General features: G+C 61.9%; 60 protein-coding genes (1 of these 60 running past the window's edge). 24 read left to right on the top strand and 36 right to left on the bottom strand.

Annotation, left to right across the window (positions count from 1 at the left end):
• Together BM216_RS26725 and BM216_RS26720 are read left to right on the top strand one after the other, a co-directional pair.
• Positions 1-410 carry the 3' portion of an SOS response-associated peptidase gene (locus BM216_RS26725; protein WP_093002336.1) on the top strand. The gene continues 355 nt to the left of window position 1, outside the view, so the window shows 410 of its 765 coding nt (coding positions 356-765); its start codon lies beyond the left edge, outside the window; it ends in the stop codon at positions 408-410.
• A gap of 49 nt (positions 411-459) precedes the next feature.
• Entirely contained in the window at positions 460-1,083 is a 624-nt protein-coding gene (locus tag BM216_RS26720; protein WP_093002334.1) for a LysE/ArgO family amino acid transporter, read from the top strand.
• A 6-nt stretch (positions 1,084-1,089) separates the two neighbouring features.
• On the opposite strand, the gene BM216_RS34210 is transcribed toward BM216_RS26720, so the two are convergent.
• The 3 genes from BM216_RS34210 to BM216_RS26710 all read right to left on the bottom strand — a co-directional run bounded on the left by BM216_RS34210 (position 1,090) and on the right by BM216_RS26710 (position 2,991).
• On the bottom strand, positions 1,090-1,227 hold the full coding sequence (locus BM216_RS34210; RefSeq protein ID WP_177230927.1) for a hypothetical protein: 138 nt from the start codon (positions 1,225-1,227) through the stop codon (positions 1,090-1,092).
• Positions 1,228-1,422: 195 nt separating this feature from the next.
• A complete protein-coding gene (locus tag BM216_RS26715; protein WP_093002332.1) occupies positions 1,423-2,265 on the bottom strand; it encodes a CDP-alcohol phosphatidyltransferase family protein in 843 nt (280 codons plus the stop codon).
• A 27-nt stretch (positions 2,266-2,292) separates the two neighbouring features.
• Positions 2,293-2,991 (bottom strand): phosphatidylserine decarboxylase, encoded by a 699-nt coding sequence (locus tag BM216_RS26710; protein ID WP_093002487.1) that lies wholly within the window; start codon positions 2,989-2,991, stop codon positions 2,293-2,295.
• Between the two features lie 260 nt (positions 2,992-3,251).
• Between BM216_RS26710 and BM216_RS26705 the strand changes: the two genes are divergently transcribed.
• Both BM216_RS26705 and BM216_RS35105 read left to right on the top strand, forming a co-directional pair.
• Positions 3,252-4,802, top strand: a complete 1,551-nt coding sequence (locus tag BM216_RS26705; protein WP_093002330.1) for a methyltransferase regulatory domain-containing protein — start codon at positions 3,252-3,254, stop codon at positions 4,800-4,802.
• Between the two features lie 278 nt (positions 4,803-5,080).
• Positions 5,081-5,206: a hypothetical protein gene (locus BM216_RS35105; protein WP_280141711.1), complete on the top strand. Its 126-nt coding sequence runs from the start codon at positions 5,081-5,083 to the stop codon at positions 5,204-5,206.
• Positions 5,207-5,278: 72 nt separating this feature from the next.
• Here the strand turns inward: BM216_RS35105 and BM216_RS26700 are convergent, their stop codons facing one another.
• Positions 5,279-5,902, bottom strand: a complete 624-nt coding sequence (locus BM216_RS26700; protein ID WP_093002328.1) for a histidine phosphatase family protein — start codon at positions 5,900-5,902, stop codon at positions 5,279-5,281.
• A gap of 178 nt (positions 5,903-6,080) precedes the next feature.
• On the opposite strand from BM216_RS26700, the gene BM216_RS26695 reads away from it, so the two are divergent.
• The gene (locus BM216_RS26695; RefSeq protein ID WP_093002326.1) at positions 6,081-6,383 is read left to right on the top strand and encodes a hypothetical protein; all 303 of its coding nucleotides are present in this window, start codon (positions 6,081-6,083) and stop codon (positions 6,381-6,383) included.
• Positions 6,384-6,396: 13 nt separating this feature from the next.
• Here the strand turns inward: BM216_RS26695 and BM216_RS34205 are convergent, their stop codons facing one another.
• From BM216_RS34205 to BM216_RS26685, 3 genes are all read right to left on the bottom strand, one after another.
• The gene (locus BM216_RS34205) at positions 6,397-6,534 is read right to left on the bottom strand and encodes a hypothetical protein (RefSeq protein ID WP_177230926.1); all 138 of its coding nucleotides are present in this window, start codon (positions 6,532-6,534) and stop codon (positions 6,397-6,399) included.
• Between the two features lie 35 nt (positions 6,535-6,569).
• The gene (locus BM216_RS26690) at positions 6,570-8,474 is read right to left on the bottom strand and encodes an ABCB family ABC transporter ATP-binding protein/permease (RefSeq protein WP_093002324.1); all 1,905 of its coding nucleotides are present in this window, start codon (positions 8,472-8,474) and stop codon (positions 6,570-6,572) included.
• A gap of 208 nt (positions 8,475-8,682) precedes the next feature.
• The gene (locus tag BM216_RS26685) at positions 8,683-9,399 is read right to left on the bottom strand and encodes a hypothetical protein (RefSeq protein ID WP_093002322.1); all 717 of its coding nucleotides are present in this window, start codon (positions 9,397-9,399) and stop codon (positions 8,683-8,685) included.
• Between the two features lie 296 nt (positions 9,400-9,695).
• Between BM216_RS26685 and BM216_RS26680 the strand changes: the two genes are divergently transcribed.
• Positions 9,696-10,403: a YrbL family protein gene (locus BM216_RS26680; protein ID WP_093002320.1), complete on the top strand. Its 708-nt coding sequence runs from the start codon at positions 9,696-9,698 to the stop codon at positions 10,401-10,403.
• Positions 10,404-10,820: 417 nt separating this feature from the next.
• Here the strand turns inward: BM216_RS26680 and BM216_RS26675 are convergent, their stop codons facing one another.
• A complete protein-coding gene (locus tag BM216_RS26675) occupies positions 10,821-12,638 on the bottom strand; it encodes a LysM peptidoglycan-binding domain-containing protein (RefSeq protein ID WP_093002485.1) in 1,818 nt (605 codons plus the stop codon).
• A 158-nt stretch (positions 12,639-12,796) separates the two neighbouring features.
• Here BM216_RS26675 and BM216_RS26670 point away from each other — a divergent pair, with 158 nt between their 5' ends.
• Positions 12,797-13,414 carry an LOG family protein gene (locus BM216_RS26670; protein WP_093002318.1) on the top strand — a complete coding sequence of 206 codons (618 nt, stop codon included), beginning with the start codon at positions 12,797-12,799 and terminating at the stop codon, positions 13,412-13,414.
• A gap of 10 nt (positions 13,415-13,424) precedes the next feature.
• Here BM216_RS26670 and BM216_RS26665 read toward each other — a convergent pair whose 3' ends face one another.
• Both BM216_RS26665 and rarD read right to left on the bottom strand, forming a co-directional pair.
• Positions 13,425-13,754: a DHCW motif cupin fold protein gene (locus BM216_RS26665; protein ID WP_093002316.1), complete on the bottom strand. Its 330-nt coding sequence runs from the start codon at positions 13,752-13,754 to the stop codon at positions 13,425-13,427.
• A gap of 11 nt (positions 13,755-13,765) precedes the next feature.
• Positions 13,766-14,692, bottom strand: a complete 927-nt coding sequence (gene rarD / locus BM216_RS26660; RefSeq protein WP_093002314.1) for an EamA family transporter RarD — start codon at positions 14,690-14,692, stop codon at positions 13,766-13,768.
• A gap of 155 nt (positions 14,693-14,847) precedes the next feature.
• Here rarD and BM216_RS26655 point away from each other — a divergent pair, with 155 nt between their 5' ends.
• A complete protein-coding gene (locus BM216_RS26655) occupies positions 14,848-15,720 on the top strand; it encodes a protein-L-isoaspartate O-methyltransferase family protein (RefSeq protein ID WP_093002312.1) in 873 nt (290 codons plus the stop codon).
• Between the two features lie 6 nt (positions 15,721-15,726).
• On the opposite strand, the gene BM216_RS26650 is transcribed toward BM216_RS26655, so the two are convergent.
• Together BM216_RS26650 and BM216_RS26645 are read right to left on the bottom strand one after the other, a co-directional pair.
• Positions 15,727-17,610, bottom strand: a complete 1,884-nt coding sequence (locus tag BM216_RS26650) for a TPM domain-containing protein (protein ID WP_093002310.1) — start codon at positions 17,608-17,610, stop codon at positions 15,727-15,729.
• Between the two features lie 28 nt (positions 17,611-17,638).
• Positions 17,639-18,475, bottom strand: coding sequence for a DUF3667 domain-containing protein (locus BM216_RS26645; protein ID WP_143102870.1), 837 nt, complete (start codon positions 18,473-18,475; stop codon positions 17,639-17,641).
• Between the two features lie 254 nt (positions 18,476-18,729).
• Between BM216_RS26645 and BM216_RS26640 the strand changes: the two genes are divergently transcribed.
• Positions 18,730-19,365, top strand: a complete 636-nt coding sequence (locus BM216_RS26640) for a pyridoxamine 5'-phosphate oxidase family protein (protein ID WP_093002306.1) — start codon at positions 18,730-18,732, stop codon at positions 19,363-19,365.
• A 1-nt stretch (position 19,366) separates the two neighbouring features.
• Here BM216_RS26640 and BM216_RS26635 read toward each other — a convergent pair whose 3' ends face one another.
• Positions 19,367-20,287, bottom strand: coding sequence for a LysR family transcriptional regulator (locus BM216_RS26635; protein ID WP_093002304.1), 921 nt, complete (start codon positions 20,285-20,287; stop codon positions 19,367-19,369).
• Positions 20,288-20,397: 110 nt separating this feature from the next.
• Here BM216_RS26635 and BM216_RS26630 point away from each other — a divergent pair, with 110 nt between their 5' ends.
• Both BM216_RS26630 and BM216_RS26625 read left to right on the top strand, forming a co-directional pair.
• Positions 20,398-21,294, top strand: a complete 897-nt coding sequence (locus BM216_RS26630; protein ID WP_093002302.1) for a LysR family transcriptional regulator — start codon at positions 20,398-20,400, stop codon at positions 21,292-21,294.
• Positions 21,295-21,485: 191 nt separating this feature from the next.
• Positions 21,486-22,457: an alpha/beta fold hydrolase gene (locus BM216_RS26625; RefSeq protein WP_093002300.1), complete on the top strand. Its 972-nt coding sequence runs from the start codon at positions 21,486-21,488 to the stop codon at positions 22,455-22,457.
• 34 nt (positions 22,458-22,491) lie between these two features.
• Here BM216_RS26625 and cimA read toward each other — a convergent pair whose 3' ends face one another.
• The 9 genes from cimA to cysS are packed head-to-tail and all read right to left on the bottom strand — an operon-like array spanning position 22,492 to position 29,225.
• Positions 22,492-24,108 carry a citramalate synthase gene (gene cimA / locus BM216_RS26620; RefSeq protein WP_093002483.1) on the bottom strand — a complete coding sequence of 539 codons (1,617 nt, stop codon included), beginning with the start codon at positions 24,106-24,108 and terminating at the stop codon, positions 22,492-22,494.
• Positions 24,109-24,119: 11 nt separating this feature from the next.
• Positions 24,120-24,587: a GFA family protein gene (locus BM216_RS26615; RefSeq protein WP_093002298.1), complete on the bottom strand. Its 468-nt coding sequence runs from the start codon at positions 24,585-24,587 to the stop codon at positions 24,120-24,122.
• A gap of 30 nt (positions 24,588-24,617) precedes the next feature.
• Entirely contained in the window at positions 24,618-25,580 is a 963-nt protein-coding gene (gene pip / locus BM216_RS26610; RefSeq protein ID WP_093002296.1) for a prolyl aminopeptidase, read from the bottom strand.
• A complete protein-coding gene (locus tag BM216_RS26605) occupies positions 25,580-26,071 on the bottom strand; it encodes a GFA family protein (protein WP_177230925.1) in 492 nt (163 codons plus the stop codon). The genes pip and BM216_RS26605 overlap by 1 nt, the downstream gene beginning before the upstream one ends.
• Entirely contained in the window at positions 26,068-26,592 is a 525-nt protein-coding gene (locus BM216_RS26600) for a GFA family protein (protein WP_093002294.1), read from the bottom strand. The genes BM216_RS26605 and BM216_RS26600 overlap by 4 nt, the downstream gene beginning before the upstream one ends.
• Positions 26,589-27,092: a GFA family protein gene (locus BM216_RS26595; RefSeq protein ID WP_093002292.1), complete on the bottom strand. Its 504-nt coding sequence runs from the start codon at positions 27,090-27,092 to the stop codon at positions 26,589-26,591. The genes BM216_RS26600 and BM216_RS26595 overlap by 4 nt, the downstream gene beginning before the upstream one ends.
• Positions 27,089-27,511: a type II toxin-antitoxin system VapC family toxin gene (locus BM216_RS26590; protein ID WP_244530348.1), complete on the bottom strand. Its 423-nt coding sequence runs from the start codon at positions 27,509-27,511 to the stop codon at positions 27,089-27,091. Before BM216_RS26590 ends, BM216_RS26595 begins: the two co-directional genes overlap by 4 nt.
• Positions 27,508-27,768, bottom strand: coding sequence for an antitoxin (locus BM216_RS26585; RefSeq protein WP_093002290.1), 261 nt, complete (start codon positions 27,766-27,768; stop codon positions 27,508-27,510). The genes BM216_RS26590 and BM216_RS26585 overlap by 4 nt, the downstream gene beginning before the upstream one ends.
• Before the next feature lie 59 nt (positions 27,769-27,827).
• On the bottom strand, positions 27,828-29,225 hold the full coding sequence (gene cysS, locus BM216_RS26580) for a cysteine--tRNA ligase (protein WP_093002288.1): 1,398 nt from the start codon (positions 29,223-29,225) through the stop codon (positions 27,828-27,830).
• Positions 29,226-29,556: 331 nt separating this feature from the next.
• Here cysS and BM216_RS26575 point away from each other — a divergent pair, with 331 nt between their 5' ends.
• Entirely contained in the window at positions 29,557-29,784 is a 228-nt protein-coding gene (locus BM216_RS26575; RefSeq protein ID WP_093002286.1) for a hypothetical protein, read from the top strand.
• A 17-nt stretch (positions 29,785-29,801) separates the two neighbouring features.
• Here the strand turns inward: BM216_RS26575 and BM216_RS26570 are convergent, their stop codons facing one another.
• The 7 genes from BM216_RS26570 to BM216_RS26540 form a co-directional block, all read right to left on the bottom strand.
• Entirely contained in the window at positions 29,802-30,410 is a 609-nt protein-coding gene (locus BM216_RS26570; protein WP_093002284.1) for a DedA family protein, read from the bottom strand.
• An 84-nt stretch (positions 30,411-30,494) separates the two neighbouring features.
• A complete protein-coding gene (locus BM216_RS26565; RefSeq protein WP_093002282.1) occupies positions 30,495-31,235 on the bottom strand; it encodes an SDR family NAD(P)-dependent oxidoreductase in 741 nt (246 codons plus the stop codon).
• A 110-nt stretch (positions 31,236-31,345) separates the two neighbouring features.
• The gene (purF, locus tag BM216_RS26560) at positions 31,346-32,848 is read right to left on the bottom strand and encodes an amidophosphoribosyltransferase (protein WP_093002280.1); all 1,503 of its coding nucleotides are present in this window, start codon (positions 32,846-32,848) and stop codon (positions 31,346-31,348) included.
• A 133-nt stretch (positions 32,849-32,981) separates the two neighbouring features.
• Positions 32,982-33,581, bottom strand: coding sequence for a CvpA family protein (locus BM216_RS26555; protein WP_093002278.1), 600 nt, complete (start codon positions 33,579-33,581; stop codon positions 32,982-32,984).
• A 129-nt stretch (positions 33,582-33,710) separates the two neighbouring features.
• On the bottom strand, positions 33,711-35,123 hold the full coding sequence (gene radA / locus BM216_RS26550) for a DNA repair protein RadA (protein ID WP_093002477.1): 1,413 nt from the start codon (positions 35,121-35,123) through the stop codon (positions 33,711-33,713).
• Positions 35,124-35,225: 102 nt separating this feature from the next.
• Positions 35,226-36,389 (bottom strand): alanine racemase, encoded by a 1,164-nt coding sequence (gene alr / locus BM216_RS26545; RefSeq protein WP_093002276.1) that lies wholly within the window; start codon positions 36,387-36,389, stop codon positions 35,226-35,228.
• A 136-nt stretch (positions 36,390-36,525) separates the two neighbouring features.
• Positions 36,526-37,410 (bottom strand): LysR family transcriptional regulator, encoded by an 885-nt coding sequence (locus BM216_RS26540; protein WP_093002274.1) that lies wholly within the window; start codon positions 37,408-37,410, stop codon positions 36,526-36,528.
• A gap of 120 nt (positions 37,411-37,530) precedes the next feature.
• On the opposite strand from BM216_RS26540, the gene BM216_RS26535 reads away from it, so the two are divergent.
• The 3 genes from BM216_RS26535 (at position 37,531) to BM216_RS26525 (ending at position 39,069) form a co-directional block, all read left to right on the top strand.
• Positions 37,531-37,992, top strand: coding sequence for a VOC family protein (locus BM216_RS26535; RefSeq protein ID WP_093002272.1), 462 nt, complete (start codon positions 37,531-37,533; stop codon positions 37,990-37,992).
• Positions 37,993-38,084: 92 nt separating this feature from the next.
• Entirely contained in the window at positions 38,085-38,741 is a 657-nt protein-coding gene (locus BM216_RS26530; RefSeq protein WP_093002270.1) for an SDR family NAD(P)-dependent oxidoreductase, read from the top strand.
• A 19-nt stretch (positions 38,742-38,760) separates the two neighbouring features.
• Positions 38,761-39,069: a putative quinol monooxygenase gene (locus BM216_RS26525; RefSeq protein ID WP_093002268.1), complete on the top strand. Its 309-nt coding sequence runs from the start codon at positions 38,761-38,763 to the stop codon at positions 39,067-39,069.
• A 91-nt stretch (positions 39,070-39,160) separates the two neighbouring features.
• Here BM216_RS26525 and BM216_RS26520 read toward each other — a convergent pair whose 3' ends face one another.
• The 6 genes from BM216_RS26520 to BM216_RS26495 all read right to left on the bottom strand — a co-directional run bounded on the left by BM216_RS26520 (position 39,161) and on the right by BM216_RS26495 (position 44,923).
• A complete protein-coding gene (locus BM216_RS26520; RefSeq protein WP_093002266.1) occupies positions 39,161-40,663 on the bottom strand; it encodes a replicative DNA helicase in 1,503 nt (500 codons plus the stop codon).
• A gap of 279 nt (positions 40,664-40,942) precedes the next feature.
• Positions 40,943-41,518: a 50S ribosomal protein L9 gene (gene rplI / locus BM216_RS26515; RefSeq protein WP_093002264.1), complete on the bottom strand. Its 576-nt coding sequence runs from the start codon at positions 41,516-41,518 to the stop codon at positions 40,943-40,945.
• Between the two features lie 21 nt (positions 41,519-41,539).
• Positions 41,540-42,454, bottom strand: a complete 915-nt coding sequence (locus BM216_RS26510; RefSeq protein WP_093002476.1) for a DUF2232 domain-containing protein — start codon at positions 42,452-42,454, stop codon at positions 41,540-41,542.
• A gap of 276 nt (positions 42,455-42,730) precedes the next feature.
• Positions 42,731-42,979: a 30S ribosomal protein S18 gene (gene rpsR / locus BM216_RS26505; RefSeq protein WP_093002262.1), complete on the bottom strand. Its 249-nt coding sequence runs from the start codon at positions 42,977-42,979 to the stop codon at positions 42,731-42,733.
• A gap of 24 nt (positions 42,980-43,003) precedes the next feature.
• On the bottom strand, positions 43,004-43,468 hold the full coding sequence (gene rpsF / locus BM216_RS26500; protein WP_093002260.1) for a 30S ribosomal protein S6: 465 nt from the start codon (positions 43,466-43,468) through the stop codon (positions 43,004-43,006).
• A gap of 411 nt (positions 43,469-43,879) precedes the next feature.
• Complete coding sequence (locus tag BM216_RS26495) at positions 43,880-44,923, bottom strand: aldo/keto reductase (protein ID WP_093002258.1); 1,044 nt, start codon at positions 44,921-44,923, stop codon at positions 43,880-43,882.
• Between the two features lie 206 nt (positions 44,924-45,129).
• Between BM216_RS26495 and BM216_RS26490 the strand changes: the two genes are divergently transcribed.
• The 9 genes from BM216_RS26490 (at position 45,130) to BM216_RS26450 (ending at position 54,553) form a co-directional block, all read left to right on the top strand.
• Complete coding sequence (locus BM216_RS26490; protein ID WP_093002256.1) at positions 45,130-46,413, top strand: Nramp family divalent metal transporter; 1,284 nt, start codon at positions 45,130-45,132, stop codon at positions 46,411-46,413.
• Positions 46,414-46,540: 127 nt separating this feature from the next.
• Complete coding sequence (gene fabD, locus BM216_RS26485) at positions 46,541-47,497, top strand: ACP S-malonyltransferase (protein WP_093002254.1); 957 nt, start codon at positions 46,541-46,543, stop codon at positions 47,495-47,497.
• Positions 47,498-47,610: 113 nt separating this feature from the next.
• Positions 47,611-48,348: a 3-oxoacyl-[acyl-carrier-protein] reductase gene (gene fabG, locus BM216_RS26480; protein ID WP_093002252.1), complete on the top strand. Its 738-nt coding sequence runs from the start codon at positions 47,611-47,613 to the stop codon at positions 48,346-48,348.
• Positions 48,349-48,632: 284 nt separating this feature from the next.
• Positions 48,633-48,869 carry an acyl carrier protein gene (locus BM216_RS26475; RefSeq protein ID WP_003502080.1) on the top strand — a complete coding sequence of 79 codons (237 nt, stop codon included), beginning with the start codon at positions 48,633-48,635 and terminating at the stop codon, positions 48,867-48,869.
• Positions 48,870-49,090: 221 nt separating this feature from the next.
• Entirely contained in the window at positions 49,091-50,353 is a 1,263-nt protein-coding gene (fabF, locus tag BM216_RS26470) for a beta-ketoacyl-ACP synthase II (RefSeq protein WP_093002250.1), read from the top strand.
• Positions 50,354-50,662: 309 nt separating this feature from the next.
• The gene (mltG, locus tag BM216_RS26465; protein ID WP_244530350.1) at positions 50,663-51,838 is read left to right on the top strand and encodes an endolytic transglycosylase MltG; all 1,176 of its coding nucleotides are present in this window, start codon (positions 50,663-50,665) and stop codon (positions 51,836-51,838) included.
• A 51-nt stretch (positions 51,839-51,889) separates the two neighbouring features.
• Positions 51,890-52,777: a YicC/YloC family endoribonuclease gene (locus tag BM216_RS26460; RefSeq protein ID WP_093002246.1), complete on the top strand. Its 888-nt coding sequence runs from the start codon at positions 51,890-51,892 to the stop codon at positions 52,775-52,777.
• A 3-nt stretch (positions 52,778-52,780) separates the two neighbouring features.
• Positions 52,781-53,458 carry a guanylate kinase gene (gmk, locus tag BM216_RS26455; protein WP_093002244.1) on the top strand — a complete coding sequence of 226 codons (678 nt, stop codon included), beginning with the start codon at positions 52,781-52,783 and terminating at the stop codon, positions 53,456-53,458.
• A 213-nt stretch (positions 53,459-53,671) separates the two neighbouring features.
• Positions 53,672-54,553 (top strand): DMT family transporter, encoded by an 882-nt coding sequence (locus BM216_RS26450; RefSeq protein WP_177230924.1) that lies wholly within the window; start codon positions 53,672-53,674, stop codon positions 54,551-54,553.
• 50 nt (positions 54,554-54,603) lie between these two features.
• On the opposite strand, the gene BM216_RS26445 is transcribed toward BM216_RS26450, so the two are convergent.
• Positions 54,604-54,926, bottom strand: a 323-nt coding sequence (locus BM216_RS26445; RefSeq protein WP_143102869.1) for a transposase, incomplete at its 5' end; no start/stop codon positions are given.

The raw sequence follows: 54,926 nt of genomic DNA, 5'->3' as shown, positions 1-54,926 counted from the left end.
GCGGCGTAAAATCCCAGGCCTACTGGATCCGCCCGAAGAACGGCGGCGTCATCGCCTTTGCCGGGTTGATGGAAACCTGGTCGTCGGCGGAAGGATCCGAGGTCGATACGGCGGCGATCATGACGACCAAGGCCAACCGCGCCATTCGCGGCATCCACGACCGCATGCCGGTCGTGATCAGGCCGGAGCATTTCGAGCGCTGGCTGGAATGCAAGACGCAGGAACCGCGCCAGGTTGCCGATCTTCTTTCGCCGGTGGAAGACGATTTCTTTGAGGCGATCCCGGTATCGGATCTGGTCAACAAGGTTTCCAATATGGGGCCGGATGTACAAAAGCCGGTCGCTGTCGCGGTGCCCGAGGAAAAACCGCCGAAACAGGGCGAGGACCCGTCCCAGATGTCGCTCTTCTGATCCGAGCGTCCCTTCCACTTTTCTTTCATTCCCTTCCCGGATATCTCCCATGAATTTCCTGTCAGCCGGTCTGTCCGGCTTTGCCCTCGGCGGCTCGCTGATCATCGCGATCGGTGCGCAGAATGCCTTCATCCTGCGCCAGGGGCTGATCCGCTCCCACGTCTTCATCCTCTGCCTGATCTGCGCCGCTTCGGACGCCCTGCTGATCGCGGCCGGCGTCGGCGGTCTCGGCACGATCGTGTCGCAGTCGCCGGTTCTGATCTCGTTGGTGACGCTGGGTGGCGCGCTGTTCCTGGCAACCTATTCCGCGATGGCTTTTCGGCGGGCGGCAAAGCCGGCGGCGATGGTGGCCGGCGCGCCTGAGAGCATGGGGCTGAAGGGGGCGGTCATGACCTGCCTTGCCTTCACCTTCCTCAATCCGCATGTCTATCTGGATACGGTCGTGCTGCTCGGCAGCCTGTCGGCCGCCTATGACGGCGGGGATCGGACCGCCTATGGCCTTGGCGCGGCGATCGCGTCCTTCGTCTGGTTCTTCGGCCTCGGATATGGAGCCCGGTTCCTGGCGCCGCTCTTTGCCAGACCCGCCGCATGGCGGGTGCTGGATTGCCTGATCGGCATCGTCATGGGGCTGCTTGCGCTGGGGCTGCTGGTCAGTTTCCTGCGCGGGGCCTGAGGCTTCTTAGCGCGCCGGCGTAAGCTTCGGCTTGCGCTTCAGCATCATCGCCGCAGCTGCGACGGCTTTCAGGCCGAGCGGGCGGTAATGCGCGCTCATGTCCGGCTTAGCATCAGGTTCTGGCTTCTTGGTCTCTTTGCTCACGTCTGTTCCCTCTCGAATCTTTTGTCCCGCGTTTGAGCGGGCCGGCGCATCTCGCCGGCAATCGGGGCGGAATAATGGCTTTCTGCACCCGTTGCGATCGAAGAAGATTAGGCGTGGCAACTTGCCGCAAGCTGGGGCTGCAGTGCAGCAAAATCAGTGCGATGCAGCAAAGGCTTCATGTGAGCAGAATGTGGCTTAGAGGGTCTGGCCGTCGTCCGCGATGGTGATCGTGCCGTAGCGCCGTTTCCACGCCCGCGCGCTGAACGGCAGGACGCAGAGATAGGCAACGACGGTGATCGACAGCACTTCCCAGGTGTAGCTCATCAAAAGCGCGACATAGAGCACGACGCCGAGCAGGATCGGGAACATCAGGTCGCGGCGCACGCCAGTCGCCTTACCCGACCAGACGGGCAGGCGGCTGACCAGAAGATAGCCGATCAGGAGCGTGTAGGCGACGCTGGCGTAGACGAAGAATTTCGTCTGTTCGACGCCGAGGAAACCGAGATAGACCGGCAGCAGAACCAGCATGGCGCCCATCGGCGCCGGCACGCCGACGAAGAATTCCGACTGCCACGGCGCCTTGATGCCGCGGTCTTCCATCACGTTGAAGCGCGCGAGCCTCAGGCCGGCGGCGATTGCATAAAGCAGGGCGGCGATCCAGCCGAGCGAGCGGGCGCCGTCGAGCAGGAAGGCATAGGAGACCAGGGCAGGCGCGACGCCGAAGTTGATGATGTCGGCAAGCGAATCCATCTGCACACCGAATTTTGACGTTGCCTTGAGGAGGCGCGCCACCCGGCCGTCGATCCCATCGAGGAAAGCGGCGAGCAGCACCATCGCCACGGCGAGCTCGTAACGACCCTCGAAGGCCAGCCGGATGCCGGTGAGACCCGCGCAGATCGCCAGCACCGTGATCAGGTTCGGTACCATCAGCCTCAGGGGAATTTCCCTCAGGCGCGGGCCGCGTGCCTCGTCGGTTGAACGGTTCTGCTCGTTGGCCGGCGTCGGCGATGCTGCGGGCGTCTCCCCGGGCGTTTCCATGCGCGGTCTCCTCCTGCGTCCTGTCTGTTAGATACGGCGGCCGAGGGTCGGGCCCTTGGCGGAGGCGAATTCCGCCAGCACGGTTTCGCCGCCGATCGCACGCTGGCCGATCGAGACGCGCGGCTGGCCGCCTTCCGGTACGAAGACATCGAGGCGCGAGCCGAAACGGATCAGGCCGAAGCGCTCGCCGGCATTGACGGGCTCGCCGGGCTTGACCCAGCAGACGATGCGGCGGGCGACCAGACCGGCGATCTGCACAACGCCGACCTTGCCGTGGCGGCTGTCGATGACAAGGCCGTTGCGCTCGTTGTCGGAGCTCGCCTTGTCGAGTTCGGCATTGACGAACTGGCCGGCGCGATACTCGATCACCGAGACTTCGCCGCGCACAGGAGCGCGGTTGATGTGGCAATCGAAGACGTTCATGAACACCGAGATGCGCAGCATGGGCTCGATGCCGAGGCCGAGTTCCGGCGGCGGCACGACCAGGGCGACGTGGGAGATGCGGCCGTCGGCGGGACTGACGATGAGGTCGTCGTCCTGCGGCACCATGCGCTCGGGGTCACGGAAGAAATAGGCGCACCACAGCGTTAGCACGAGGCCGATCCAGAACAGCGGCTCGGCGAAATAGCCCAGTATCAGCGATACGACGAAGAAGATCGCGACGAAGACATAGCCTTCCTTGTGGATCGGCACGAGCGTGTTGCGGATGGTGTCGAAAAGGTTGATCAAGCGAGTGTCTCCTGAATGTCAGTCGGCACTGACTATAGAAAAACCCAATTATCGGCAAATGGTTGCTCATGCAGATGCCGGAAATGTCAGGCCCGGGGAGCATTGGCCGCGGCGTTATCCCCGATAAACACGGCGAAGTGACCTCGAAACTTCAGAGTTTGAACGCGAATCGAGGCGATCATGGCTAAGGCTTGGCGCGGGAGCGCTACTAACCCGGCGCAGCGCAAGCTCTGCTCCAGAATTGACGAGATCATATTTTGAAACATTGGACATCCGGCTATGTTGACGGCCTTGATTACACCCATGGTTTTTACCGCGGTCTCACGCCCGCAATCATGGCGCTCGCAGCGCTTTCGCGCGGGCGCAGGTTCGCCCCGTCGCTCGGCAACCTGACCTATTGTGAACTCGGCTGCGGCCAGGGTTTTTCCGCCAACCTGCTTGCCGCGGCCAATCCCGGCATCGAAATCCACGCCAACGATTTCAATCCGGCGCATGTGGTCGGTGCCCAGGCGCTGGCGCAGGAAGCGGGCCTGAAGAACGTTCATTTCTATGAACATTCATTTGCAGACTTCGCAGACGAACCGGCACTTCCGGCCGAAGGTTTCGACATCATCGCGCTGCACGGCATTTACAGCTGGATCTCCGCCGAAGCGCGCGGTGATGTCGTCGATTTCATCAGCCGCAAGCTCAAGCCGGGCGGTATCGTCTATATCAGCTTCAACACCCTGCCGGGCTGGGCGCCCGCCATGCCGCTGCGGCGCATTCTCGTCGACCAGGCAGCCAGGACCAGCGGGCCCATCGCGCCGCGCATCGACGAGGCGCTGAAATTCGCCGAGAGCCTGATGAAAGCCAATGCCGGTTATTTCCTGCAGAACCCGAACATGGCGCCGCGCCTGACCAAGATGTTGCCGATGTCGCGCAACTACCTTGCCCATGAATATTTCAATCGCGACTGGACGCCTTTCTATTTCGAGGATGTGGCGAACGAACTCTCCGCGGTGAAGCTCACGCACGTCGGATCGGTCAATCTGCTCGACCATATCGATGACGTATCGCTGACCGATGCGCAGGCTGCCTTGGTGAATGCGGAAACCGATCCGCTGCGCCGGGAAGTCTTGAGGGACTTCGTCGTCAACGAGCAGTTCCGCACCGACATCTTCGTCAAGGGCGCGTTGCCGCATTCGTTCCGCAGCGCCGCCGGTGTCTGGCTCAACACGCGCTTTGCGCTCTCGCTCCAGCGCAACGACGTCTCCATGACGGTCAAGGGCCGGCGCGGCGCCACGGAACTCTACGAGCATATCTACGAGCCTATCCTCGATGCTTTCGCCGTCGGACCGATGACCGTCCGGCAGCTGCTTGGCGTGCCGGAAGTCGGTGCTGCCGTAAGCTGGGAGCAGCTGACCCGGGCGCTCACCGTTCTCGTCGGCACCAATTGCCTCGAGCCGTGTCTGCCGGAAGAGGGAGAGGAGGAGCGGCTCCTTGCCTGCCAGGCATTCAACCGCACGGTCTGCCGGCGCGCCGAGGAAAGCGATGACCTGCAGTTTCTAGCATCGCCCGTCACCGGCGGCGGGATTGGGTTCGACCGGTTCGAACAGCTTTTCCTGCTCGCGATCAGCGAAGGGCAGACGGATCCGGCACAATGGCCGGCCTTTGCCTGGTCCATTCTGGCGCCGCAGGGCTACAGGTTGTTGAAGGATGGCAGGACGATCGATGACGTGGAGGACAATGTCGCCGAACTGGCGGTCCGTGCCGAACGTTTCAAGTCGTCGAAACTTGCCGTCTGCGCCAGTCTGAAGATCGGCTTGTAACAATCGACCGTCTTTGCCGACCATGAAAAGGGCGTGCCGTCGGCACGCCCTTTTCCGTCGGTGCGCAACCGGTGGCTACACGCTGTCTTGGCGGCAACACCGGGAGCATTTATCCCCATTGCCGGGGTCAAGACTTGCAGTATGTGTCATATCCTTGTTACATAGGGGTGGCACCGGACCCGTGATCGAAATCAAGGTCTGGTAGCCCAAAGAAAAGTATAAGTGGGACGAACAGCACCTGGGTGGCCCTTGATGAGCCATGAAAGCGGATAGTGCATATGGATGTGACTTGGTGCCTCGTGGCGATGGTGGACATAGCAATTGTCATTGCAGCCGTCGCCTATACAGTCTGGAGCCAGCGGCGTTACCGCGAACGGCGCCCCTATACGTCTTCCCGCAGATAGTCAGCCGGTAACTTTTGGCACTGCGTCCTCGTCGACGGTTGTCGCGGCGAGCGAATATTCCCGACACGTCTGTCAGGGAGCCAGATGTGACGCATCGGCGAGTGTCGCCACCGCCCGGTTGCGGAAGAAGTCGTCCTGGCGCAGGTGTGTGATACTGCCGCTCGCCGCCGGAAAGGCTATGAAGCCGCAGGCTTCGATCGGCACCTTCATCCATGCCGAGACGACGATGCTCAATGTAAAGCCGTGGGTGACGATGACCTGTGTGGCGCAGGGTCTGGCGATGATTTCCGTGACACATGGATAGACACGCTTCGCCACATCCCGACGGGATTCCGCGCCTTCAATTCCACCGTCGTGATCAAGCCGGTTGTCATCCGGGGCAGGCGTATAGCGCGCATCGAGCCAGGCCTGCGGCTTGCCGCCGGCGATCCCGTAGCTGATTTCGCGCAGAGCGGATGTCTCCTCTACCGCTTTCCCGAAACGCCTGCCGATCGCTTGCGCAGTCTGTGCGGCCCGCTTGAGGTCGGATGAGAAGATCTCGACATCGTCATGGCCGATCAGTTCCGCGAGACGTCCGGCGATTGCTTCGGCATCCTCCCGGCCGCGCGGCGTCAGATCCGTGTCGTACCAGCCGCCCACCTTGTTCTCCAGGTGATGGACGGACTGGGCGTGCGTGACGACGAAAAGATCCTTCATCCGCTGTCTCTTTCTTTGTTCGCGTAGCGCGATGTCTCGGTCGTTTTATTGTCGGTCCGGGCGACTGTTTGTTGCCGCACTTCTTGCGAAATACCTTGAGCGTGCCCACTTTTAGCCCTGATTTTGCAATCCGGCTGTTGCACGTTGCTGCTAGAGCTAATCGTCAAGGAGCACCAACATGTACAGCGACCTCTCTTTCGACGAAATGATTTCAGACCCGCTCATCGCGCAGTTGCGCAAGGCGGATGGCGTGTCCACGCCTGATTTCACCCGCATCCTTCTATCCGCGCACGAATCCTATCGTGCAGCCAAGGTCAGAAAGATGCACAAGTCGCATGCCGATCAGTTCTATCGCGCCATTGGCGCCGGCGAGCTGATGGTCCCGCGTGAGAAGAACAGGGACGCCGACGAGACGGCGGACCTCGTCGCCCGATGCGCCCAGTGGAAAGCCACGATGGCGGAATGCTGCCGCGGCGCCTGAGCGCGCCTTCTGATCAGACCTTGGCCGGATCGACCAGTCCGAGCCAGGTCGACAGCGCCAAAAGCGGCGAACCCCAGAAAATCAGCACAAGCATGTAGGCGAGCGCGACGCCGCCGAGAACCAGCATTCGCTTGTTGATCTGCCTTTTCACCAAAGGTCTCCTCCGGTCCTGTTTTTCGTGCTTGTTCATTCGGCCGCAGGCTGACCGCGAGTGACGACGCCAAGGTCGTCGCTCTCGCGTACCTGCCGCAGGTGTTCTTCCGCCTGGGTGGCCTCCCGCTGGCGGTTCCACATCGAGGCATAAAGTCCATTCTGTTCCAGCAGCCCGGCATGGGTGCCGCGCTCGGCGATCTCGCCGGCGCGCAGCACGATGATCTCGTCGGCGCCGATGACCGTCGAAAGCCGGTGGGCAATGACCAGTGTCGTGCGGTTTCTGGAGACCTGATCCAGCGCCGATTGGATCTCGTGCTCGGTCGTCGTGTCGAGTGCCGACGTCGCCTCGTCGAGGATCAGGATCGGCGGGGCCTTGAGGATCGTGCGGGCGATCGCCACACGCTGCTTCTCGCCGCCGGAAAGCTTCAGCCCGCGCTCGCCGACCATCGTTTCATAGCCGTCCGGCAATTGCTTGATGAACCTGTCGATCTGGGCGATCTCGGCCGCTGCCTGAACCTCGGGCTCGGATGCGCCCGGCCGTCCGTAGCGGATGTTGTAGGCGACCGTGTCGTTGAAAAGCACCGTATCCTGCGGCACCATGCCGATCGCCGCGCGCAGCGACTTCTGCGTCACGTCGCGCACGTCCTGGCCGTCGATTGTGATCGAGCCGCCCTGTATGTCGTAGAAGCGGTAGAGCAGGCGGGAAATGGTCGACTTGCCGGCACCCGAGGGACCGACGATCGCGACCGTCTTGCCGGCCGGCACCTCGAAGGAAATCCCCTTCAGGATAGGCCGGGCAGCATCATAGGAGAACCGCACGTCGTTGAAAGCGATCGAGCCTTTCTGCGTGGCCCCGGGATTGAGCGCGAGCGCCTTGGCATCCGGCCGGTCGACGACTTCCGCCTCCACTTCCAGGAGATCGAACATCTGCTCGATATCGGTCAGTCCCTGACGGATTTCGCGGTAGACGAAGCCGATGAAATTGAGCGGTACCGACAGCTGCATCAGGAGCGCGTTGACGAAGACGAAGTCGCCGATCGTCTGTTCGCCACGCTGCACGGCAAGCGCCGACATGATCATGATCACCGCCTGGCCGAGGCCGAAGATCACGCCCTGGCCGAAGTTCAGCCAGCCGAGCGAGGTCCAGACCTGGGTTGCTGCCTTCTCGTATTTTGCCATGGAGACGTCGAAGCGCTTGGCCTCCATCTCCTCATTGCCGAAATACTTGACCGTTTCGAAGTTCAGAAGCGAGTCGATCGCCTTGGTGTTGGCGTCGGTATCGCTGTCGTTCATCGTCCGGCGGATCGCGATGCGCCAGTCGCTGGCCTTGATGGTGAACCAGATATAGGCGGCGACGGTGATGGCGGTGACCGCGAGATACCAGAAGCCGTAGGCCGCCCAGAAGATGATCGCCGTCAACACGAACTCGATCAGCGTCGGGATCGAGTTGAGGATGGTGAAGCGGACAATCGTCTCGATGCCCTTGGTGCCGCGTTCGATGATGCGCGACAGCCCGCCGGTCTTGCGCTCCAGGTGGAAGCGCAGCGATAGCTGGTGCATGTGGACGAAGGTCTTGTGGGCGAGTTGGCGCACGGCATATTGGCCGACGGAGGCAAACAGCGCGTCACGCAGCTGGTTGAGGCCGACCTGCAGGATGCGGGTGAAATTATAGGCGATGACCAGCACGACGGCGCCGAGCAGGAAGGCGGGCAGCAAGCCCGCCATGTCCAGCTTGCCGTTCAGCGCATCCGTCGCCCATTTGAAGAAATAGGGAACCGAGAGCAGCACAAGCTTGGCAAGAAGCAGGAAGAAGGTGGCCCACAGCACGCGCGCCTTCAGGTCCGCGCGGCCCGTCGGCCACATATAGGGCCACAGGTTCACAAGGGTGGCTAACGGATTGCCGTCATCCGCCGATACGATCTTCTTCTTGTCTGCCATGAATGAGCTCCGGGCGCACGGGGGCTTGCGCCCCCGGGACATAGGCGGCTGCGGCCGGTGATGCAATGCGTCGGTCGCGATGTTTGCCCGCAACATCGCCATTTCTTCCGGGAATGGACGTGTCTGCCCCGAGCGTGCCCGGGACAGGGTGGTCGTGTGGCTGCCGGCTCGGCCGCCGTTGTGGCCGGACCTCGCAATCGGAAAGTCGTCAGGACTGGATCGACACGTCCGGAGCAGCCTTCGGCGCTGTCCAGGAGAGATAATAATAGGTGTCGCCGATCATACCGAAATAGGAGCTGGCGCCGCTCACCTTGTCGATATGGCTCGTATCGTCGTTGCGGATGTACTTGCCGTAGGGATCCCGCTTCAGATGGTCTCTGAGATAGGTGCTCCAATCGGACGTCTCGACCGGTGTGATATCGGTATCATCGACGGCGCTCGTATCGCTGACCGAGACCTTCACATCAGTGGAAGTCGTCTTGTTGGAGCCGGTGCTCTTTTCGGAGAGGTCGCGCCCGGTTATCTGCTCGCCCGCGACGACGTCCGTCACCGTCAGCGTGCCGGCCTCGAGCGCTGCCTGCATGGCCTCCGCCATCGCCTTGGTATCGGGACTTGCCGCCAGCGCATCGATCTTCTGCTGCAGCACCGTCATGAAGGCGTCGGAGGATATGTCCTCGACCGAGCCGGAGGGTTCTTCGGCGGCGTCGCTACCGCCGGTCATTGCCTGCTGTTGCAGCCTCGTGATCAGCGAAGACAGGGCGGTGTCGTCCTCTTCATCACGCCCTCCGCTCGAATAAAGCATGCCGGCGAGCGAGCCGAGCGGTGAACTGGCGGCGCCTTGCTCCTTGTCATTCGATGCTTCGTTGAACGCCTTGAGCGCTGCCTGCTGCGTCCAGATGCGGACGGAATTGATGCTGGAAACCATTTTTTCCTCGCCTGCCTATGGCCGAGTTTGGGGAAATCGAGTCTGTGCCAATGGCGAGACGGTTGCAGGTAGGGCGTGCGCGAAACTTGCGGTTATTCCAGACGCTTTCCCTCCATTGGGCGGAGCGGGCATGACTGCTGCGAGCCATCCCGGCTGAAGTTGCTGATAAGCCTTGCATATCGGCTTTTGTGGCGCCTCTGCCACGGCCATGCTGTTTCCGTTGTCATCAGGTCGTCATGAGATCTTCACAATCGGCGCAGTTCAGCTAATTTGGTCTGCTTAGGAGAACCTGCTTCATGCAGCACTACATCGATTTGTCCAAATGGACGAAGTGCGCCGAAGGCGCCCAGCGCGAAATCTATCAGAGCCCGGATGATCCCGATGTGCTGGTGAAGGTTATCAAAGCGCGCGGTCGCGGAGAGCGTGGCGCGCGAAAGAGTTCGCGCAGGCTGCAATGGCTGCGGCGTTTCCGGCGCTTCGGTGCCTACATGACCTTTCGCCGTGAAATCGACGAATATCTCGAGCAGGCGCGCAAGGTAAACAGCGACGAGATATTTGATCTGCCTATTCCCCGTATCCTCGGGCTGACCCATACATCTAACGGTCTCGGCTTGCTGGTGGAGCGTATCGCCAATCGCGACGGCACTCTTTCGCCGACCTTAAGCCAGCTGATCTTTTCCGGCCGTCTAACGGCCAATCACATGCAGCTGGTCGACCAGTTCTTCGATCGCTGCCGCGACAGCCATATCGTCCTGATGGATATAAATCCCGGTAATTTCGTCATCACCGACAGATCCGGCTGCGAGGAGATTTTCTGCATCGACGGTACGGGCGAGAAGCAGTTCTTCAAGATCTACGCGTCGAGCCGGTTTCTCAACAATGTCAGATTGAAGTTCGCGCGCGAGAAGCTGCTGAAAAAGATCGCGCGCCATGTCCGGGTCGCGCAGGAGCGGCAACGGGCCGAGCAGAATGCACAGCCGGCGGCATATCCCGCTCCTAATTGAAGCATTTCCGAGGGCATGCGCCTCTGTCGCCCCGGGCTTTGGCCCGGTGCGGCAAAAATGGGAAGAGGCAGGCGGTGGTATGTTTGGGGTGGTATTTCAGGCTTTCCGCCTGCCCCGGCCGCTTTTTCCGGTTCTTCGAGACGTGTCAGTTCCCCTCGAACCGCAGTGGCAGCCATCATCGGAAACCGTGTCCCTGAAATCAGGAAGCGAGCCGGGTCAGGGCGACCGGTTCGCGACCCGGTTTTCCCATCCGATGACCGGACGATTATGAGAGGGCACCAGCAGACGGGGACGAACCGCCGCCATGGAAAATGACAAGTCGTTGTTCTGTCTCGGCTGAGCCTGCGAAAAACCCCAGGTTTCATCCCCGCCGACGGGGCGGGGACGGGAAGTGTGGGATCTGGATGCGATCGGGCCTTAGCCCTTGCGGTGCATCACCCGTTCGCGATGCAGCTCTTCCGAGTCCGGGCGGTAGTCGTTCGGCACGCCGAAGATCTGGCCGGGCTGGATGATATCCGGATTGGTGATCTGTGCCTCGTTTGCGAGGTAGATCGTCGTATAGCGGACACCCTGGCCATAGGCGCGGCGCGCAATCTGCCACAGCGTGTCGCCGCGGCGGATGATCACGGAATTGCGCTCGCTCTGCGTCAGCGGAGCCTGTTCGATCATGCGGGCGCCGCCCGTGGAAGCGTCGGCCAGCGGCTGCTCGCCGTTGAATTGTCTGGCGAGCGCCGGTCCGACGGCCTCGCTGATCATCCGGGTCAGGTCGTCGAGGGCAGCACCGACGGCCGCGACATCCCGCGGCAGCGCATCGAGCGCCTGGCGCGCGGCGCCGGCGCTGCGGGCAGCGGCGCCGACCACATCGGTTGCGCTCACTGCGGCGCCCGCCGGAAGGCGGTATTCGGACAGGGACTGCAACGCGATGCCCGTCGCCGAGCGGGCCGCAGCCATCGATTCCAGGTTCGGCACCTTGCCGTCGGCATAGAGGCCTCTGAGCAGCGAAAACGCCTTGGCCAGTTCATTGCGCAGGTTGTCGAAGGCGCCGCCATCTGCAGCAGTGGCCGGGCTTGCCGGCGACGGCGAGGCGACGGCCGCGACCTGCTCGCCGGCCGGGCGGTTGAACGGAACTTCGACGCGGACCAGAACCTGTCCACCCGCGCCGAGCGCTTCGACGGCGATGCGATGGTCGCCGACCGTGAGGTTCGCGCTGCCTTCGATGACAAAATGGCCGTCCTGTCCGGCCTGCGTCTGGCCGACGACCGAGCCGTCGGCCGATCCGCGAACCCGGATGCCGGACTTGGCGACGCCGGCGATGAAGATCTTGGAGCGTTCGATTTCGACAGCCGAAATCTGCAATTCGCTGGCGACCGTCGGGCGGGCAGGGGCGACTGCTGCGGGGGCGGCCGTTGCCGGTGCGGACGCCACGTCCTGCTGCGATGCGTCGGCTGTCGCGGCCGGAGCCGGTGTCGCGGCATTTGCCGCCGGGGCGGCGGTCTCTACGCCAGCCTGTGCGCCGGCAGCCGGTGCCGTGGTCGGTGGTTCGGTGGAGGCTGCCTGGCCGGGCACTTCGGGAACCGCGATCAACCGGCTTGCCTTGCCGGGCTTGGTGACCATGGCGAGCAACTTGCCGCTCTTGTCGGCCGGAACGGAAACGGTTGCGGTTTCCTCCGACGTCGTTACCTTGCCGTCCTTGGCCGTGGCCTTGAGAACGAGTTGGTGGTCGCCGGGCGGCAAGGGATTGTCGAGAACGGCGGCGAAGTCGCCGCTCGGGCCGACATCGACCTTGGCGACAACGGAAGCGCCATTGGTGATTTCGAGCGTCGAGTTGGGTGTCGCATGGCCGGCGATGACCGCCGAGCCGTCGGGTTCGACGCGCAGCACGTCGAAGGTCGGGATGTCGGCGGCAGCTGTACCCGCGGGAGTGGAAGCACCGCTGGCCGGGGCGGCATTGCCCGATACGGCCGGGGCCTGGGATGCCGATGGGTTGGCTGGGGCCGGCGAAGTGGTTGCCGGAGCATTGGCCTGCGGCTCGGCATTGGCAGTCTCCGACGGTTTTTCGGGTGCGGGCGGAGCTTGGCCTTCGGTTACTGCTTCCTTAACGGCATCCCCCGCAGCGTTGATCGCTTCACTGATAGGCTTGCCGTCGTGATTGATCCTGGGCATGACGACGAAAATCATCAGCAGGGACGCAATGGCAAGTACAATCAGGGCGAGCCAGCCGGCACGGTTCTTCATCATCGAATGCCTCTTGACGCGGATCTTCCGCTACTTTCCCGATTAGCGTGTTCCTCAAGTCTTAACAAGCTTTTCACACCATAAAGCCTTGCTCTTGCGGGCTTTTCCCGTCAATTTTGCTTTTGGCGGCGCCTGCGTCGCGCATATCGAAATGCCCAATGGAGAAAACTGTGCCAATACGATCCATCTGCGTGTACTGCGGCTCCCAGCCCGGACGAGACCCGGCCTATATCTCCGCCGGCCGCTCTCTCGGAAAATCCATCGCGGCGCATGGCATCCGGCTCATCTATGGCGGCGGCACCAAGGGCATCATGGGCGCTGTTGCCGCTGGCGTACTGTCGAATGGCGGTGAGGTGACGGGCATCATTCCGGAATTCCTCGTCGACATGGAAGCGACGCGCCATTCGCTCGGCCAGCTCAACGAACTGATTGTCACAAAGGACATGCACGAGCGCAAGCACAAGATGTTCGAGCGTTCGGATGCCTTCGTGACGCTTCCCGGCGGCATTGGCACGCTGGAGGAGATTGTCGAGATCATGACCTGGGGCCAGCTCGGTCGCCACGAGAAGCCGATGGTCTTCGCTAATATCGACGGCTTCTGGGATCCGATGCTGTCGCTGGTCACCCATATGCGCGAACAGGGCTTCATCCACCGCGCCCATCTGGTCCAGCCGCTCGTCATCTCCGAGGTCAACGAGATCGTCCCGGCAATCCTCGAACGCGACGAGGCGAAAGCCTCTTCCGATGGCGAAGAGGCCGTTATTTCAAAGCTGTGAGAAGCTTGGGTCAGTCGACAATGAAGAGCTTCGCGCCAATCTCGGTAGAGGATCGGTGCGGCTCGGCCTTGTCGGCCACCTGATAGCTCATGCCGGGCTTCAGGGTGAAGACGCGGCCGTCGGCAAGCTCGGTATGCAGCTCGCCTTCGAGGCAGAAGAGGATATGCCCCTTCTCGCACCAGTGGTCGGCGAGATAGCCCGGGGAATGGTCGACGACACGCACGCGGATGCCGCCGAAATGGCGGGTCCGCCAGGTGGAGTGGCCGGTCTCGCCCTTGTGCTCCGTCGGCTCTACCTCCGACCAGTCGGTGGTGCCGAAGGGGATGTCGCTCATCTGCAAGGTGATTCTCCTTATTTTCCGCGCAGCTGCCTTAGCATCGCGACGGTATAGAGCGCGAGTGCCGCCCAGATCAGCACGAAACTGCCGAGCTTGATCATGCTCAGCGGTTCGTGGAAGGCGAAGACCGCGATCAGGAAGATCATCGTCGGCGCGATGTACTGCATGATGCCGATGGTGGAGAGCTTCAGCAGCTTGGCACCGTTGGCATAGATCATCAGCGGTCCGGCGGTGACGATGCCGGCAAGCGCCAGCATCGCGGTATCGAAGCTGTTGCCGACGAAGAAGTGGCTTTGCCCGCTCACCTGCAGATAGATGACATAGGGCAGCATCGGAATGCTGATCAGCAGCACTTCGAGGAAGAAGCCCTGGTTCGGCCCGATCGGCAGCGTCTTGCGGAACAGCGCGTAGCAGCCCCAGGTGAAGGTGAGCGCCAGCGAGACCCATGGCAGGCCGCCGGCACCCGAGGTGAGCACCACCACGCCGACGAATGCCAGTCCGATCGCTGCAATCTGCAGCGGCGCCAGCTTCTCCTTCAGGATGACGGCAGCAAGGAAGATGCTGAACAGCGGATTGATGAAATAGCCGAGTGCCGCATCGAGCGCGTGGCCGGAGGCGACCGCCCAGACATAGATGCCCCAGTTTGCGGTGATGAAGGCGGCGGTCACGCAGGCCATGCCGAGCATGCGCGGATTGCGAAGCGCCGCACCGATATCCTGCGTCCGGCGCAGAAGGATCAGCACGATGCCGGCGACCGGGACCGACCAGATGGCGCGATGGGCAAGCACTTCCATTGCCGGCAGATGCGCCACGGCCTTCAGGTAGAAGGGCAGGAAACCCCAGAGAAAATAGGCGGTGAGGCCGAAGGCGAACCCGCGCGGCGTGTCCTCGTTCTGGGCGGCCGGGGTGGGTGCGACGGGCTGAGCGGTGTCGGTGGCCATGGCAAGGGTCCTGAAGTGCTTCCGGCAGTCTGTTGTGATTTTGCTGCCGCAATACAGGATTAGCCGCCCGGCCACCAATTCATTTACGTGAACCTTACATTGAATGGGCTCATCTATCCTGCCATCATGCCGGGAACATCTTCTCGGGGGCTGCCATGGATATCGACGACCAGCCTGCGCATCGCCAGGTCTATGCCCTGCAGCTTCTGGCCAAGATCGGCGCGGAGGAGAATGCGCGCCTGATGGCCGCCTTCGCCCGGGTGCCGCGGGAGGATTTCGTCGGCCCGCCGCCCTGGTCCTTCAGCGACGGCACACGCTATCAGGCGGTGTCGTCGACCGATCCCGTCGTTCTCTATCAGGATGTCCTGGTCGGCCTTGATGCAGCCCGCGGCATCAATAACGGCATGCCGTCGCTGCATGCGGCGTCTTTTCATGCGCTCGGTATTCGCGAGGGCGAGATCGCGGTGCATCTCGGCGCCGGTACCGGCTATTACACGGCGATCATGGCCGAGCTTGTCGGCCCGTCCGGACGGGTGATCGCCATCGAATATGACGTCGGACTTGCCAAGACGGCGAAGGCAAATCTCGCGGGCTATCCCAATGTCGAGGTCATCCAAGGCGACGCGGGCGATTGGCCGAAGGAGGATGCCGATGTCATCTACGCCAACTTCGCCCTCGACCATCCGCCCGCCCGCTGGGTCGACAATCTCGCCGTCTCCGGCCGCCTGCTGTTTCCGCTCGGCACGCCCGCCGTCGTCGACGGTCGCCGCGGCGGCTTTTCCCGCTATGCCGCTTTCCTGATGATCGACCGCCGAGCGCGCGGCTTCGGCGCCCGCTTCCTGCAGCCCGTCGGCTTCATCTGGGGCGAGGGTAAGGAGGCCACTCCGCCCGGCCGCCATGCCGCCCTGGAGACAGCCTTCCGCGGCCGCGGCCTGCGCAGGGTCCGAAGCTTCCGCTGGCAGACGCCGCCGACGGGCGATGAATGGTACGGGGAAGAGGACTGGGGACTGTCGTTCGACGAGGTGTAGGCTCCCCTAGTCCAGAAGATCGTAGCTGATCAGGTCGAGCTGAGGCGCGCCGGATCTGAGGATCGTGTCGCGGGCGATGAAGGAATAACGTTTTCCTTCTTCCAGCGGCATCGGCATCAGCTGCGGCACCGCGCTGTTGACATAAAGAACGAGATCGCGCCCGTCGGACGTGCGTACCTGCATGGCCGGGCCGACGTAGCGGGACCGAGGTTCGTTGACCAGCAGGCTGCGATCGTTCATGTCCGGGCTCTTGCTGACGATGGTGGCCTCCAGCCGCAGCAGCGCGTTGGCGACCGGATCCTTGCTCGGATCGTAAGGCGTCGTCGCCTTGCTGCGCTCCTCCATGATCTTCCGGTCTGCCGCGTCATAGGACGCAAAGGTCGGATAGCGGATTTGCCATTGCTGGGTCTTCGCCTGGTTCATGATCCGGTAGGCGGCAGCCGAGATCGTCGAGCTGACGCGCTGCGGCTCGCCGCCGCCATCGACGATCTTGAGATAATCGTTGAGGCGGCGCTTCGGTGAGTCGTCGTTCTCGAACAGAACACGCAGGCCCGGGCCGAGCGCCGCGCCCACCTTCTTGTCATTTGGAGCGACGACCAGAACCGCGCCATTGCCGACATCCATCTTGCCGACGCGCATCTGGTGCATGAAGTCGAGCGCATACTGGTCCGGATCACTGCCCTGCAGGTCCTTGGTGACGACGGTGACGACCTCGACATTCGCGGCGGCGGCGAACTGGAAGGCGATCGTCTGCAGCTTTTCCCTGACGGACGGATCGAACACACCGACATCGTCATAAACGAAGCGGTCGAATTTCGACGGTACCGCATCGGCGGCGAGTTTCGGGATCTGGTCGATAACGGCGGGCTCGCTTGCCCGGCCGCCCGTGGCGGTCGGTATCTCAATATCGAGAGGGCCCGGAATTTTCGGCATCTGTGCGGCAGCAGTCTCCGGTGCGGCGGCTTGAGACGCGCTGGAGGGCTTATTGGATGAGGCCGGTGCCGTCGATTGCGGCTCGACCTGTTGCGGTACGCTTGCCGCCCGCGGTTCGGCGGCGGCCACCACGGTATCGTCGCCGCACTCGGCCTGCTGCTGCTCGCAGGACTGCAGCCAACCGGCCTCGACCGCCTTCAGGCGCTTTTGTCGTCCGGGATGGGTCGGACCGTCCGCCTCGGGGATGAGGGTTGCGATCGCCTTTTCGGCATCGGGCAGGGTGGCGCCCATCTTGAACAGGACGAAGCCGGAAAACTTGTCGGCCTCCAGCTCGATCGGCGGCTGGCTGCCGCCCGGCATCAGCGTGTGACCGGACAGGTGATGGCCTATCTCGTGGGCGAGGATCGAGGTGCCCGGCCAGTCGCTCGTACCGGTCGCCTTAGCGACATCGCTCATGAACTGGCGGTTATAGGCGATCACCCGCTTCGGAATGCCGTCTTCGCCCATGACGATGATGGCCGCGGCATTCGGCACGTCGCTTTCCATGATAGTGAAATTCTGCGGCAGGCCGGTAAAGCGCATGATCTTGCCGACGGCTGCGGTGCCTTCCGCCTCTGTCGAGCCGGTCATCGCCCTGGCGTCCACCTTCAGCGCCTTGCCGTCATAGGAGCAGGCCTGCAGCATGGCGGAAAGTTCCCTGGTCAGTTCCTCCTCGCTCGGTTTCGCCTTGTCCTGGCTGACCTCTCCCTCGGCCTCGGATTTCGGCAGATCCGTCTGCGCCATCATCAGCGGGCCACGCTCTGACTGCTGAAGCCGGGAAAAGATCGGATCGCAGATCTCTCTGTCTTTCGCCGTCGGCCAGAGGGAGCCGGAAGAACTGCCCGAGCCTGCTGCCTGCGCCTGGACCGCGAACAATGCTGCCGCGGCGACGCCAGCGGTAAGAGACAGGATTTTCATGCGACCTCCCTTTGGTGTTCTGCCCTCCTCAGGACAGTTGCGCCATGACGATGCGGATGACGGCGCGGGCGTAGAGATAGAACAGGCCCTGCTTGGCCAGGTAGAAGACGGCAGCGCCGATCAGCGGCCACCACCATTGTTGCCGCCAAGCGATGGCGAAAAACTGGCCGAAGGCGACAAACACGATGCCCGCCTCGACCCAGCCCATGTAGAGGCCGGAATAGCCCCGATGCGCGGCGACCTCGGCCGCCGTCGCGCCGAAGAGCAGCGGCGCCATGTTGAGGATGCTGGCGACGAGAATGACGAAATGGGTGTAGGTCGCGAGCACCAGATGTTCGGAGAAGTTGAATGGCTTGCGGAACCGGAACACGAGGTTGGAGGCGATGAGTACGGCGACGAGACCGAGCGAGAACGACCATTTCGAATAGGTCTTCACCAGCTCGATCGCCTTGCTCAGCGTCTCGTCCTCGGTGCCGAGATAATCCGTCTGGGCGATAACGACGAGCAGAACTACGATCGCGGTCAGCAGCAGCTTCAGCGGATGGGTGTGGCTCTTGCGCTGGCCATAGACATATTCCCGCGCCACCGTGCCGGGTTTCAGCACGACCTTGAGCGCGGACTTGACCATGTCTGCCTCGAATACGCGGATCTTTTCCCACGCTTCATCGCGCAGATGGGACGTGCCCAACCGGTCGACCTTCTTCTGGCCGCAGGCCTCGCAATATTTGGCGTGAAGGGAGGCACCGCAATTGCGGCAGACGGGCGCGTCGAAATAGCTCTGGCTGATCTCTTCATCGCGTGCAGGCCGGGCGGCAGAGGCTCCGGTCATCGGGGACGAGGGATGTTGCAGAGGCTGTTCAGTCACATACGGCGATCCGGCAATCCAATCCTGCAGGGGATATGGAAGGGCTTGCTGAAATGCCAAGGGTAAAGCGTCTTGCGGAGCTGCTTCGCAACGGAAGGCACTCGAGGTAATCAATCACCTACCCGAAAAATGGTGAAATGGTCGCCGCACTCGTCTGATTATAAAGTCAGGCGAAAGAAAGCATATTCTGCCCGTCGAGCCAGGCAAGGTCGCGAAACGACCGAGACTGGCTGAGCTGAGGGAGACGGATCACCATGACCTACGGATTTCTGGATATTGCCTCAACGCCGGGCGTCAGGGCTGCGCAGGCCGAGATGGGTGCCGACCAGTTCTGGGAAGACTTTGGTGGCCATCGCGAGATGGACCGTTTCACCGAAAGCGAGGCGGCCTTCATCGCCGAGCGAGACAGTTTCTACATGGCGACGGTATCCGAGACCGGGTGGCCCTATATGCAGCATCGCGGCGGGCCGGTGGGCTTTCTCAAGATGGTGGACGACAGGACGCTTGCATTTGCCGACTATCGCGGCAATCGCCAGTATATCAGTACAGGCAATCTGGCCGCCAATGATCGCGCCTGCCTGTTTCTCATGGATTATGCGCGGCGTGCCCGGTTGAAGATCTATGCCCATGTCGAGAAGGTGGCGCTCGACGAGGATCCGTCGCTGACGGCATTGGTCAGCGATCCGGATTATCGGGGTAGGGCCGAGCGCATCTTCCGACTGAAGCTCGAGGCCTTCGACTGGAACTGCCCGCAGCACATCACGCCGCGCTTTACCGAGAAGGAAGTTGCGGCCGCAGTTCGGCCCATGCAGGAACGGCTTGCCGAACTGGAAAGGGAAAACGCCGAATTGAAAGCCCGGCTTGAGCCAGCCGCAACCGATGCCGAATGAGCTACTTTTTCTCCGTCCGCAGTTCCGCGGCCACGGCGCGCAGCCGCGGGACGGCGAAATCGAGGAAGCTGCGCATCTTGAGCGGCATCTGGCCCCTTGAGGCATGGAGTAGGCTCACCGGTACCGGTTCCTGCTCGTAGGGTTCGAGGATGATCTTCAGTTCTCCGGCCTTCACCGCCTGGGCCACCTGATAGTGAAACAGCCGGATGACGCCGGCACCGCGAATGGCGGCACGTATCGCCGCCTCGACGGTGGTGACCGTCAGCCGGGGAGTGACGGGCACGGCAAGCTTCGCTCTGCGCCGCGGATCGCGGAATTGCCAGCTCGCCTGCGCCAGCGGCCCGTCGACCGTGACAGAAGGAAGCTGCAAGAGATCCGCGGGCGAAGCGGGCATTCTGTGGGTTTCCAGCAGTCCGGGGCTGGCGCATGTGACCATCCGCATGGCGCCGATCGTGGTGGAAATCATCGAACTGTCGGGCAGGCGGCCGATGCGTACGGCCATGTCGACATGGTCTTCGACGAGCTGGACGTTGCGATCGAGGAGGAGGAGGCTGACGTTAATTTCAGGGAAGAGAGCCAGGAAATCGGTGACGACGGGCAGGACATGAAGCTGGCCGAACTGGACTGGGGCGGTGATTACCAGCCGGCCCTTGGGGGCGGTGAACTCTCCCGCGACCTCGCGCTCGGCTTCGTCCACCTGCTCGATGATCCGCCGGACTGCGGAAAGGTAGGTGACGCCTGCATCCGTCAGGTCGATGCGGCGGGTGCTTCGCTGCAGGAGCTTGGTGCCGAGCGTCGTCTCGAGATCGGAGATCTTGCGTGTGAGCGTCGTGACCGGAACGTCGAGGAACCGCGCAGCAGCGGAGAAGCTGCCCTTGTCGGCAACTTCGATCAGCATCGACATGGCTTCGAAGCGGTCCATCGTCTTTCCGTGTGGCGGCTGTAGCCGCGCGATTGTGGTGGATTACACGTGCAAGGGGAAGAGCCGCAAGCTGGCGACAGTTTGCGGCCTCAGTGAACGGGGAAATAGACATGGATCGCTGGCATGCGATGAAGACCTTCGTCAAGGTGGCCGAGACGGGCAGTTTCGCCGATGCTGGGCGGCAGCTTCACATGAGCCCGCCGGCAGTGACACGGGCGGTCTCGGCGATGGAGGCGCTGATCGGCACCAGGCTTCTGTCGCGCACGACACGCACCGTCAAGCTGACGGAGGCCGGCTGCCGCTACTACGAGGACTGCCGCCGCATCCTCTCCGACATTGCCGAAGCGGAGGCTTCGGCAGCAGGCGTCTACGCCAATCCCGGTGGAACGTTGACCGTGACCGGCTCGGCCATGTTCGGTCAGGAGCATGTCCTGCCGATCATGCTCGAATATCTCGATCGCTACCCTTCGGTGACCGGACGCAGCCTGTTCGTCGACCGGATCGTCAACATGATCGAGGAAGGTGTCGACGTGGCGGTCCGGATCGGTCATCTGCAGGATTCCGGCCAGAGTGCCATCAAGGTCGGCTCGATCCGCCGGATTATCTGCGGCGCACCGGCCTATATGGAAAAGCACGGGACCCCCAGCGTTCCGGCCGAACTTGCCCAGCACCGCATCATCGCCTCCACGGCCGCATGGACATCGCTGGAATGGCGCTTTGGGCGGAAGGACAAGACCAGCGTCAACGTCCATCCGCTGCTGTTCTGCAACACGAATGAAAGCGCAATGGCGGCGGCGGAGGGCGGATGGGGGCTGACCCGGCTTCTCTCCTATCAGGTGGCGCCGGCCATCAGCATTGGGCGCCTCAAAGTCGTGCTGGCGGATCACGAGGAAGAGCCGCTGCCAGTCCATGTCGTTCATACGGAAGGCCGCCATGCACCCGCCAAGGTGCGCGCCTTCGTCGACCTCGCAGTCGAGAGACTGCGTCAGAATCCGTTGATCAACTGATGCCCGGAAGGAGGTGCGTGGCCATGCCGCAGAGGAGTGCATGGCGCCAGTAAACATGTGATTTATGATCAGGTTTATTCCGCAATGCGCAATTCTTCCTTTCGCCTTTTGCGCATTCACGCGGGCGAACCAACGGTTATCGTCAAAGCCCAAATGTCAATTTTTATAGCCAATCGATAAGGAGAAACGGGATGAAACGACCAATTCTTGTGCTGGCCCTTCTGCTTGCCGGCGTCATGCCTTTTGCTGGAACCGCGGCGGCTGCCGACGTGGTCGAAGAGGCGCCCCCGGCGCCCGTGACGGTGCATTACCACACCGCCGACATTGATGGCGTGGACATGTTCTACCGCGAAGCCGGCCCCAAGGACGGCCCGGTCGTCCTGCTGCTGCATGGTTTTCCGACGTCGTCGCACATGTTCCGCAATCTCATTCCGCTGCTCGCCTACCGTTACCATGTGATTGCACCTGACTATCCGGGCTTCGGCTACAGCGACGCGCCCGACCACAAGGCGTTCCAGTATTCGTTCGGCCACTATACCGACATGGTCGATGCGCTCGTCACCAAGCTCGGCGTGAGCCGCTACGCCATGTATGTGATGGACTACGGCGCACCGGTCGGCTTCCGGCTGGCGCTCAAGCATCCCGACCGCGTCACGGCGATGATCGTGCAGAACGGCAACGCCTATGACGAGGGCCTGAGGGAATTCTGGGATCCGATCAAGACCTACTGGAAGAGCGGTTCGGACGAGGATCGCAAGGCGCTCCTGAAGCTCTTTACGCTGGATATCACCAAGTTCCAATATACCGACGGCGTCAAGGACCTCACCCGCATCAGCCCCGACAACTGGACGCAGGACCAGGCGCTGCTCGACCGGCCCGGCAATAACGACATCCAGCTCGACCTGTTCTACGACTATCGCACCAATGTGCCGCTCTACCCGCAGTTCCAGGCCTTCTTCCGCGAGCGCAAGCCCCCGACCCTGATCGTCTGGGGCAAAAACGACAAGATATTTCCGGAGGAGGGTGCTCACCCCTATCTGAAGGATCTTCCGGAAGCCGAACTGCACATCCTAGACACCGGCCATTTCGCCCTGGAGGACAAGCTGGACGAGATGGCGCCGTTGATCCAGGATTTCCTTGACCGTTCGATCGCCACGAAGTGAACCCTATCTCGCAATGACTGGATCGCGGTGGGGCTCACTCCGCCGCGATCTTTCCTGCCAGTTGCCGGTTCTTCATCAGCTTGTAGATGACCGAATCCATCAGCGCCTGGAACGAGGCGTCGATGATGTTCTCCGACACGCCGACGGTCCACCAGCGAACACCGCTCGAATCGGTGGATTCGATCAGGACGCGGGTGATCGCCTCGGTGCCGCCGTTGAGGATGCGCACCTTGAAGTCTGCGAGCACGAGATCGTCGATCTCGTTCTGGTATTTGCCGAAATCCTTTCGCAGCGCCAGGTCGAGCGCGTTGACCGGTCCGTCGCCTTCGGCCACCGACATATGCTGCTCGCCGTCGATGACGATGCGGACGACGGCTTCCGATACGGTCTTCACCCGGCCGAAGCTGTCGAAGCGGCGCTCCACCATGACCCGAAAACCGTCGACGTCGAAGAAATCCGGGATGACGCCGAGCGTGCGGCGGGCGAGCAGTTCGAAGCTGGCATCGGCGCCTTCATAGGCATAACCCGATGCCTCGCGTTCCTTGACGATCGAGATCAGCTTGTCGAGCTTCGGATCGTCCTTGGCGACCTCGATGCCGCGCCGCTTCAGGGCATTGATGAAGTTGGACTTGCCACCCTGATCCGAGACCATGACCTTGCGGAAATTGCCCACACTCTCCGGCGTCACATGCTCGTAGGTGCGCGGGTCTTTCAAGAGCGCCGAGGCATGGATGCCGGCCTTGGTGGCGAAGGCGGATGCGCCGACATAGGGCGTTTGATGGTTGGGCGAGCGGTTGAGCAGTTCGTCGAAGGAATGGGACAGGCGCGTCAGCCCGGTAAGCCGATCCGGATCGATGGCGGTCTCGAAGCGGGAGGCATAGGCCTCCTTGAGACAGAGCGTGGCGATCAGCGTGATCAGGTTGGCATTGCCGCAGCGCTCGCCGATGCCGTTCAGCGTGCCCTGTACCTGCCGACAGCCGGCTTCGATCGCCGCCAGCGAATTGGCGACGGCCTGGCCGGTATCGTCATGGGCGTGGATGCCGAGCGCTGTGCCCAGAATGCCGGATGCGATGACAGAGGCGACGATCTCGCGGATCTCGTTCGGCTGCGTGCCGCCATTGGTGTCGCAGAGAACCACCCAGCGGGCGCCCGCTTCGTAAGCCGTGCGGGCGCAGGCAAGCGCGTAGTCCGGATTGGCCTTGTATCCGTCGAAGAAATGTTCGCAGTCGACGAGCGGCTCCTTGCCCGCAGCCTTGGCGGCTTCGACGCTGTCGCGGATGGATTCGAGGTTTTCCTCGTTTGTGCAGCCAAGCGCGACGGCGACATGGTAATCCCAGCTCTTGGCGACGAAACAGACGGCATCGCTCTTTGCCTGTAGAAGCGTGGCGAGCCCCGGATCGTTGGAGGCGGAAATGCCGGCCCGCTTGGTCATGCCGAAGGCGACGAATTTTGCCCGTCTGGTCCGTTTCTGGCTGAAGAAGGCGGTGTCGGTCGGGTTGGCGCCGGGATATCCACCCTCGATATAGTCGAAGCCGAATTCGTCGAGCATCGCCGAAATCGCGATCTTGTCCTCGACGGAAAAGTCGACGCCGGGCGTCTGCTGCCCGTCGCGAAGAGTAGTGTCGAAGAGGTGGATGCGGTCTCTGGTGATCGGGGCGCGGGTCATGGTCTTGGCCATTCTGTCGTGTCGTGGTCGGGATGCTGAAAGGGGCGCCGCCGTTCGATATCGTCGGGCGACGCGGAACTTGCCTTTTCCGGCAGGCTGGCGAGTTCGTGGAACCAGGGCATGCGGGTGCCGGTGAAATACTGGTGGTCGGGCTTGATGGCGGACGGATCGTCGAGGCTGCCGATCGACAGGTCTATTTCGCTACCGCCGACGGGCTGGAAGCTGAGCGGTGTGCCGCAGGTGCCGCAAAAGCCACGCTCGCCGGCCGCCGAACTCCGATAGAGAGCGGGCCGGCCACGCGTCCACATGACGTCCTCCACCCTGGCGGTGAGGAACGGCCAGACGATCGAGCCGACGGCCTTCTGGCACATGCGGCAGTGACAGATGGCACGCTCGGCAATCTCTCCCTGGACGGAATAGCGGACGGCGCCGCATTGGCAGCCGCCGCTCAAGTGCTCACTCATCTCTCCTCCTCACCGTTCCGCCGGGTTGGGTTAACTCTTCCCCGCAAACCGATCCGTCGCGCGGATCAACTGATCAGTAATCCCAGGCTCCGAAACCGCGTGACCCGCGCCCTCGACGATGTGGAAATCGGCGTCGGTCCACACCTTCGAGAGCTGCCAGGCATATTTCAGCGGGCAGGGCATGTCGTAGCGGCCGTGGACGATGACGCCGGGAATGCCTTTCAGCTTCGTCGCATCGCGCAACAGCTGGCCTTCATCCAGCCAGCCGGCATTGACGAAATAGTGGTTCTCGATGCGAGCGAAGGCGAGTGCATAATGGTCCTCGCCGAAGCCGGCCGTCATTGCCGGATCGGGCAGGAGGGTGATGGTCGAGCCTTCCCAGGTGCTCCACGCCTTGGCGCAGCGGATCTGCTCGACCTTGTCGGCGACCGTAAGCCGGCGGTGATAGGCGAGCATCATCTCGTGGCGTTCGTCTTCGGGAATGGGCGCAACGAAGGCCTCCCACGCATCCGGGAACATTTCCGAGACGCCGAACTGATAGTACCAGCTGAGTTCGGCCTTGGTGAAGGTATAGACGCCGCGTAGCAGAAGCTCCGTCACGCGCTCGGGATGGGTCTCGGCATAGGCAAGCGCCAGCGTCGAGCCCCAGGATCCGCCGAAGACCTGCCATTTCTCGACACCGACCATTTCGCGCAGCCGCTCGATATCGGCAACAAGATCCCAGGTTGTGTTGTTGTCGAGGCTGGCATAGGGCGTCGATTTTCCGCAGCCGCGCTGGTCGAACAGTAGAATGTCGTAGAGCAGGGGATCGAACAGGCGCGACTGGATCGGCGTGATACCGCCGCCCGGGCCGCCATGCAGGAACACGACAGGCTTGGCGCCCTTCGTGCCGTGGCGTTCCCAATTGATCACATGGCCGTCGCCGACATCGAGCGCGCCTGCGTCATAGGCCGTGGTTGCGGGATAGAGCGTACGCAGAACTTCGGTTGTCATCACAGATGCAAGCCTTTCTCGGGCCAGTTTTCGGTGTCGTGGTCTGGATGCTGGAAGGAGATGATCTGTTCCTGCTTGGAATAGTAGTCCGGATCACCATGCACGGGCGCATCGAAGATCGTTTCGATCCAGGGAAGCCGGAAATGGTGGTTCACCTGAACCTTCGGTGCGAGATCGTCGCGCTCGTCGAAGGCACCGATGGCGATGTCGAGCGTGCTCGGCGTGCGATAGGTCAGAGGTGTGCCGCAGTTCTCGCAGAACCCGCGATCGATATTGACGGAAGACTGGAAATATCTCGGTTCGCCGCGGGTCCACTCAACGCCGTCGCGAGGAGCCGTGACGAGCGGGCCGAAAAAGCCGCCGAAGGCCTTCTGGCACATGCGGCAATGGCAGATCGAGGCGCGGCCGAGTTCACCGCGGATCCTGAAGCGCACGGCGCCGCACTGGCAGCCGCCGGTTCTCTCGTGTGCCGGTCTCGTCATTTCCGTCATGCATTGTCCTCCTTGCTGGCTGAAACAGGGGCGCCGCCGCCGCCGGCGGCAACAGGTTGCCACGTCTCGGTGTCGTGGTCGGGATGCTGGTTCGAGACGATATCGGCGAGGAAAGGGGCTTCCGCGATATCGTCCATCGTGTGATGCGAAGGCAGTGCGCCGAGATGATCGACGAACGGCACCTTGGCCTCGACGCCGTATTGCATCGAGGGTGGCAGGCTCGACGGATCGTCCAGCGCACCCGCCGAAATCGCCAGCCCGTCCGCCGCCTCGTAGGTCAGCGGCGTGCCGCAATTGTCGCAGAAGCCGCGGCGCACGTGATTGGACGAATGGAAGTATTTCGGTTCACCGCGCGTCCAGGTGAAGGCGGCGCCACGGGTCGAGACGAGTGGCGCGTAATAGGCGCCGAAGGCCTTCTGGCACATGCGACAGTGGCAGATCGACGACTGGCCGGGCTTGCCCTCGATGCGGAAGCGGATCGCGCCGCACTGGCAACCGCCGGTATGAAGGTGGTGGGTCACGTCCGCTCCTTCGGCTGAGATGCGGCCTGAGCCAGCGGCCAGATTTCGGTATCGTGATCGGGGTGTTGGCGGCTGCTCTGCGCGATCGCTGCCTCGTCTTCAGGTTTCATGTCGAAGCTGCCGTCATGATGGAGAGCGTCCAGCTCGCCGAACCAGGGCATCTTGCGCGCGAGGTTCGTCCGCATCTCGGGTTTCACGCTTGCAGGCTCGTCAAGCGAGCCGAGCGTGATGCTAATGTGATCCGCCCCGCCATCATAAAACAGGGGGGTGCCGCACTCGGCGCAGAACCCGCGCCGCACCGTCTCCGAAGACTGGAACCACGCCGGCTCGCCGCGGGTAAGCGTAAAATTCTCACGCATGACGCCGCCGAACGGCATGAAATAGCTCCCCGCCGCCTTCTGGCACATGCGGCAATGGCAGACATGCGGGAAACCGAACGCGCCTTCCGCCCGGTAACGCACGGCACCGCACTGGCACCCGCCGGTGTGGAGAGTGGTCATGGAGCAGGTTCCTCGTGCAGCCAGTTCTCGACCTTCAGACCGTCGACGCGGGAGAATTCGCGAACGTTGTTGGTAACGAGCGTGAGATCGAGGGAACGTGCATGGGCCGCTATGAAGAGGTCGACGGGGCCAATCGGTGTTCCCTTGGCCGTGAGATCGGTGCGAATATCCGCATAATGAACCGCAGAACTATCCTCATAGGGCACGACCGAAAGCCTGTGGAGGAGGGCGGCTACAAGTCCGGAAAGCCGCACCGACCCTCTCTTTTCCGCGCCGTAGCGAAGCTCCGATGCGACGAGCGCGCTGATGCAGCACTCAGATTCGATATCGAGAAGACGCTCGGCTACAACGCCATTCGGATGACGGATCATTTCCGACGCAATGTTCGTATCGAGCATGTAGCGCCAGCCCTGTGTCACCGGTCGGCATCCTTGAAGATGTCGGTCTCTTTCATCGGTGGCTGATCTTCGTCAACATCCGGGAAATCCTCATCCCAGGGCTCGATGCTCGCCAGCCACTCGCGAAGATCACTTTTCTTCTCGACCGGCTCGATGACGAGCCGATCACCTTCCTTGCGCATGACGGCTTCTTCGCCGGCCATCTCGAATTCGGCCGGGATGACGACCGCCTGGGAACTGCCGTTGCGGAAGAATTTTACGTGACGCTCTGCACCCATGTCTTCCTCCATCGCCTTGTCGTTGCACCATAGGGCCGGCCACCCGGGAGCGGCAAGCGTTACCGCTTGACCTCCCAGGTCGTCACCCGCTCGCCGCTCGCGGCATCCTTGCCGTCCTTCAGCTGTATACCCTTGGCCGAGAGTTCGTCGCGGATCTTGTCGGCTTCTGCGAAATTCTTCGCCTTCAGCATTTCAAGCCGCATGGCCACCAGGGCGTCGACCGCATTGGCCAGAGCCTCGTCGATCTCGGTCTTCTTCGGGAGAATGCCGAGAAGGGCGGCACTGGCGGCGAACATAGGCACCAGCGTTCTGTCGACATTAGCCTCTTGCGCCAATGCGTGGATGCGCTGCACGGCGGCGACCGTGTTCAGGTCATCGGCCAGCGCATCGATCACGATGGGGCAGGGGGTCGTATCCGCGGGGATCTCGGACAGATCGACTGCCGGCCATTTGGCGAGAAGGCGCTCTGCCTCTTCCAGACGCTTGATCGAAAAATCGATCGGCTCGCGATAATGGGTCATCAGCATGGCAAGGCGCAGCACCTCGCCCGGCCACTGGCGGCCGCCGAACGTGTCGGTCGCAAGAAGCTGGTTGATGGTGGTGAAATTGCCTTCCGACTTCGACATCTTGCGGCCTTCGACCTGCACGAAGCCGTTATGCATCCAGATGTTCGCCATGACCTGCGTGCCATGGGCGCAGCGCGACTGGGCGATCTCGTTTTCATGATGCGGGAAGATCAGATCCAGTCCGCCGCCATGGATGTCGAAGACCTCGCCGAGATAGCGCTGGCTCATGGCCGAGCATTCGATATGCCAGCCCGGTCGGCCGCGACCCCAGGGGCTGTCCCAGCCGGGCTCGTTGTGAGAGGAAAGTTTCCACAGCACGAAGTCGCCCGGGTTCTTCTTGTGGGCATCGACGGCAACGCGGGCGCCGGCCTGCTGCTCGTCGAGCGGGCGCTTGGAAAGCTGGCCGTAATCGCTCATCGACTTGGTGTCGAACAGCACTTCGCCTTCCGCCACATAGGCATGGCCGCGGGCGATCAGCTTCTCGATGATGTCGATCATCTGGGCGATATTGTCGGTGGCGCGCGGCTCGACGGTCGGCTCGAGGCAGCCGAGAGCCGCCACGTCCTCATGAAACTGCTTCGCCGTCTTTTCCGTCACCGCATGGATCGCGTCGTTGAGCGGCAGGTGTGGGAAATCCCGAAGGGCGCGAGCGTTGATCTTGTCGTCGACGTCGGTGATGTTGCGCGCATAGGTCACCTTGGCGTCGCCATAGACATGGCGCAGCAGCCGGAACAGCACGTCGAACACGATGACCGGGCGGGCATTGCCGATGTGGGCGAAGTCATAGACCGTCGGGCCGCAGACATACATACGCACGTTGTCGGCATCGATCGGCTGGAAGGCCGTCTTCTCGCGGTTCAAGGTATTGTATAGCTTGAGCGTGACGCTCATCGAAAAATTCTCCCAACCTGTAAACGGCATGCATCGACCGGTACCGGACCGGAGCGTTTGTCTTCAAGGCTTTTCGAGAGACGAAAACGGCCGGACCAGCGCCAAGCGCTAGCGGATAATTTTCCCACAAATGGAAATCGCCGTGTTCATGGCAAGGTTTATGGCGCGGGCCGCCGATTTGGTCAAGGGTGGATGGTCGATGGACGAGCGCAATTCCTTGTGGGTTAAACCCGCGGTTTAATCTTCGGTTAAGCAATCTTCCCGGCAGCGCTTGGCGGGCTTTCAGTGATTCGACATATTAGTGAAAACTGATGAACGGTCCGAGGCTGGCATGAACCCAAGACCCACTTTCGTTGGTACTCCCCTTGAGCCGCACGAGCTCAGGAAGCTGGCGCATATTTACCAGATTGCCCGCGGATTGACGGGCCGGTCGCCGCATGACCCTGCCGCCGTGCGATTGGCGGCCATGGCCATTCGCTTCTACCAACTCGGCATTCGCGACGAGGACCTGCTGCTGGAACGGGTGGTAGACACCCATGTGCGGCTAGCTGAAGGCTGAGCTTTCTTCGGCACCCCTCATTGCGGTTGATTTTCCTGCCTCTGAGGCGCGGAAATGGTGTTCAGCCTGTGATGTACCCACCGGCGCGACGCAAAGGCCGCGAGCACGACTGCAACGGCGATCGGCACCAGCATGATCAACAGGTGCATGTGCAGTCTCAAGCGCCCGAACAGCGCCTCTACCGCATGGCCGAATAGGTAGCCGATCGACGTGATCAGAACGCCCCAGATGACGGCCGCGATGAAGTTTAGCAGAACGAAACGCAGGGCAGGGACAGCCGACAGGCCGATCAGGACTGGGCTCACCGTCCGCATGCCATAGATGAAGCGGAACGACAGGATGAAGCCGCTCGGATGTGCTTCGGCCAGACGGCTGACCTTGGCGGCCGCATCCATCTTGAGAAAACGCTGGACGAAGGCGAACCGGTTCGCATAGCGGCCGGCGAAGAACCATGCCTGGTCGGCGGCAAACGAGCCGAAGGTTGCCGCCGCCGCTGCTTCCCACCATGCCAGAAAATGCCGATGGGCAAAGACTCCGCCGAGAAAAACGGCAGTTTCGCCTTCGAAGGCAGCGCCAAGGAATACGGCGAGAACGCCATATTGCGCAATCAGATGTTCTAGCAACAAGGGCTGGCTCCGCAGTGACAGATTATGGTCAAACTAGCGGAGCCGCGGCCAAAGTCATGCCGAAAGCGCTGATGAGGACAGGAGCTATGCTGGCACCTGGTAGTCGACGAAGCGGTTTTCGCGCACGAGGAACAGGCGGCCGCTTTCGGTCATGTCGGGACAGACAAGCGGCAGGATTTTCTGGGCGATCTCGGAAGGATGCGGCAGGGTTTCTGGATCTTCGCCCGGCATTGCCTGAGCGCGCATCGCAGTGCGGGTGGCGCCTGGGTTAACCATGTTGATCTTGAGCGGGGTATGGGCCATTTCTTCGGCCCAGATCCGGCCCATCGTCTCGACGGCGGCCTTGGACATGGCATAGGCGCCCCAGAAGGCACGCGGATTAGTGGCGACGCCGGAGGAGAGAAGAAGCGCGCGGCCGGCATCGGACTTGACGAGCAGCGGTTCCAGCGAACGGATCAGCCGCCACATGGAAGTGACATTGGTCGTCATTACCCGCTCGAAGATCTTGGCCTCCACATGGGCGACGGGCGCGATGACGCCGAGAATGCCGGCATTGGCGACGAGAATGTCGAGCTTGCCCCAGCGCTCGAAGATCGAGGCGCCGAGACGATCGATCGCTTCCATGTCGGACAGATCGAAGGGCACCAGCGTGGCGGAGCCGCCGGCAGCTTGGATGGCATCATCGAGCTCTTCCAGCCCGCCCACCGTACGGGCGGTCGCAATCACATGCGCGCCGGCCTTGGCAAGTTCAAGTGCCGTGAAATAGCCGATACCGCGCGAGGCGCCGGTTACCAGCGCAATCCTGCCTTTGAGATCGATGGTCATGCTCTCTTCCCGTTCCCGTTTTTAAGGCCGCCCAAAAAAGAAGGCCGCGTTTCCGCAGCCTTCTAAAGCTTTTGCTACCGGTTGGGAACGGGTTATCCCGTCGCAGGAGCTTACCCGTTGCTGGCGAGCAGCGAGACCTTGCGGCCGACAGCCTCGCCGTCCTTGTCGAGAAGACGGGTCGGGTAGTCGCCGGTGAAATAGTGGTCGGTGAACTGCGGGCGTGCGTTGTTACGGTCCTCGCCGCCGACGGCGCGGTAGAGGCCGTTGATCGACAGGAATTCCAGCGTGTCGCAGCCGATATATTTGCACATGGCTTCCAGGCTGTCGTACTGGTTTGCCAGCAGCTTTTCCCGGTCCGGTGTGTCGATGCCGTAGAAGTCAGGATAATAGATCATCGGGCTCGCGACGCGCAGGTGCACTTCCCTGGCGCCGGCATCGCGGATCATCTGCACGATCTTCAGCGACGTGGTGCCGCGCACGACCGAATCGTCGACCAGCACGACGCGCTTGCCTTCGATCATCGCCCGGTTGGCGGAATGCTTCAGCTTGACGCCGAAGGCGCGAATCTGCTGCGTCGGCTCGATGAAGGTACGGCCGACATAGTGATTGCGGATGATGCCGTATTCGAACGGAATGCCGCTTTCCTGCGCGTAACCGAGTGCTGCCGGCGTGCCGCCGTCCGGAACCGGCACGACGACGTCGGCGTCGACCGGAGCTTCCTTGGCGAGGTTGATGCCCATGTTCTTGCGCGCGACATAGACCGAGCGGCCGCCGACGACAGAATCGGGACGGGCGAAATAGACATATTCGAACAGGCAGAGGCGCTCCGGCTGGCCGTTGCCGGCCTTGCGGGCGTCGATGGAGATCGAGCCGTCCGGCTGGATCTCGCAGATGATGACTTCGCCGTTTTCGACATCGCGCACGAACTTGGCGCCGATGATGTCGAGTGCGCAGGTTTCCGACGCGAAGATGGGCTTGCCGTCGAGCTCGCCCATGACCAGCGGACGGATGCCGGTGGGATCGCGGGCGGCGATCAGCTTGGTGCGGGTGATCGCCAGCATCGAATAGCCACCTTCCATCTGACGGATCGCGTCGATGAAGCGGTCGGCGGTGGAGGAATAACGCGAGCGGGCGATGAGGTGCAGGACGACTTCGGTATCCGACGTCGACTGACAGATGGCGCCACCTGCAATCAGCTGGCGGCGCATCGTCAGGCCGTTGGTGAAATTGCCGTTATGGGCGATCGCGATGCCGCCGACTTCGAGTTCGGCAAACAGCGGCTGGACGTTACGCAGAGCCACTTCGCCGGTCGTCGAATAACGATTATGGCCGATGGCGATATTGCCGGGCAGCTTCGCGAGCGTTGCCGGGTCGGTATAGTGGTCGCCGACCAGGCCCATGCGGCGCTCCGAATGGAATCGCAGGCCATCGAAGGAGACGATGCCGGCCGCTTCCTGGCCGCGATGCTGCAGGGCGTGAAGCCCGAGCGCCGTCAGTGTCGCTGCATCCGAATGGCCGAGAATGCCGAACACGCCGCACTCTTCGTGAAGCGTGTCATCCTCCCATTCGTTGGAGAGTTTGACGTCGAATGTCTGCGAAGCCGACTGGTCCATTGTGAGCCCGTGCCCTTTCGGAAAATGGAAAGGCCGGCCGGGGAAACATCCCCGGAGCCAGCCCGCTCTTTATCTGATTTCGAATGTTACCACAAATGGTGACGATTAGCGCTGCATCAAGCGCAACACTGCGTCAATTATTTGTTGTAGGTGCGTCACCGACCGGCGGCAGTTCCTGCCCCGGTACCGGATCGGCCGCAGGGTTGGCAGGCGCCTCTTCCTTGCCCATGATGCGCGCGCGGATCTGCGGCTCCACATCATCGGGAAGAACGGCTTCCAGACGCGCGACCAGAGTGTCGAGGAAAGGCTTCGACTTCGCCTGCGTGACCCAGGCCGGCTGCGACTGCACCGGCACCAGCCAGTTCCAGAACGCGACGCCGATGACCAGCAGCAGAATGCCGCGGGCGGCACCGAACAGGAAGCCGAGCGTGCGGTCCAGCGCGCCGATGCGGCTGTCGATGATGAAATCGGCGATGCGAGATGTGATGAAGGAGATGACGATCAACGCCAGCAGGAAGATGATGCCTGCCGACGCAGCGATCGCGATGCGGTGATCGGAGGTGTATTTCTCCGCATAGGGAACCAGCAGCGGGTAAAGATAGTAGGCGGCGGCAACCGAACCAGCCCAGCTGGCGATCGACAGCACCTCGCGGGAGAAACCGCGAACCATGGCGAGCACCGCCGAAAACAGGGTGACGCCGATGACAACACCGTCGAAAATCGTGATGGGCATGTAAACTCTACTCCAGAACCTGCCGTTCCACACCTGATGCCTTAAACCGACACTTCCGCCAGCATTCGGCCGCCCGGCAATTCAGTATTGGGCGCAGTGTCTTACATCAGCCAAGCCATTAACGGAAGATCAATCATCTTCGCTGCCATTTTCGTGGCCTTTCCCCAGCTTCTTTGCCGATCCGGCGATGCGGGAAACGAGATCCGGCAAATCCTCCACCTCCGTCCATCGGGCACCGCCCTTAGGCAGTTCGGCGGAACTGGCCGGCAGAAGTGCGCCGGCAAAGCCGAGCTTTTCCGCTTCCTTCAGCCGTTGCGAAGTCTGCGACACCGGACGAACGGCGCCCGACAGGCTGATCTCGCCGAAATAAACATGGTCGGCGGGAAGGGCTGCGCCGGCAAGCGACGAGACGAGGGCGGACGCGATCGCAAGGTCGGCCGCCGGTTCGGAGATGCGATAGCCGCCGGCGACATTGAGATAGACATCGTGTTGGCCCAGCCGCACGCCGCAATGGGCTTCGAGCACGGCTAGAATCATTGCGAGACGGGAACTGTCCCAACCGACCACCGCGCGGCGCGGCGTGCCGAGCGAGGTTGGCGCCACAAGCGCCTGGACCTCGACGAGGACCGGACGCGTGCCCTCCATGCCGGCAAAGACCGCGGCTCCCGGCGACTTGGCATTGCGTTCGCCGAGGAAGAGCTCGGACGGGTTGGAGACGTCGCGCAAACCCTTGTCGGACATTTCGAACACGCCGATCTCGTCGGTCGGGCCGAAGCGGTTCTTCACCGTCCTGAGGATACGATAGTGATGGCCGCGGTCGCCTTCGAAATAAAGGACGGCATCGACCATGTGCTCGACCACGCGCGGCCCGGCGATCTGGCCTTCCTTGGTAACGTGACCGACGAGAACCATAGCGGCACCCGTCTGCTTGGCAAAACGGATCATGGCCTGCACGCCGGTCCGCACCTGGGTGACGGTGCCGGGTGCACTGTCGGCGGTATCGCTCCACAGCGTCTGGATCGAATCGATGATGACGAGATCCGGGCGCTTGCCTTCCGAGATGGTGGCGAGGATGTCCTCGACATTGGTTTCGGCTGCAAGCAGCACGTCGCTATCGGCGGCGCCGAGGCGCTGGGCGCGCAGTCGCACCTGGGCAACGGCCTCCTCGCCCGAGACATAGATGATCCGGTGTCCACGACGGGAGAGGGCGGCCGCAGCCTGCATCAGCAGGGTCGACTTGCCGATGCCGGGATCGCCGCCGATCAGCACCGCCGAGCCGCGCACGAAGCCGCCGCCGGTCGCCCGGTCAAGTTCCGAAATGCCGGTATGGATGCGCGGCGCCTGTTCGGTCTCGCCGGACAGCGAGGTCAGCGCCACTGCCCGGCCTTTCTTCGGCGCCTTGCCTGGGCCACCGCCGATGCCGCCCATCGGGTCTTCCTCGACGATCGTGTTCCACTCGCCGCAGCCATCGCACTTGCCGGCCCAGCGGCTGTGCACCGTGCCGCAGTTCTGGCACACAAATTGGGTTTTGGTTTTTGCCATGGAGTGGAATGCCGCCTCGAATATCATTCACGTCCGCTAAGGAACAAAGGCGGAACATTTTGTTTCTAATCGAAGTTAAGGGCGGATGGCAAGGGGCGAGGATCAATCGTCCGGATAGATATACCGGCGTTCGTAACGCAGCCCGAGGCCGGTCAGCAGTTCGTAGCCGATCGTGCCGGCGGCGCGTGCCACGTCGTCGACCGGGATATTCGGGCCGAAGAGTTCCACATAGTCGCCGACGCGGACATCGCCGTCCGGCACATCCGTCACGTCGAAGATGGTGAGGTCCATGGTGACGCGGCCAATCACCGGCACGCGGGTATTGCCGACAAAGCCGTAAGCGCCGGGTGTACCGCCGGCGCGGATCGGGACGCCGGAGCCGGAGAGCGAGCGCGGATAGCCATCCGCATAGCCGACGGACACGACGGCCAGCCGGCTGTTGCGCGAAAGCTGGTGTGTTGCCCCGTAACTGACCGTGGAGCCGGACGGTGCTTCGCGGATCTGCAGGATGCGCGCCTCTGCCTTGGCCACCGGTTTCAGCGCCTTCATGCCGTTGACCGCCTCGCCGCCATAGACGGCGATGCCGGGGCGGGTCAGGTTGAAATGGTATTCGGGGCCGAGAAAGATGCCGCCGGAGGCCGCGAGACTTGTCGGAATACCTTCGAAGGCTGCGGCAACCTGTTGAAAGGATTCAAGCTGTGCCCGATTGAGCGGCGAAGCGGCATTGTCGCCGCTATGCAGGTGCGACATAACGAGAACAGGTGAAAAGCTCGCTGGCCGCGAGACGTCGTCGGCGAATGCGACCGCATCCTCGAGCGGCAGGCCCAGCCGGTTGAAGCCGGTATCGATCTGTAGCGCACAGGGGTGATCGCCATGCTCGGCGGTAACCGCCATCCAGAAGGCGAGCTGCTCTTCCGAAGCGAGGACCGGCACGAGATCATGGTCGAAGAAGAGACGTTCCTGACCGGGCCAGATGCCGGAAAGCACATAGATGCGGGCATCGGGCGCATAGGTGCGTAGCGTAGCACCCTCCTGCGCGACGGCGACGAAGAAATCGCGCGCGCCGGCCTCGTAGAGAGCGGTGCCGCAATCCTCCAGCCCAAGCCCGTAGGCATCAGCCTTCACCACGGCCGCGGTGCTGACCGGACCGCAGCGCCTCGCCATTTCCCGCCAGTTGTCGGCAAGTGCGCCGAGATCGACGGTCAGCCGCACAGGTGCAATGTCGAACTCATCGAGGGAAATGTCGTCGCTATCGAAATCTGTCATGTCGCTAAATTAGGTCGCCGCAAGCATCCGGAAAGAAGGGAAGGCCGATCCTAACGGTTTTACTCGGCCGGGAAAGGCCGGATGGGAAGAAACCGGTTCCCTGCACAGAGTTTTGCGGCGGAATGCCGGATAGGCCTTATACGCGCAGCGTCTCGATCACTGCACGAAGCCCGGCGGAGAGGTATTTGCGGGTGGGATAATAGATATAGAGCCAGTCTTCCGGCGCCGTCCACGAGGCAAGGCATTCGATGAGCCTGCCATCGGCGATGAATGGCCGCGCACGTTCCTCCCAGACGCAGGCGAGAGTGACGCCGGAGAGCGCCGCCTCGACCATCAACTCGTGGTCGTCCAGGGATAGCGGGCCGGTGGGCCAGAACTCGATGATCTTGCCTGCGCGGCTGAACTCCCACGGATAGGCCTTGCCGCTGGGATAGAGGTTGCGAATGCAGACATGGCTGCGCAACTCTTCCGGCGATCGCGGAATGGGGCGTTTCTCGAAATAGGCCGGCGAGCCGACGACGGTCAGATGCAGCCTCGGCTTGATCTTCACCGCGGTCATCCCGTCGCGCAGGCTTTCGCCAAGGCGTATGCCGGCATCGAACCCTTCCGCCGCAATATCGACCAGCCGGTCGGTCGCGACGATCTCCAGTTCCAGCTTGGGGTTTTCCTCGATCAGCTTGCCGATGACCGAGCGGAAGATGAAGGGCGCGACCGAGTTCGGGGCGTTGATACGCACCTTGCCGAATGGCGTATCGCGAAAATTGTTGAGCGCATCGAGTGCCGATCCGATATCGCCGAAGGCCGGCGACAGATGCGCGAACAGGTTCTCACCAGCATCCGTCAGGGAAACGCTTCGGGTCGTGCGGTTGAGAAGGCGAATGCCGACACGGGCTTCGAGACTGCTGACGGCATGGCTGATTGCCGAGGCCGTCACGCCACGCTCTTCGCTCGCCTTTCGAAAGTTGCGGTGCCTCGCGACCGCATCGAAGGCTGCAAGTTCCGAAAGGTCGGCTGCACGCATTGCTGAGCCCTGTTCATGATTGATGAGATTATTACCGATCTAATCGAAGCGATGAAAAAGGTCCAGATTTCTCCTCGCAAGCCGACGGAATTGCCGGCTCAACCAAAAGGAGAGACTACAATGGCCGATTTCATTTCTCCCGCAAAGAATACCGCATCGCCCTTCTCCGACATGCACGGGCATCACGTCGCGGTCCGCACGCCGGACCTCGAGACCGCCAAGCGCTGGTATATCGAAAAGCTCGACTTCCGCGTCGTTGCCGAATGGGCCTATGCCGACGAGCAGCTCGCCTATATGGCGCCCGCGACTGACGACCACTTCTATGTGGAGATCCTCGGCGGCGGAGAACCTTCGCCCCGCGACGTGCGGCCCTATACCGATCTCGGCGACAGCCTTGCCTATGCCGGCTACCACCATTTCTGCCTGAGCGTTGCAAGCGTCGACGCCACCGTCGAGGAACTGCGAGCCCGTGGGGTCAAGATTGTCACCGAGCCGTTCGAACTGCCGGCCATCAGCCGCCGTCTCGCTTTCTTCTGCGATCCGTTCGGCAACCTCATCGAGCTGGCCGAAATCCTTCCCTGATCCGGCTTTGGCCCTGATCCGACTTTGCCTCTGACCCAACCCAACCTTTCGGCCTCTGAGAAATGCGGCCGTCCGTTCCCGGAGGAACGTCCATGTCGAAATCCATCATGATCATCGGCGCCGGCCCTGGCATAGGCCAGGCGGTCGCCGAAAAATTCGGTCGCGAAGGCTGGACGGTGGTGCTGACCGCCCGCAACGCCGAGCGACTTGAAGCACTCACCGCCCTGTTACGGGCGAGGGGCATCACGGCTTTCGCTCTCAACACGGACGCCACCGGGCCGAACCAGCTGAGACAGGCAATCGAGGAGGCCGACCGGATCACCGGTGGCCTGACAGCGATCCACTACAATGCGGCGGTCGTCCGCCAGCAGGATCTCTTCAGCATGAGTGACGTCGATGTCGTTTCCGATCTCTCGGTCAATGTCGCGGGCGCGTTGCACGCCATTCGCGCCGCAGTGGCCAGGTTCGAGGGCAGGGGCGGAACGATACTTTTGACCGGCGGCGGGCTCGCGATCGAACCGCATGCGGACTATGTCAGCCTTGGCGTCGGCAAGGCGGCACTCCGCAACGTCGTCCAGGCACTTGCGGCACCGCTTGCCGAACGCAACATCCGGATCGCCATCGCCACCGTGGCCACACTGGTCGCGCCGCAATCGGAAGAGGCACACAACGTCGCCGATATCTTCTGGAAGCTTGCCACCGGATCACAATCCGGTTGGGAAGTGGTCTATCCGGAGAAAGCCGCCTGAACGGGAGGGGAGCTGGGACATGACGGGACAACTGACGCTCATTGCAAGGCTTACTGCCAGGCCGGAATGCGCCGAAGCGCTTGGGGAGGCTCTTGCCGGACTCATCGAGCCCACCCGAAACGAGGAAGGTTGCATCGAATACCACCTGCATAGGGACAACGACGACGGCTGCCTCTGGATACTCTACGAAAACTGGACGTCGCGAGCGGATCTCGACGCGCATTTCGGGAAGCCCTATACCAGGGCGGTTCTCGAGCGCTTTCCCGATTTTCTCGCGAAGGATATGGAACTGACCTTCTGCAGCATGGTCCCGGGGCGCCCCGCATAGCGCGTACGGGCGAGCGGCCAAAACGATCCGGTGCCGATATCGAACGACCACGGATACTGTCTTGCGCGACGGTATCCCTGGTCGTGTATGGTCAGGGTTCCTCGTATTGCGTGAAGCTCGGTTCGGCGAGATCAGCGAAACGGGTGAATTCCGACTGGAAGGCGAGCTTCACGGTTCCGGTTGGTCCGTGACGCTGCTTGGCGATGATGACGTCCGCCGTGCCCTTGACGCGTTCCATATGCTGTTCCCATTCCGGGTATTTGGGGTCGGCCAGGTCCCGCGGCTCCATGTTCTTCACGTAGTATTCCTCACGGAACACGAAGAGCACCACGTCGGCATCCTGTTCGATAGAGCCGGATTCGCGAAGGTCGGAGAGCTGCGGGCGCTTGTCTTCGCGGCTTTCGACGCCACGGGAGAGCTGCGATAGCGCGATGATCGGCACGTTCAGTTCCTTGCCGAGCGCTTTCAGGCCCGTGGTGATCTGGGTGATTTCCTGCACGCGGTTTTCGCCGGATTTGCCGGAACCGGTCATCAGCTGGATATAGTCCACCACGAGGCAGTCGAGGCCGCGCTGGCGCTTGAGGCGACGGGCACGGGCCGACAGCTGGGCGATCGAGATACCACCGGTCTGGTCGATGAACAGCGGAACCTTCTGCATCATCTGGGAGCAGGCGACGAGCTTTTCGAAATCGGCCTCGGTAATGTCACCGCGGCGGATCTTGGACGAGGAGACTTCCGTCTGCTCGGAGATGATACGGGTGGCGAGCTGTTCGGACGACATTTCGAGCGAGTAGAAGCCGACGACGCCGCCGTTCTTGGCCTTGAACGAACCGTCCGGATTGACGTCCGGTTCGTAGGCCGCCGCGATATTGTAGGCGATATTGGTGGCAAGCGAGGTCTTGCCCATACCCGGGCGTCCGGCAAGCACGATCAAGTCGGAGCGCTGCAACCCGCCCATCTTGCCGTCGAGCGACATGATGCCGGTGGAAATGCCCGAAAGCTGGCCGTCACGCTCGAAAGCCTGTCCCGCCATGTCGATGGCGATCGCCACGGCGTCGTTGAACGACTGGAAGCCGCCGTCATAGCGACCGGTCTCGGCCAGTTCGAACAGGCGGCGCTCGGTATCCTCGATCTGGCTTTGCGGCGGCATGTCGAGCGGCGCGTCATAGGCGATGTTAACGACGTCCTCGCCGATGGTGATCAGCGCGCGGCGCAGCGCAAGGTCGTAGATCGCGCGGCCGTAGTCTTCCGCGTTGATGATCGAAACGGCATCCGCGGCGAGGCGCGCCAGATACTGCGCCACCGTCAGGTCGCCCACCTTGTCGTCGGCCTGGAGGAAGGTTTTCAGCGTGATCGGGTTCGCCGTCTTGCCCATGCGGATGATGTCGCCGGCGACTTCGTAGATTTTGCGATGCAGAGGTTCGTAGAGATGCTGCGGCTTCAGGAAGTCGGAAACACGGTAATAGGCATCATTGTTGACCAGCATCGCGCCGAGCAGCGCCTGTTCGGCCTCGATATTGTTCGGCGCCTCGCGGTAGTGCGGCTCCGCAGACTTGTTGCTGAGCGACGTGATATTGCGCGCGGCTTCGTTCATGGTCTTCAGATCCGTCCTGTCCGTCAATTCAAGATGCTGGTTCTAGAGATAAGTGGCCGTCCCTGAAACCGCGCTTTTTGTCGCCCGGTGATTCCCACAGCTATCCACAGCGGCTGTCATTTACGCAAAACAAAAAACGCAATGAAGCGACAAATCCGGTTGACTGTGCAGCTTGTGCGACTCGCCCGGCCCGAGCGGAATCATAGCGTGAAAAAGAGACAAAAAAACGCCCGGCCTCCATGAGACCGGGCGTCATTATCCGACCCTCGCGGGTGTGGATTATTCTTCGTCGCCGTCGCGGTCTGCATCCGGATCGAAGAAGTCTTCCGGACGAAGTGCGTCTTCGTCGACGCCGTAGATGGCGTCAGCCGAGGTGAGGCTTTCGCCCTTGGCCTGGCGCTCGGCTTCTTCGGCCGAACGGGCAACGTTGAGTTCGACTTCGATCTCGACTTCGGCGTGCAGGTGCAGGGTGACCGGGTGCAGGCCGATCGCCTTGATCGGGGTGTTCAGGTCGACCTGGTTGCGGCCGATGTTGAAGCCTTCGGCAGCCAGAATATCGACGATGTCACGGGCAGCGACCGAACCGTAGAGCTGGCCGGTTTCGCCGGCCGAACGGACGACGATGAAGGACTTGCCGGCGAGTGCTTCGGCGACGGTTTCAGCTTCGCCCTTGCGCTCGAGGTTGCGGGCTTCGAGCGTTGCGCGCTCAGAGTCGAAACGCTTCTTGTTGGCGTCGTTGGCGCGAAGCGCCTTGCCCTGCGGCAGCAGGAAGTTACGGGCATAACCGTCGCGAACCTTCACGACTTCGCCCATCTGGCCGAGCTTCGGCACGCGTTCAAGCAGAATGACTTGCATGGTTGAGTTCCTTTCTAGTCTTCAAGTTTCTGTATTGGTTGGATTTTTCTGATCCGTCCCGGCCTTCACCGGCGTCAGCGCGATCGTCCGCCGTGTGTCGATAAGACCGAGCAGGAGAATGGCGAGCGCCGGAAGGAGGAGCATGGACGAAAGATAAACCAGGACGAGAGCCGGCAGCCGCCAGTCCTTGCCCTGTGTGCGAAAATGAATGGCGGCAAAGCCAGCCATCAGGAAGCCTGCGCCGAACGCTCCGCAGATCGTCGCGCCGACCATGGCCGGAACGCCGCCCAGGAAGGTGAGCAGTATGCCGGCAAGAAAAATGAAGATCGCATGGCGGTTCATGCGTAGCGCCGACGGCATGTCCTCGCGGGGGCGAAGCGCACGGCCGGTGCGCGAAACGATGCGAACGGCAAAGTAGAAGGCTGCAAACAGCATCAGGACCCAGATGCCGGCCTGCACCATCGGCAGCATCAGCACCATCATGGCCTTGGTCTGGGCAAGGCTTGCAGCGTCCGGTGCGAAGGCCGGCTCCTGCGCCCTGAAGGCGGCCGTCATCGCATCGACCATCTGGCCGGTCAGTTCCGGGCCGTAGCCGATCGCCACGCCGAGCGCGATGACGGCGAGCGTGACGAGGCCGCAGAGATGCAGGAGGATGTCCGACAGCGGATACCAGGCGATCAGGTCGTCCGGGCCACCGAGTTCGGATGCCGGGCGCGCCAGGTTGGCGAGATGCGACAACCAGCCGGCCGGGATGAGCGTGAAGACAGCCATGGTCACGGCGAAGATCGGCGAAACGAGGACCGCGCCAAGAATGGCGGCGGTCGCAATGCCCGTGATCGCGGCGCGGTTGCCCCAGCCGAGGCCGGCGACGAGAATGGGAAGAGCGGAGGCGGCGTAAAGAACGGGCGCGAACGAAGACTGCGCGCTGGCACCCATCACGAGGAGGGTGGCGACGACGCCGGCAAGAACGCCGGTGGGCAGCACTGTTGAAGTCTTGTTCGTCACGGTCTCGCTGTCCTGCCAAATCAAGCAGTTAGGGGAGAGGCCTGAATCATCTTGCCAGGCACTTCATCCCCAACATGGGGTTTGCGTCCGCAGGTCCCGTTCGAGCGAAGCTCGGGCGAAAGTATCTGCGGCTTGAGTTTTCCGATCCGCGCCCAACGCGGAAGGGAGTAGACCCGCTGACTCTTAATCAGCGGGTCCGGGTATCAATTACGATACGACGTAGGGCAGCAGGCCGAGGAAGCGGGCGCGCTTGATGGCCTGGGCCAGTTCGCGCTGCTTCTTCTGGGAAACTGCGGTGATACGCGAAGGAACGATCTTGCCGCGCTCGGAAATGTAGCGCTGCAGGAGACGAACGTCCTTGTAGTCGATCCGCGGTGCGTTTGCGCCCGAGAAGGGGCAGGTCTTGCGACGGCGGTGGAAAGGACGGCGTGCCGGGGACGAGGATACGTCAGCCATTGTGTTTTCTCCTTGAGGCCCAGATTACGATTCGCGCGGAGCGGACGGGCGCGGTGCGCGCTCGAAGCCGCCGTCACGCGGAGGACGGTCGCCGAAATCGCGACGCGGCGGACGGTCACCAAATTCGCGGCGCGGGCCACGATCGTCACGCGGACGGTCGTCGCGGTCACGCTTCTGCATCATGGCAGACGCGCCTTCTTCGTGCTTCTCGACGGCGATCGTCATGTAGCGAAGAACGTCTTCGTTGATGCGCATCTGGCGTTCCATCTCGTGCACGGCAGCAGCCGGTGCGTCGATGTCCATCAGGGCGTAGTGAGCCTTGCGGTTCTTCTTGATGCGGTACGTCAGGGACTTGAGGCCCCAGTTTTCAACGCGCCCGACCTTGCCGCCGTTAGCTTCGAGGACACCCTTGTACTGTTCGACGAGGGCATCAACCTGCTGAGCGGACATATCCTGCCGGGCAAGGAATACGTGTTCGTAGAGAGCCATGTAAGCTTTGCCTTTTCTTGCGGTTGTTTTGTTCACCCGGGTTTCGGCGGCTAAGCCTCAACGACTGCTCCTGATGGCCTCCAAAGGCCGGCAAGAAAAGCTGTTGTTTCGAGACGGTCGAGAGCGGAGACACGGGAGGCCGGAACGCTTGTGGTTCCTGCGATCAGCGCCGGTTACCCGTTGCAGACCTGCCCTCCGTTCAGCCACCAGCCAGAAGACCGGGTGTTTCGAACAGCGCGCTTATACGGATTTCTGAGGGAATGGCAAGTGTGTCTGTGCCAGAAGGACGAGATGATTACCACATCCGTTCTGGGAACGGTCTTTCTGAAGGAAGAAAAGATGGTGCGAGCGAAGATGATTGTTTGCTCGTGATGCCGCATTCCGGGGGCATCACGATTGCGGCCAAAGGGGTCAGATCGGCATCGGATATTGCCGATAGACCTCTGCTATATCGCTCATGGCGGCATCCGACATGGCCACATCGGCAGAGCCGATATCGGCCTTCAGCTGTTCCATCGTCGTTGCGCCGATGATGACAGATGTCATGAAGGGGCGGGTGAGGCAGAAGGCCAGCGCCATCTGGCTCATGTCGAGGCCGTGTTTCTTCGCCACGTCGAGATAGGCCTTCACCGCCGGCTCCTGCAGCGGCTGAAGGCGGCCTCCGAGATCCTTGTTGATCGTGCCGCGCGAGCCTTCCGGCCGGGCGCCGTCGAGATACTTGCCGGAGAGAAGTCCGGCGGCGAGCGGCGAATAGGCGAGCAGGCCGACCTGCTCATGATGGACGACTTCGGCGAGGTCGAGATCGAAGGTGCGGTAGAGAAGGCTGTATTCGTTCTGGATCGAGGCGATACGCGGCAGGCCCTTTTCATCGGCAATCTTCGCATATTGCATCGTGCCCCAGGCGGTCTCGTTGGACAGGCCGATCGCGCGGATCTTGCCGGCTTTCACCAGCTCGCCCAGCGTCTCGAGCTTTTCGGCGATGTCCGTGATGGAAGTCCAGCGGCTCTGCGTGGTGGCGTCGAAGGTCCAGGAATTGCGAAAGTGATAGTGGCCGCGGTTCGGCCAGTGGATCTGATAGAGATCGATATAGTCGGTCTGCAAACGCTTGAGGCTGGCATCAACCGCCTCGCGGATCGTCTCGGGCGTGATCGGGCGGCCGTCGCGGATATGCGGTCGGCCGGAGCCGGCGATCTTGGTCGCGAGCACGATATCGTCGCGCTTGGCGCGCTTCTTCAGCCAGTTGCCGATATAGTCTTCCGTGTGACCGTAGGTCTCGGGCGTGACCGGCGTGGTCGGGTACAGCTCGGCGGTGTCGAAGAAGTTGACGCCCTGCTCGACGGCATAATCCATCTGCGCGTGGGCCTCGGTTTCCGAGTTCTGTGAGCCCCAGGTCATGGTTCCAAGGCAGATTTCCGAAACGGAAATGTCCGTCCGGCCGAGCTTGTTGAATTTCATATGAAAAGTCCCGTCATTTGGAGGCCGGAACTTTATGCGGGATTTGCTGCAACGCAAGACTTTATTACAGGTGAAATATTGTCAGCTCGCGAAAAATTTATGTTTCGGGCCTCGAAAACGTTGAAAAAATTCTAATTCAACCTTGCGTGGTGAGCTTTGCGCCTCGATACGGCGAAAGTGGAGAATAAATTTGCGGAGGAGCCTTCATGGCCGATAATGCAGTGCAATATGACGAACGTGGCTTTCCCGATGCAGGCGATCCGCCGAAGACCGGCCGCTGGAAGCTGATCGGGCCGGGCATCGTCGTGGCCGTCACCGGCGTCGGTGCAGGTGACCTTGTCGCGACGCTGATTGCCGGCTCCCGTTTCGGTTATGCACTGCTCTGGGCCGCGGTCATTGGCTGCATCGTCAAGATTGCGCTCGCCGAAGGCTCCGCCCGTTATCACCTCGCCACCGGCTCTACCATGCTGGATGGCTGGAAATCGCTCGGCAAATGGACGAGCTGGTATTTCGGCATCTACATCATGATTTGGGGTTTCGTGTATGGCGCAACCGCCATGAGCGCGACGGCATTGCCGCTTGCGGCTCTCTTCCCCTTCCTGCCGCTCTGGGCATGGGCCATGATGTCGGGTCTGGTCTGTGCCGCCTTCGTGGCGTTCAACCGCTATGAAGTCTTCGAGAACGTGATGAAGATCTTCATCGCCATCATGTTCATCATCGTCGTCGGCATCGCCATCCTCGTCGTGCCGAATGTCGGCAATGCGGTGGCCGGCCTCGTGCCGAGCATTCCGGAAGGTTCCGCCGTCTATACGCTCGGCCTGATCGGCGGCGTCGGCGGCACGATCACCATGGCCTCCTATGGTTACTGGGTGAACGCCAAGGGCTGGCGCACGCCTGCCTGGATGGGCGTCATGCGCCTCGACAATCGCGTCGCCTATATCATGACCGGCATTTTCGTCGTCGCCATGCTGATCGTCGGTGCCGAACTTCTCTATACGGCGCAGATCGCGCTCTCGACCGGTGATCGCGGCCTGCTGGATCTCGACGAGGTTCTGGAGCAGCGTTTCGGCCGCTTCGTCTCGACTGCCTTCCTCGTCGGCTTCTTCGCCACGACGATCTCGTCGATCCTCGGCGTCTGGCATGGTGTGTCGCTGCTGTTTGCCGATTTCGTCCGCAGCGTGCGTGGCGAGACGAGCGGTTCGCGCCAGGGGCTCGAAAACACGCCAGCCTTCAAGTTCTACCTGTTCTGGCTGACGATCCCGCCAATGGCATTGCTGTGGTTCGGCCGCCCATTCACGCTGGTCATCATCTACGGCGCACTCGGTGCCTTCTTCATGCCGTTCCTTGCGATCACGCTGATCTGGCTGCTCAACTCTTCTCGCGTGCCGAAGGAGTGGCGCAACGGCTGGCTGTCGAACGGGCTGCTCGGCGCAGCGGCGCTGCTGTTCGTCGTCCTGTGCGTCAGCGAACTGATAAACCTCATCGGCTGATTAGCACTGGAAGAGTGGGGTGCGGTATGGTGCCGAAATCCCTCTCTCCCTTGACTCTCCGGGCCGGAATGTGAATGGAGGGCGAAAGACAAGCCCCGCAAGGTTCCACCAGGGAAGGAATTGGCCCATGAGCGCTTCGACGAGCATCGCATTCACGTTTCCCGGCCAGGGCAGCCAGGCCGTCGGCATGGGTAAGGACCTCGCTGACGCCTACCCTGAAGCCCGCGCGGTTTTCGAGGAAGTCGACGAGGCGCTTGGCCAGAAGCTCTCCGACATCATGTGGAGTGGTCCGGAAGAAACCCTCACGCTGACCGCCAATGCCCAGCCGGCGCTGATGGCCGTCTCGATCGCCACCATGCGCGTGCTCGAAGCGCGCGGTCTGAACCTTGCCGACAAGGTCGCCTATGTCGCCGGTCATTCGCTCGGCGAGTATTCCGCTCTCTGTGCAGCCGGCACCTTCTCTCTGTCAGACACGGCAAAGCTTCTGCGCATACGTGGTGACGCCATGCAGTCTGCCGTGCCGGTCGGGCAGGGCGCCATGGCCGCGATCATTGGCCTCGAACACGGCGATGTCGAAGCCATCTGCGCTGAGGCCAAGGCGGAGGGTGTTTGCCAGATCGCCAACGACAATGGCGGCGGCCAGCTCGTCATCTCCGGCTCCAAGGGGGCTGTCGAGAAGGCTGCAGCGCTCGCCACCGAGAAGGGCGCCAAGCGCGCCATCATGCTGCCGGTCTCCGCCCCCTTCCATTCCGACCTGATGGCGCCGGCCGCCGACGCCATGCGTCACGCGCTCGCCAAGGTCGAGAAGAAGAACCCGGTCTTGCCGGTTATCGCCAATGTCCGTGCCGCGCCGGTTTCCGATGCCGAGGAGATCGCCCAGCTGCTCGTCACTCAGGTGACCGGCCAGGTGCGCTGGCGAGAGACTGTCGAGTGGTTCGGCGCCAATGGTATCACCACGCTTTACGAAATCGGCTCCGGGAAGGTGCTGACGGGTCTTGCCCGCCGCATCGACAAGAATATGTCCGGCGTAGCCGTCAATACACCGGCCGATATCGATGCGGCGATCGCCGCCATTATGGGCTGAGGATAACGAGCGTCGTCTTGCAGATGTAAGGCGACGGCTTTTGACTTTTGAATTTTCGCATGGGGATATCGCGCCCGTTTTGGCGTATCCCGCATGGAGAGAAAGGAACTGACATGTTTGATCTGACCGGCCGCAAGGCTCTCGTCACCGGCGCAACCGGTGGTCTCGGCGAAGAGATCGCCCGGCTGCTGCACAAGCAGGGCGCCATCGTCGGCCTGCACGGCACCCGCGTCGAAAAGCTTGAGGCGCTTGCCGCCGAACTCGGTGACCGCGTCCACATCTTCCCGGCCAACCTTTCCGACCGCGCCGAAGTCAAGGCGCTCGGCGAAAAGGCCGAAGCCGAACTCGGCGGCGTCGATATTCTCGTCAACAATGCGGGCATCACCAAGGATGGCCTGTTCGTGCGCATGAGCGACGAGGACTGGGATGCGGTCCTTGAAGTCAACCTGACGGCGGTCTTCCGCCTGACCCGCGAGCTGACCCATCCGATGATGCGCCGCCGCCAGGGCCGTATCATCAACATCACCTCGATCGTCGGCGTCACCGGTAACCCGGGCCAGACCAACTACTGCGCATCCAAGGCCGGCATGATCGGTTTTTCGAAGTCGCTCGCCCAGGAAATCGCCACCCGCAACGTTACCGTCAACTGCGTTGCCCCCGGTTTCATCGACAGCGCCATGACCGGCAAGCTGAACGAGAAGCAGAAGGAAGCGATCATGGGCGCAATCCCGATGAAGCGCATGGGCGCTGGTTCGGATATCGCGGCAGCCGTTCTCTATCTCGCTTCCGACGAGGCAGGCTATGTCACCGGACAGACGCTTCACGTCAACGGCGGCATGGCAATGATCTGATTGTCAGGCTTTGTTCTAAAACCAGTGGAGAACAAGGGTTCTCGGCTGTGGGAGGGAACAAATTCTGGCTTTGCGTAACAGTCAAACCGTGTTAAGCGGGCCATGACTGTGAAAAAAGTCACCCTGAAATTCAGGTAGTCACATTGCGTGAGCAAGGCGTGCGGAACCGGAAGAAGGGTGGTGGGGTCTGCCGGCATCGGCGCCCGAAAGGTGCAGTTGCAGGTTTAACAGGATGTGGATGTCATCGATGACATCCGGAAAAGATAAAGGTCGAGGAAACCGACATGAGCGATATCGCAGAACGCGTTAAGAAAATTGTCATTGACCATCTCGGCGTCGATGCCGACAAGGTTGTCGAAGGCGCAAGCTTCATCGACGATCTGGGTGCGGACTCGCTCGACACCGTCGAACTGGTCATGGCGTTCGAAGAAGAGTTCGGCGTTGAAATCCCGGACGACGCTGCTGACTCGATCCTGACCGTCGGCGACGCTGTCAAGTTCATCGAAAAGGCCCAGGCCTAATCGACGACATATTCGGGACGCTTGCCGGCATCTGACGGTATCGATCCCTCACGACGGCCCGCTAGTTCGGGCCGTTTCAGCACCTGCAGGGTCGCTCTCCAACCTGGAGGCATCGTGCTCTGCAATTTGAGATTCGCCGCTTCGTGAAATGTCCGAAAGCCGATAACGGGTTTCGGGCGCGATGCGCGAGAACATGAAAAGACGGGGTGGAGCGCTTGGCGATGAGGCGTGTCGTTATCACCGGTACCGGCATGGTATCACCGCTCGGATGCGGAACGGAAATCACCTGGCAGCGGCTGCTCGCAGGGCATAACGGCGCGAGACTGGTCACCGAGTTCGAGGTCGAGGATCTGGCGGCGAAGATTGCCTGCCGCATCCCGGTCGGCGACGGCACTGACGGCACGTTCAATGCCGATCAGTGGATGGAGCCGAAGGAACAGCGCAAGATCGACCCCTACATCCTCTATGGCGTTGCCGCTGCCGACATGGCGCTGGCGGATGCCGGATGGCATCCTGTGACGGATGAAGACCAGATCATGACCGGCGTCCTGATCGGCTCCGGCATCGGCGGTCTCGAAGGTATTGTCGAAGCGGGCTACACGCTGCGCGACAAGGGCCCGCGCCGCATCTCTCCCTTCTTCATTCCCGGCCGCCTGATCAATCTCGTTTCCGGACAGGTCTCGATCAAGCACAAGCTTCGCGGCCCGAACCATGCCGTCGTTACGGCTTGTTCCACCGGTGCCCACGCAATCGGCGACGCGGCCCGGCTGATCATGTTCGGCGATGCCGACGTGATGGTTGCCGGCGGCGCCGAATCGCCGGTCTGCCGTATTGGCCTCGCCGGCTTTGCCGCCTGCAAGGCGCTGTCGACCCAGCACAACGACAATCCGGAAAAAGCCTCGCGCCCCTATGACCGCGACCGAGACGGTTTCGTCATGGGTGAGGGCGCCGGCATCGTCGTTCTCGAAGAGCTGGAACACGCCAAGGCGCGTGGCGCCAAGATCTATGCCGAAGTCGTCGGTTACGGTCTCTCTGGCGATGCCTTCCACATCACCGCACCGTCGGAAGACGGCGAGGGCGCCCAGCGCTGCATGACCATGGCGCTGAAGCGCGCCGGTCTGTCGCCCTCCGATATCGACTACATCAATGCCCACGGCACTTCGACCATGGCCGACACGATCGAGCTCGGCGCCGTCGAGCGCCTGGTCGGCAATGCCGCCTCGAAGATCTCCATGTCGTCGACCAAGTCGGCGATCGGCCACCTTCTCGGCGCCGCCGGCGCCGTCGAGGCGATCTTCGCGACGCTGGCGATCCGCGACAATATCGTTCCGCCGACGCTCAACCTCGACAATCCCGATGTCGAAACCGCGATCGACCTCGTGCCGCACACGGCGCGCAAGCGCGACGTCAATGTCGCCCTGTCGAACTCCTTCGGCTTTGGGGGTACCAATGCATCTCTGGTGCTGAAGCGTTACGACGCCTAAGCAGTTGAGCCTCCATTCATCGGCCGGACACCCGTTCCGGCCGATGTGATTTTCCGGACCTGTATTTTGCCTTATTGCTTGGCCAAACAGCAGATCACGATTGCCGGCGCATCGGCATGAATCGCAAAACGATTCTGTTAGACGGGATGCGCGGGTGCTAATGGATAGCGCGTGCTTTGTGCGTCGGTTTCTGCCGCACGGCGCTCTAATATTCGAACGGGGGTGCGGGTGAGCAATTCCAATCATGTCGGTGAGGTTCCTTCGGGTGGTACCCAGGGCAATGCCGGTAACGGCAATGGTCGCGGTCCCATCATCCCGAAATCGCCGAATGAAGCTCTGAAGCCCGAGCGCGTTCCCGATCCGCCGCGCCGCTCCAAGAAGGCGCGCAGCCAGGTCGTCATTTTCCTCAACTTCCTGATGACAATGGTGGTGATGGTCGCGCTCGTTGGCGCAGCCGTTTTCTACTATGCGCTGTCGACCTACCAGAAGCCCGGTCCGCTCGATGCCAATACGAACTTCGTCGTGCGCGAAGGATCAGGTATCGCCGAGATCGCCAACAGCCTGGAGCGCAACGGCATCGTCGAGGATGGCCGCATCTTCCGCTATGTCACCGCCGTCCACTTGGGATATGCCGGCTCCTCAAACGGCCGCCGAAGCCTCAAGGCCGGCGAATACGAGATCAAGGCCCACGCCTCGATGAAGGAGGTGGCCGACGTACTCGAGTCGGGCAGGTCCATCCTCTATTCGATCTCCATGCCGGAAGGTCTCACTGTTCGACAGATGACACTGCGTCTTGCCGAGGACACGATCCTTGAAGGCGAACTGCCGGCCGATCTGCCGGCCGAAGGCACGCTGCGCCCGGACACCTACAAGTTTTCCCGCGGCACCAACCGGGGCGAAATCCTGTCGCAGATGCATGCCGCCCAGCAGAAGCTGGTCGACCAGATCTGGGAACGCCGCGATCCCGACCTGCCGATCAAGACGAAGGAGGAGTTCGTCGTGCTCGCCTCGATCGTCGAGAAGGAGACCGGCAAGGACGACGAGCGCGCCCATGTTGCCTCCGTCTTCTTCAACCGGCTGGAAAAGGGCATGCGCCTGCAGTCCGACCCGACGATCGTCTACGGCATTTTCGGCGGCGAGGGTAAGCCGTCCGACCGGCCGATCTACAGGTCCGACCTGCAGAAGGAAACGCCCTACAATACCTATCGCATCAAGGGCCTGCCGCCGACGCCGATCTCCAATCCGGGCCGCGCAGCACTTGAAGCCGTCGCCAATCCATGGCGGACGAAGGACCTCTATTTCGTTGCGGACGGCACCGGCGGTCACGTCTTCGCGCCGACGCTCGAAGAGCACAACGCCAATGTCCGCCGCTGGCGCAGGATCGAAGCCGAACGTGCCACCGGCGCTGCCGCGGGCAACCAGTCGAACGAGGTGGTCGATGGCCAGCCGGACGGCGAGGATGCCGAGAAGCCGACCGGCAACTGACGCGATTGCCACCGCCGTGATGAGCGGTGGCCCGCATTTGGAGTGATTTGAATGACATTGCAGTCGATGACCGGTTTTGCGCGCAGCGAAGGGGTCAGCGGGAGGAGCCGCTTCGTCTGGGAACTTCGCTCGGTCAACGGCAAGGGTCTGGATGTCCGTTTGCGCCTGCCTCAGGGGCTGGAGCGACTGGAGGCGGATGTCCGGCGGCTGGCGGGCGAACGCCTGTCGCGTGGCAATGTCCAGGCCTCCCTCTCCATCGCCCAGGACGAGACGAAGATGGAAGCGGTCGTCAACCGCGATGCGCTGGATGCCGTTCTGGCGCTGCGCGCCCAGCTCGGTGATGCCATCGATCCGGCGCCGCTCAGGCTCGACACGCTCCTGTCCATCCGCGGACTGGTGGATATCCGCGAGCAGGAGGACGACGAAGCGGCGGTCGCTGCCCGCGATTCCGCTATCCTCGCCGGGCTGGATGCTGCACTGGCCAACCTTCAGCGCATGCGCGAGACCGAAGGGGCCGCGCTCAAATCCGCGCTCAACGCGCATGTCACGCGCATTGCCGAACTGACGCGGGTGATCGAGGCTGATCCATCGCGCACGCCGGAAGAGATTGCCCGCAAGCTTTCCGTTCAGCTCGATCAGCTGCTGCAGGAGAAGTCCGGCTTCGACCGCGAACGGCTTTATTCGGAGGCGGCGCTGCTGGCCACCCGCGCTGATCTGCGCGAAGAGATAGACCGATTGAAGGCCCATGTCTCGGCCGTCGGCGAACTTCTTGACAAGGGCGGCCCCGTCGGACGCAAGCTCGATTTCCTTGCACAGGAATTTAACCGGGAATCGAATACAATCTGTTCCAAATCCAACGCCTCTGCTGTAACGGCAGCGGGCATAGAGCTGAAAGTCGTGATCGACCAGTTCCGCGAACAGGTCCAGAATCTGGAGTAGAAGATGAGCCCGGCACCGTCGACCCAGCCCGCCAAGACGCAAAGCAGCATTGCCCGTCGCGGGCTCATGCTGGTGCTCTCGTCTCCTTCCGGCGCCGGTAAGTCGACGATCGCCCGCAATCTTCTCGACACGGATGCCAATCTGGAGATTTCGATCAGCGTCACCACCCGCGCGAAGCGACCGAGCGAGATCGCCGGCAAGCACTATCACTTCATCACCATCCCGCAGTTCGAGCGCATGCGCGACAGCGGCGAGCTGCTGGAATGGGCGGAAGTTCACGGCAATTTCTACGGCACGCCACGCGATCCGGTTGAGGCTGCCATGGCCGATGGCCGCGACATGCTGTTCGACATCGACTGGCAGGGCGCCCTACAGCTGCAGGAGAAGATGAAGGCCGACATCGTCTCGATCTTCGTCCTGCCGCCGACCATGACCGAGCTTCAGTCCCGCCTGCATCGCCGGGCCGAGGACTCCGAAGAAGTGATCCGCACCCGCCTCCTGAACTCCCGCTCCGAGATCGAGCACTGGCGCGAATATGACTATGTGATCGTCAACGACGATCTCGATGAGGCCTTCCGCAACGTCAACTGCATCGTCAACGCCGAGCGGGTCCGCCGCGACCGACGGCACGGCCTGTTCGATTTCATCGGCACGCTTCTGACGGAAGAGCCGAAGCTCTAGGCCGGTAGATACGCCTTTGCCATTCAACGAGCGCAATCGAGGTGGTTTCTCGACCTGAAAAGCGGGGCGGGGCCGAAGAAATGCTTTTCAGGCGGAATGCCGTCCCTCATCGCTGGACCGCAGCGCATCCGTCCTATAGGCGTTCTCGTCAGGTGAATGATCCATTGGGAGTGTGTTCTTCGCCTATGATCGGTGGCGAGGAGATGGCATTTCATGGAAAAAACTCCGTCGACGACGAGGGCGGCGGCGTGGATGATGGCGTCCATAGCCCTCCTTCTGCTCATGGCAGTCTCCGGACGTGCCATCACCCGCGAGATCGATGTGTTTCAGGTGATGGAGATGCGCTCCGTCATCGCCTTCTTCATGCTTATGCCGCTCGTCTTCAGGGAAGGCGGGTTTAAGGCGATGCGCACCGGCATCTTGCCCAGCCATATAGGCCGCAACGTCGCCCACTATATCGGCCAGTTCGCCTGGCTGATGGGCCTGACGCTCATTCCGCTTGCCCAGGTCATCGCCATCGAATTCACCGCGCCGATCTGGGCCGCGATCATGGCGGCCGCCTTCCTGGGCGAGAGGCTGACCTGGAGGAAGGGTGTTGCGATCTCCTTCGGGCTGGTCGGGGTCGTGCTGATCGTCCGTCCAGGTGCTGCGCCGCTCAATCCGGGTCATCTGATCGTGCTGGGCGCCGCCTTCGTCTTCGCCATCTCCTTCATCATGACCAAGGCGTTGACGCGCACCGACAGCGCCACCAAGATCATCTTCTGGATGCTGATCATCCAGTCGATCATCGGGCTTATCCCCGCATTACGCGTGTGGGTCTGGCCGTCCGCCGGCCTGTGGCCATGGATCTTCGTCATCGCCTTCACCGGCACATTTGCCCATTACTGCATGGCAAAGGCGCTCTCCTATGCCGAGGCGACCGTGGTGATGCCGATGGATTATCTGCGCGTGCCGGCCTCCGCCCTGATCGGCTACCTGCTTTACGCCGAGGCGATCGATGGGTTGACGGCTGTCGGAGCGGGACTGATTCTCGCCGGCAATCTGTTCAATCTGCGCCGGCCGAACGCCAACCGCATCCAGAATACGCCGACCTGAGCGGTTCCGGCCGCAAGGCCGCTGTAGACAAGCTCTAAAGCGTGTCGCATTTATTCCGCCTCATAACCTGCTGCTTTGAAGAAATTTCGGCATTCAGCGACTGAGAAGAGGCTGATGATATCACCAAGCGCTTGGGTTATCGCATCGAAGCTGCGTGCGGCTCGTTTTCGCAGCAACGCCTTGAGCTTTGAGAACGCCATCTCGATGGGGTTCAAATCTGGCGAATAGGGTGGCAGGAATAGAATCCACGCTCCCTTCTGCTTGACGAGTTGTTCGGCTCTTTCGCTTTTATGGAAGCCGACATTGTCGAGGATGACGACGTCACCAGGCGACAGTGTCGGCGCAAGTTGCGTTTCGATCCATGTTTCGAAGA

This window comes from Rhizobium sp. NFR07 (genome assembly GCF_900111905.1).
GTDB lineage: Bacteria > Pseudomonadota > Alphaproteobacteria > Rhizobiales > Rhizobiaceae > Neorhizobium.
This window is presented reverse-complemented; position numbering and strand designations above follow the sequence as displayed.

What these genes read in the sequence shown, in the direction of transcription:
- BM216_RS26655 (WP_093002312.1), top strand. Translation starts at nt 14,848, where the DNA reads ATGGATATCGACGACCAGCCTGCGCATCGCCAGGTCTATGCCCTGCAG.
- BM216_RS26670 (WP_093002318.1), top strand. Translation starts at nt 12,797, where the DNA reads ATGGAGAAAACTGTGCCAATACGATCCATCTGCGTGTACTGCGGCTCC.
- pip (WP_093002296.1), bottom strand. Translation starts at nt 25,580, where the DNA reads ATGACAACCGAAGTTCTGCGTACGCTCTATCCCGCAACCACGGCCTAT.
- fabG (WP_093002252.1), top strand. Translation starts at nt 47,611, where the DNA reads ATGTTTGATCTGACCGGCCGCAAGGCTCTCGTCACCGGCGCAACCGGT.
- BM216_RS26575 (WP_093002286.1), top strand. Translation starts at nt 29,557, where the DNA reads ATGAACCCAAGACCCACTTTCGTTGGTACTCCCCTTGAGCCGCACGAG.
- BM216_RS26475 (WP_003502080.1), top strand. Translation starts at nt 48,633, where the DNA reads ATGAGCGATATCGCAGAACGCGTTAAGAAAATTGTCATTGACCATCTC.
- BM216_RS26700 (WP_093002328.1), bottom strand. Translation starts at nt 5,902, where the DNA reads ATGAAGGATCTTTTCGTCGTCACGCACGCCCAGTCCGTCCATCACCTG.
- BM216_RS26640 (WP_093002306.1), top strand. Translation starts at nt 18,730, where the DNA reads ATGACCTACGGATTTCTGGATATTGCCTCAACGCCGGGCGTCAGGGCT.
- rpsR (WP_093002262.1), bottom strand. Translation starts at nt 42,979, where the DNA reads ATGGCTGACGTATCCTCGTCCCCGGCACGCCGTCCTTTCCACCGCCGT.
- BM216_RS26650 (WP_093002310.1), bottom strand. Translation starts at nt 17,610, where the DNA reads ATGAAAATCCTGTCTCTTACCGCTGGCGTCGCCGCGGCAGCATTGTTC.
- radA (WP_093002477.1), bottom strand. Translation starts at nt 35,123, where the DNA reads ATGGCAAAAACCAAAACCCAATTTGTGTGCCAGAACTGCGGCACGGTG.
- BM216_RS26595 (WP_093002292.1), bottom strand. Translation starts at nt 27,092, where the DNA reads ATGACCACTCTCCACACCGGCGGGTGCCAGTGCGGTGCCGTGCGTTAC.
- purF (WP_093002280.1), bottom strand. Translation starts at nt 32,848, where the DNA reads ATGGACCAGTCGGCTTCGCAGACATTCGACGTCAAACTCTCCAACGAA.
- BM216_RS26525 (WP_093002268.1), top strand. Translation starts at nt 38,761, where the DNA reads ATGACGGGACAACTGACGCTCATTGCAAGGCTTACTGCCAGGCCGGAA.
- cysS (WP_093002288.1), bottom strand. Translation starts at nt 29,225, where the DNA reads ATGAGCGTCACGCTCAAGCTATACAATACCTTGAACCGCGAGAAGACG.
- BM216_RS26605 (WP_177230925.1), bottom strand. Translation starts at nt 26,071, where the DNA reads ATGACGGAAATGACGAGACCGGCACACGAGAGAACCGGCGGCTGCCAG.
- BM216_RS26540 (WP_093002274.1), bottom strand. Translation starts at nt 37,410, where the DNA reads ATGCGTGCAGCCGACCTTTCGGAACTTGCAGCCTTCGATGCGGTCGCG.
- gmk (WP_093002244.1), top strand. Translation starts at nt 52,781, where the DNA reads ATGAGCCCGGCACCGTCGACCCAGCCCGCCAAGACGCAAAGCAGCATT.
- BM216_RS26720 (WP_093002334.1), top strand. Translation starts at nt 460, where the DNA reads ATGAATTTCCTGTCAGCCGGTCTGTCCGGCTTTGCCCTCGGCGGCTCG.
- BM216_RS26510 (WP_093002476.1), bottom strand. Translation starts at nt 42,454, where the DNA reads ATGGGTGCCAGCGCGCAGTCTTCGTTCGCGCCCGTTCTTTACGCCGCC.
- BM216_RS26675 (WP_093002485.1), bottom strand. Translation starts at nt 12,638, where the DNA reads ATGAAGAACCGTGCCGGCTGGCTCGCCCTGATTGTACTTGCCATTGCG.
- alr (WP_093002276.1), bottom strand. Translation starts at nt 36,389, where the DNA reads ATGACAGATTTCGATAGCGACGACATTTCCCTCGATGAGTTCGACATT.
- fabF (WP_093002250.1), top strand. Translation starts at nt 49,091, where the DNA reads ATGAGGCGTGTCGTTATCACCGGTACCGGCATGGTATCACCGCTCGGA.
- BM216_RS26695 (WP_093002326.1), top strand. Translation starts at nt 6,081, where the DNA reads ATGTACAGCGACCTCTCTTTCGACGAAATGATTTCAGACCCGCTCATC.
- BM216_RS35105 (WP_280141711.1), top strand. Translation starts at nt 5,081, where the DNA reads ATGGATGTGACTTGGTGCCTCGTGGCGATGGTGGACATAGCAATTGTC.
- rplI (WP_093002264.1), bottom strand. Translation starts at nt 41,518, where the DNA reads ATGCAAGTCATTCTGCTTGAACGCGTGCCGAAGCTCGGCCAGATGGGC.
- BM216_RS26690 (WP_093002324.1), bottom strand. Translation starts at nt 8,474, where the DNA reads ATGGCAGACAAGAAGAAGATCGTATCGGCGGATGACGGCAATCCGTTA.
- BM216_RS26635 (WP_093002304.1), bottom strand. Translation starts at nt 20,287, where the DNA reads ATGGACCGCTTCGAAGCCATGTCGATGCTGATCGAAGTTGCCGACAAG.
- BM216_RS26685 (WP_093002322.1), bottom strand. Translation starts at nt 9,399, where the DNA reads ATGGTTTCCAGCATCAATTCCGTCCGCATCTGGACGCAGCAGGCAGCG.
- BM216_RS26555 (WP_093002278.1), bottom strand. Translation starts at nt 33,581, where the DNA reads ATGCCCATCACGATTTTCGACGGTGTTGTCATCGGCGTCACCCTGTTT.
- BM216_RS26460 (WP_093002246.1), top strand. Translation starts at nt 51,890, where the DNA reads ATGACATTGCAGTCGATGACCGGTTTTGCGCGCAGCGAAGGGGTCAGC.
- rpsF (WP_093002260.1), bottom strand. Translation starts at nt 43,468, where the DNA reads ATGGCTCTCTACGAACACGTATTCCTTGCCCGGCAGGATATGTCCGCT.
- BM216_RS26535 (WP_093002272.1), top strand. Translation starts at nt 37,531, where the DNA reads ATGGCCGATTTCATTTCTCCCGCAAAGAATACCGCATCGCCCTTCTCC.
- BM216_RS26715 (WP_093002332.1), bottom strand. Translation starts at nt 2,265, where the DNA reads ATGGAAACGCCCGGGGAGACGCCCGCAGCATCGCCGACGCCGGCCAAC.
- BM216_RS26520 (WP_093002266.1), bottom strand. Translation starts at nt 40,663, where the DNA reads ATGAACGAAGCCGCGCGCAATATCACGTCGCTCAGCAACAAGTCTGCG.
- fabD (WP_093002254.1), top strand. Translation starts at nt 46,541, where the DNA reads ATGAGCGCTTCGACGAGCATCGCATTCACGTTTCCCGGCCAGGGCAGC.
- BM216_RS26565 (WP_093002282.1), bottom strand. Translation starts at nt 31,235, where the DNA reads ATGACCATCGATCTCAAAGGCAGGATTGCGCTGGTAACCGGCGCCTCG.
- BM216_RS26630 (WP_093002302.1), top strand. Translation starts at nt 20,398, where the DNA reads ATGGATCGCTGGCATGCGATGAAGACCTTCGTCAAGGTGGCCGAGACG.
- BM216_RS26530 (WP_093002270.1), top strand. Translation starts at nt 38,085, where the DNA reads ATGTCGAAATCCATCATGATCATCGGCGCCGGCCCTGGCATAGGCCAG.
- BM216_RS26680 (WP_093002320.1), top strand. Translation starts at nt 9,696, where the DNA reads ATGCAGCACTACATCGATTTGTCCAAATGGACGAAGTGCGCCGAAGGC.
- BM216_RS26450 (WP_177230924.1), top strand. Translation starts at nt 53,672, where the DNA reads ATGGAAAAAACTCCGTCGACGACGAGGGCGGCGGCGTGGATGATGGCG.
- BM216_RS26495 (WP_093002258.1), bottom strand. Translation starts at nt 44,923, where the DNA reads ATGAAATTCAACAAGCTCGGCCGGACGGACATTTCCGTTTCGGAAATC.
- BM216_RS26490 (WP_093002256.1), top strand. Translation starts at nt 45,130, where the DNA reads ATGGCCGATAATGCAGTGCAATATGACGAACGTGGCTTTCCCGATGCA.
- rarD (WP_093002314.1), bottom strand. Translation starts at nt 14,692, where the DNA reads ATGGCCACCGACACCGCTCAGCCCGTCGCACCCACCCCGGCCGCCCAG.
- BM216_RS26585 (WP_093002290.1), bottom strand. Translation starts at nt 27,768, where the DNA reads ATGGGTGCAGAGCGTCACGTAAAATTCTTCCGCAACGGCAGTTCCCAG.
- BM216_RS26625 (WP_093002300.1), top strand. Translation starts at nt 21,486, where the DNA reads ATGAAACGACCAATTCTTGTGCTGGCCCTTCTGCTTGCCGGCGTCATG.
- BM216_RS26615 (WP_093002298.1), bottom strand. Translation starts at nt 24,587, where the DNA reads ATGAGTGAGCACTTGAGCGGCGGCTGCCAATGCGGCGCCGTCCGCTAT.